45 protein-coding genes (1 of these 45 running past the window's edge) are annotated in these 57671 nt (G+C 73.8%); 36 read left to right on the top strand and 9 right to left on the bottom strand.

Features of this window, described 5'->3' with window-relative positions:
- From AW16_RS17565 to AW16_RS0106005, 3 genes are all read left to right on the top strand, one after another.
- Positions 1-882 carry the final stretch of a D-alanyl-D-alanine carboxypeptidase family protein gene (locus AW16_RS17565; protein ID WP_156044064.1) on the top strand. It extends 885 nt beyond the left edge of the window, so the window shows 882 of its 1767 coding nt (coding positions 886-1767); the start codon falls outside the window, past its left edge; its stop codon occupies positions 880-882.
- A 70-nt stretch (positions 883-952) separates the two neighbouring features.
- Positions 953-1678 (top strand): metal-dependent transcriptional regulator, encoded by a 726-nt coding sequence (locus AW16_RS0106010; protein WP_051681704.1) that lies wholly within the window; start codon positions 953-955, stop codon positions 1676-1678.
- Between the two features lie 78 nt (positions 1679-1756).
- A complete protein-coding gene (locus AW16_RS0106005; protein ID WP_231495960.1) occupies positions 1757-3046 on the top strand; it encodes an MFS transporter in 1290 nt (429 codons plus the stop codon).
- Here the strand turns inward: AW16_RS0106005 and AW16_RS0106000 are convergent.
- Positions 2984-4834 (bottom strand): helicase HerA-like domain-containing protein, encoded by a 1851-nt coding sequence (locus AW16_RS0106000; RefSeq protein WP_029289003.1) that lies wholly within the window; start codon positions 4832-4834, stop codon positions 2984-2986. The two genes, AW16_RS0106005 and AW16_RS0106000, sit on opposite strands and share 63 nt — an antisense overlap.
- A gap of 96 nt (positions 4835-4930) precedes the next feature.
- On the opposite strand from AW16_RS0106000, the gene leuS reads away from it, so the two are divergent.
- The 5 genes from leuS (at position 4931) to holA (ending at position 12703) form a co-directional block, all read left to right on the top strand.
- Positions 4931-7873 (top strand): leucine--tRNA ligase, encoded by a 2943-nt coding sequence (gene leuS / locus AW16_RS0105995; RefSeq protein WP_029289001.1) that lies wholly within the window; start codon positions 4931-4933, stop codon positions 7871-7873.
- Positions 7874-7893: 20 nt separating this feature from the next.
- The gene (locus AW16_RS0105990) at positions 7894-8823 is read left to right on the top strand and encodes a DegV family protein (RefSeq protein WP_029289000.1); all 930 of its coding nucleotides are present in this window, start codon (positions 7894-7896) and stop codon (positions 8821-8823) included.
- A gap of 117 nt (positions 8824-8940) precedes the next feature.
- Complete coding sequence (locus tag AW16_RS18735; protein ID WP_231495959.1) at positions 8941-10062, top strand: ComEA family DNA-binding protein; 1122 nt, start codon at positions 8941-8943, stop codon at positions 10060-10062.
- The gene (locus AW16_RS0105980; RefSeq protein WP_051681702.1) at positions 10059-11585 is read left to right on the top strand and encodes a ComEC/Rec2 family competence protein; all 1527 of its coding nucleotides are present in this window, start codon (positions 10059-10061) and stop codon (positions 11583-11585) included. Before AW16_RS18735 ends, AW16_RS0105980 begins: the two co-directional genes overlap by 4 nt.
- A gap of 92 nt (positions 11586-11677) precedes the next feature.
- Positions 11678-12703, top strand: a complete 1026-nt coding sequence (holA, locus tag AW16_RS0105975) for a DNA polymerase III subunit delta (RefSeq protein WP_029288995.1) — start codon at positions 11678-11680, stop codon at positions 12701-12703.
- An 89-nt stretch (positions 12704-12792) separates the two neighbouring features.
- Here the strand turns inward: holA and AW16_RS0105970 are convergent, their stop codons facing one another.
- From AW16_RS0105970 to AW16_RS0105955, 4 genes are all read right to left on the bottom strand, one after another.
- On the bottom strand, positions 12793-13413 hold the full coding sequence (locus AW16_RS0105970; RefSeq protein ID WP_029288993.1) for an EAL domain-containing protein: 621 nt from the start codon (positions 13411-13413) through the stop codon (positions 12793-12795).
- Between the two features lie 48 nt (positions 13414-13461).
- On the bottom strand, positions 13462-14190 hold the full coding sequence (locus AW16_RS0105965) for an EAL domain-containing protein (RefSeq protein ID WP_034648183.1): 729 nt from the start codon (positions 14188-14190) through the stop codon (positions 13462-13464).
- Positions 14191-14481: 291 nt separating this feature from the next.
- The gene (rpsT, locus tag AW16_RS0105960; RefSeq protein WP_029288990.1) at positions 14482-14742 is read right to left on the bottom strand and encodes a 30S ribosomal protein S20; all 261 of its coding nucleotides are present in this window, start codon (positions 14740-14742) and stop codon (positions 14482-14484) included.
- A 232-nt stretch (positions 14743-14974) separates the two neighbouring features.
- Positions 14975-15589: a type II toxin-antitoxin system PemK/MazF family toxin gene (locus tag AW16_RS0105955; RefSeq protein ID WP_081861486.1), complete on the bottom strand. Its 615-nt coding sequence runs from the start codon at positions 15587-15589 to the stop codon at positions 14975-14977.
- A gap of 99 nt (positions 15590-15688) precedes the next feature.
- Between AW16_RS0105955 and AW16_RS0105950 the strand changes: the two genes are divergently transcribed.
- The 5 genes from AW16_RS0105950 to mug all read left to right on the top strand — a co-directional run bounded on the left by AW16_RS0105950 (position 15689) and on the right by mug (position 20519).
- A complete protein-coding gene (locus AW16_RS0105950; protein ID WP_034648182.1) occupies positions 15689-17248 on the top strand; it encodes a circularly permuted type 2 ATP-grasp protein in 1560 nt (519 codons plus the stop codon).
- Positions 17249-18178 (top strand): alpha-E domain-containing protein, encoded by a 930-nt coding sequence (locus AW16_RS0105945; RefSeq protein ID WP_029288985.1) that lies wholly within the window; start codon positions 17249-17251, stop codon positions 18176-18178.
- Entirely contained in the window at positions 18175-19014 is an 840-nt protein-coding gene (locus AW16_RS0105940; RefSeq protein WP_029288983.1) for a transglutaminase family protein, read from the top strand. Before AW16_RS0105945 ends, AW16_RS0105940 begins: the two co-directional genes overlap by 4 nt.
- A 118-nt stretch (positions 19015-19132) precedes the next feature.
- Positions 19133-19894 carry a class I SAM-dependent methyltransferase gene (locus AW16_RS0105935; protein ID WP_029288981.1) on the top strand — a complete coding sequence of 254 codons (762 nt, stop codon included), beginning with the start codon at positions 19133-19135 and terminating at the stop codon, positions 19892-19894.
- Positions 19895-19913: 19 nt separating this feature from the next.
- A complete protein-coding gene (gene mug, locus AW16_RS0105930) occupies positions 19914-20519 on the top strand; it encodes a G/U mismatch-specific DNA glycosylase (protein WP_051681701.1) in 606 nt (201 codons plus the stop codon).
- A gap of 385 nt (positions 20520-20904) precedes the next feature.
- Here mug and AW16_RS0105925 read toward each other — a convergent pair whose 3' ends face one another.
- Positions 20905-21609: a maleylpyruvate isomerase family mycothiol-dependent enzyme gene (locus AW16_RS0105925; protein WP_029288977.1), complete on the bottom strand. Its 705-nt coding sequence runs from the start codon at positions 21607-21609 to the stop codon at positions 20905-20907.
- A gap of 102 nt (positions 21610-21711) precedes the next feature.
- Between AW16_RS0105925 and lepA the strand changes: the two genes are divergently transcribed.
- Both lepA and hemW read left to right on the top strand, forming a co-directional pair.
- The gene (gene lepA, locus AW16_RS0105920; protein WP_029288975.1) at positions 21712-23592 is read left to right on the top strand and encodes a translation elongation factor 4; all 1881 of its coding nucleotides are present in this window, start codon (positions 21712-21714) and stop codon (positions 23590-23592) included.
- The gene (gene hemW / locus AW16_RS0105915; RefSeq protein WP_029288973.1) at positions 23589-24827 is read left to right on the top strand and encodes a radical SAM family heme chaperone HemW; all 1239 of its coding nucleotides are present in this window, start codon (positions 23589-23591) and stop codon (positions 24825-24827) included. The genes lepA and hemW overlap by 4 nt, the downstream gene beginning before the upstream one ends.
- Before the next feature lie 47 nt (positions 24828-24874).
- Here hemW and AW16_RS0105910 read toward each other — a convergent pair whose 3' ends face one another.
- Complete coding sequence (locus AW16_RS0105910; RefSeq protein ID WP_051681700.1) at positions 24875-25621, bottom strand: VIT1/CCC1 transporter family protein; 747 nt, start codon at positions 25619-25621, stop codon at positions 24875-24877.
- Between the two features lie 45 nt (positions 25622-25666).
- Positions 25667-26029, bottom strand: a complete 363-nt coding sequence (locus AW16_RS0105905) for a DUF4870 domain-containing protein (protein ID WP_029288970.1) — start codon at positions 26027-26029, stop codon at positions 25667-25669.
- Positions 26030-26151: 122 nt separating this feature from the next.
- On the opposite strand from AW16_RS0105905, the gene AW16_RS0105900 reads away from it, so the two are divergent.
- Positions 26152-27243: a hypothetical protein gene (locus AW16_RS0105900; RefSeq protein ID WP_029288968.1), complete on the top strand. Its 1092-nt coding sequence runs from the start codon at positions 26152-26154 to the stop codon at positions 27241-27243.
- Positions 27244-27280: 37 nt separating this feature from the next.
- Here AW16_RS0105900 and AW16_RS0105895 read toward each other — a convergent pair whose 3' ends face one another.
- Entirely contained in the window at positions 27281-28135 is an 855-nt protein-coding gene (locus AW16_RS0105895; protein WP_029288966.1) for a DUF3097 domain-containing protein, read from the bottom strand.
- A gap of 145 nt (positions 28136-28280) precedes the next feature.
- Here AW16_RS0105895 and hrcA point away from each other — a divergent pair, with 145 nt between their 5' ends.
- From hrcA to recO, 20 genes are all read left to right on the top strand, one after another.
- The gene (hrcA, locus tag AW16_RS0105890) at positions 28281-29306 is read left to right on the top strand and encodes a heat-inducible transcriptional repressor HrcA (RefSeq protein ID WP_029288964.1); all 1026 of its coding nucleotides are present in this window, start codon (positions 28281-28283) and stop codon (positions 29304-29306) included.
- Between the two features lie 64 nt (positions 29307-29370).
- Positions 29371-30498, top strand: a complete 1128-nt coding sequence (dnaJ, locus tag AW16_RS0105885; RefSeq protein WP_029288962.1) for a molecular chaperone DnaJ — start codon at positions 29371-29373, stop codon at positions 30496-30498.
- Between the two features lie 7 nt (positions 30499-30505).
- Positions 30506-31255 (top strand): 16S rRNA (uracil(1498)-N(3))-methyltransferase, encoded by a 750-nt coding sequence (locus tag AW16_RS0105880; RefSeq protein ID WP_029288960.1) that lies wholly within the window; start codon positions 30506-30508, stop codon positions 31253-31255.
- 143 nt (positions 31256-31398) lie between these two features.
- Positions 31399-32430 carry a PhoH family protein gene (locus AW16_RS0105875; RefSeq protein ID WP_029288959.1) on the top strand — a complete coding sequence of 344 codons (1032 nt, stop codon included), beginning with the start codon at positions 31399-31401 and terminating at the stop codon, positions 32428-32430.
- Complete coding sequence (ybeY, locus tag AW16_RS0105870; RefSeq protein WP_029288956.1) at positions 32431-32883, top strand: rRNA maturation RNase YbeY; 453 nt, start codon at positions 32431-32433, stop codon at positions 32881-32883.
- 10 nt (positions 32884-32893) lie between these two features.
- Positions 32894-34216, top strand: a complete 1323-nt coding sequence (locus AW16_RS0105865) for a hemolysin family protein (protein WP_029288954.1) — start codon at positions 32894-32896, stop codon at positions 34214-34216.
- Positions 34213-35130 (top strand): GTPase Era, encoded by a 918-nt coding sequence (era, locus tag AW16_RS0105860; protein WP_029288952.1) that lies wholly within the window; start codon positions 34213-34215, stop codon positions 35128-35130. Before AW16_RS0105865 ends, era begins: the two co-directional genes overlap by 4 nt.
- Entirely contained in the window at positions 35131-36741 is a 1611-nt protein-coding gene (locus AW16_RS0105855) for an alpha/beta hydrolase family protein (RefSeq protein ID WP_369794758.1), read from the top strand.
- Between the two features lie 133 nt (positions 36742-36874).
- Positions 36875-37723, top strand: a complete 849-nt coding sequence (locus AW16_RS0105850; RefSeq protein WP_051681714.1) for a PP2C family serine/threonine-protein phosphatase — start codon at positions 36875-36877, stop codon at positions 37721-37723.
- The gene (locus tag AW16_RS0105845; protein ID WP_029288946.1) at positions 37720-39099 is read left to right on the top strand and encodes an FHA domain-containing protein; all 1380 of its coding nucleotides are present in this window, start codon (positions 37720-37722) and stop codon (positions 39097-39099) included. Before AW16_RS0105850 ends, AW16_RS0105845 begins: the two co-directional genes overlap by 4 nt.
- Positions 39096-40628, top strand: a complete 1533-nt coding sequence (locus tag AW16_RS0105840) for a serine/threonine-protein kinase (protein ID WP_029288944.1) — start codon at positions 39096-39098, stop codon at positions 40626-40628. The genes AW16_RS0105845 and AW16_RS0105840 overlap by 4 nt, the downstream gene beginning before the upstream one ends.
- On the top strand, positions 40625-46753 hold the full coding sequence (locus AW16_RS0105835) for a fibronectin type III domain-containing protein (RefSeq protein ID WP_051681713.1): 6129 nt from the start codon (positions 40625-40627) through the stop codon (positions 46751-46753). Before AW16_RS0105840 ends, AW16_RS0105835 begins: the two co-directional genes overlap by 4 nt.
- Positions 46754-46829: 76 nt before the next feature.
- On the top strand, positions 46830-47786 hold the full coding sequence (locus AW16_RS0105830) for a MoxR family ATPase (RefSeq protein ID WP_029288940.1): 957 nt from the start codon (positions 46830-46832) through the stop codon (positions 47784-47786).
- A gap of 2 nt (positions 47787-47788) precedes the next feature.
- Positions 47789-48931 carry a DUF58 domain-containing protein gene (locus AW16_RS0105825; RefSeq protein WP_081861485.1) on the top strand — a complete coding sequence of 381 codons (1143 nt, stop codon included), beginning with the start codon at positions 47789-47791 and terminating at the stop codon, positions 48929-48931.
- Positions 48928-51276 carry a transglutaminase family protein gene (locus AW16_RS0105815; protein WP_051681699.1) on the top strand — a complete coding sequence of 783 codons (2349 nt, stop codon included), beginning with the start codon at positions 48928-48930 and terminating at the stop codon, positions 51274-51276. Before AW16_RS0105825 ends, AW16_RS0105815 begins: the two co-directional genes overlap by 4 nt.
- A complete protein-coding gene (locus AW16_RS18010; protein WP_156044063.1) occupies positions 51273-52358 on the top strand; it encodes an FHA domain-containing protein in 1086 nt (361 codons plus the stop codon). The genes AW16_RS0105815 and AW16_RS18010 overlap by 4 nt, the downstream gene beginning before the upstream one ends.
- A gap of 90 nt (positions 52359-52448) precedes the next feature.
- Positions 52449-53864, top strand: a complete 1416-nt coding sequence (locus tag AW16_RS0105805) for a PQQ-binding-like beta-propeller repeat protein (protein ID WP_029288932.1) — start codon at positions 52449-52451, stop codon at positions 53862-53864.
- Between the two features lie 194 nt (positions 53865-54058).
- Positions 54059-55831 carry a 2-isopropylmalate synthase gene (gene leuA / locus AW16_RS0105800; protein ID WP_029288930.1) on the top strand — a complete coding sequence of 591 codons (1773 nt, stop codon included), beginning with the start codon at positions 54059-54061 and terminating at the stop codon, positions 55829-55831.
- A 210-nt stretch (positions 55832-56041) separates the two neighbouring features.
- Complete coding sequence (locus tag AW16_RS0105795; protein ID WP_029288927.1) at positions 56042-56704, top strand: dihydrofolate reductase family protein; 663 nt, start codon at positions 56042-56044, stop codon at positions 56702-56704.
- A 69-nt stretch (positions 56705-56773) separates the two neighbouring features.
- The gene (gene recO / locus AW16_RS0105790) at positions 56774-57505 is read left to right on the top strand and encodes a DNA repair protein RecO (protein WP_029288925.1); all 732 of its coding nucleotides are present in this window, start codon (positions 56774-56776) and stop codon (positions 57503-57505) included.
- Positions 57506-57671 lie beyond the last annotated feature (166 nt).

The following is a 57671-nucleotide window of genomic DNA, read 5'->3' as shown; positions in this document are numbered from 1 at the left end:
ACCGGGACCGGCGTGCACCAGGACGCGACGCTGGAGCTGCGCGACGACGGTGACCTGGTGCTCGCGGACGACGCCGGCAAGCGCTTGTGGCACACCGGCACCGCGCTCGGCCCCGCTGCGCTCGACGCCGGCGCCACCGTGAAGGCGGGGCACGCGCTCGACTCGTCGGACGGGCGCCTGAGCCTGCGCGTGGACCCGGACGGGCTGCGCCTCGAGGTCGACGGCACCGCCGTGTGGGCGGTCATCGCCGCCGCCCCGGACGCTTCGATGAGGCTGCAGCTGCGCAAGAACGGCGACCTCGTGCTGCGCGACGCGGCCGGGGCCGTGTACTGGACGTCGGAGTCGCCTGGTAACCCGGGCGCGGTGCTGGCGCTGGACGTGGGCGGTGCCGTGCTGCGCGCGGCGAACGGCGAGGAGCTCTGGCGGGCGGACGTCCCCGAGGGTGCGCTCGACGCGCTGTCGGCGACCGCGCCCGCCGACTGCGCGGACGTCGTCGGTCCGGTGCCGGAGTCGGCGACCGTGCTCACGCACGCGGGGATCCGCGTGAACGGCTGCCTCGCGGAGCAGGTCGACGCGCTCGTCGCGGCGGCCCACGCCGACGGGATCGACCTGGGTGGGTGGGGCTGGCGCAGCAACGCGCAGCAGCAGGCGCTGCGGGCACGCAACTGCAGCGTCGTCGACGGCGTCGCGCACTGCCGACCGATGACGGCGACGCCCGGGACCTCGCGGCACGAGCGAGGGCTCGCGATCGACTTCACGCAGGACGGGTCGGTCGTGCGGGCGGGCTCGTCGGCCTGGACGTGGCTCGTCCGCAACGCCGCGGCGTACGGCCTGCGCAATCTCCCCGGCGAGCCGTGGCACTGGAGCGTCGACGGCTGGTGACCGCGGTCGCGGCTGCTCCGGTGCGGACGGGGGAGGACCGGCGCGGGTGCGTCCGCCTACCCTGGTCGGCGTGAGCGAACCGGAGACCGGCGTCCTGCCCGACCAGCTGTCCGCGGTGAGCCAGGACTACCTCAAGGTCATCTGGTCGGTGACGGAGTGGGACGAGCGCCCCGCGACCACCAAGGTGCTCGCCGCGCGCCTCGGCGTCGGCGCGTCGACCGTCTCCGAGACCGTGCGACGGCTCTCGGACGCGGGCCTCGTGGTGCACGAGCCGTACGGCGCCGTCGGCCTGACGGAGCTGGGACGACGGTACGCGCTCGCGATGGTGCGTCGGCACCGGCTCATCGAGACGTTCCTCGTCGAGGAGCTCGGCTACGGCTGGGACGAGGTGCACGACGAGGCCGAGGTGCTGGAGCACGCGGTGTCCGAGACGTTCGTCGAGCGCATCTCCGCGCGTCTCGGTCATCCGGTGCGTGACCCGCACGGCGACCCGATCCCGGGACCAGCGGGCGAGTACGACCCGCCTCACGCGACGGTGCTCTGGGACGCAGCGCCGGGCTCCTGGTCGGTGGCGCGCATCTCGGACGCGGACCCCGATCTGCTGCGCTGGGTCGACGAGGTGGGGCTGCACCTCGACGCCGCGCTCGAGGTCGTGCAGCGGCGGGACGCGGTCGGGCTGGTCTCGGTGCGCCTGTCCGACGGCCCGGACGACGGCCCGGCCGACGAGCCGCGCACGGTCGACCTCGGCGAGGCGGCCGCGCGCGCCATCTGGCTCGTCGCGCGTCCGGCGTCCTAGGATCTCGACATCAACCCATGTGACAACGGTGTCACCCCGCACCTGATCGAATCGATACGAAGCCCCGCTGGGAGCACCGTGAACCACACCCTGACGCCCGCGCGCAGCCGCCTCGCGCTCTTCGCGCTCGCGCTCGGCGGGTTCGGCATCGGCACCACCGAGTTCGCCTCGATGGGCCTGCTGCCGGAGATCGCCTCGGACCTCGACGTCTCGATCCCCACCGCGGGCTGGGCGATCACCGCGTACGCGCTCGGCGTCGTCGTCGGCGCGCCCACGCTCGCGGCCCTCGGCGCCCGGATGGACCGTCGCCGGCTGCTCCTGTGGCTCATGGTCGCGTTCACGGTCGCCAACGCGCTCTCGGCGTTCGCGCCGGCGGCGCCCGCGCTCGTCGCGACGCGGTTCGTCGCGGGGCTCCCGCACGGCGCGTTCTTCGGCGTGGGCGCCGTCATGGGGACCTTCGTCGTCGGTGCCGAGCGCCGCGGACGGGCCGTCGCCGCGATGATGACGGGACTCACGATCGCGTGCGCGGTGGGCGTGCCCGTGACCGCGATCGTCGGTCACGCGGTCGGGTGGCGCTGGTCGTTCGTCGGTGTCGGTGCGATCGGCCTGCTCACGCTGGTCGCGCTCTACCTGTGGACCCCGTCGCTGCCGTCCCACCCCGAGACCACGGTGCGTTCCGAGCTGCGGGCGCTGCGCAACTCGCAGCTGTGGATCGCGTTCGCCGCGGGTGCCATCGGGTTCGGCGGGATGTTCTCGGTCTACTCGTACGTGAAGCCGCTGCTCACCGACGTGACCGGGCTCGCGGTCGGCGTCGTCCCTGTCGTGCTGGCCCTGTACGGCATCGGCATGACGGCCGGGACGCTCGTCGGTGGGCGGCTCGCCGACCGCTCGGTGCTGGGGACGGTCGTGTTCGGGATGGTCGCGACGATCGCCGTGCTCGTCGCGATCGCGCTGCTCGGGAGCCTCACCGTCCCCGCGATCGCGTCGATCGTGCTGCTCGGCGTCGCGTCGCAGATCCTGGGGCTCTCGCTGCAGACCCGGCTCATGGACGTGTCTCCCGCGGCGCCCTCGCTCGGTGCGGCGCTGTGCCACTCCGCGCTCAACCTCGGCAACGCGTCGGGTGCGTTCCTCGGCGGCGTCGTCATCGACGCCGGCCTGGGCTATCTCGCGCCGGCATGGGTGGGTGCGGGCCTGACGACCCTCGGCCTGCTCGTCGTGCTCACGATCGGTCGCACCCCGCCGCCCGCCGCCCGTGCCTCGGAGCCGACGGCCACGAGCCCGACGACCGGTCCGCTCGAGCCTGCCTCAGCGTCGGCGGGTGCCGAAGACCGAGCGGGTGATCTCGCGGCCGAGCTGCGTGCCCACTGACCGCAGGATCGAGTCGAGCGCGCTGCTCGTGTGCTTCTCGGTGCGCTTCGCCGCCGCCTGCGCCTCCTTCTCGCGCTGACGTGCCTCCTTCGCTGCCTCGTCGGCGCGTTCCTTGGCCTCGGCCGCGTCCTGCTTCGCCTGTGCGGCGGCGGCCCGGTCCTGGTCTGCCTTGACCGCCCGCGCCGTGAGCATCTCGTACGCGGACTCGCGGTCGACGGGCTGCGCGTAGCGCGCTCCGACGGGGCTCGCCGCGACGGCTGCGGCCAGGTCCGCGGCCGGGAGCGGCTCCATCGACGACTGCGGAGCACGCAGACGGGTCCACGCGACGGGCGTCGGCACGCCCTTCTCGCCGAGAACCGTCACCACCGCCTCGCCGGTGCCGAGCGACGTCAGGAGCTTCTCGAGGTCGTACGGCGACGTCGGGAACGTCCGGGCCGCTGCCCGCAGGGCCTTCGCGTCGTCGGGCGTGTAGGCGCGCAGCGCGTGCTGCACGCGGCTGCCGAGCTGGCTCAGCACGTCGGCGGGCACGTCCTTGGGGCTCTGCGTCACGAAGAACACGCCGACGCCCTTGGAGCGGATCAGGCGGACCGTCTGGGTCACCTGCGTGAGGAAGTCGGGCGACGCCTCGTGGAAGAGCAGGTGCGCCTCGTCGAAGAAGAACACCAGCTTCGGCTTGTCGGGGTCACCCACCTCGGGCAGCTCCTGGAACAGCTCCGCGAGCAGCCACATGAGGAACGTCGAGAAGAGCGCGGGTCGGTCCTGGACCCCCGGCAGCTCCAGCGCGGTGACGATCCCGCGTCCGTCGGGTGAGGTGCGCAGCAGCTCGTTGACGTCGAACGCAGGCTCACCGAAGAACGCGTCGGCACCCTGCGACTGCAGCGAGACGATCTCGCGCAGGATCACGCCAGCCGTCGCCGCCGACAGGCCGCCGATGCCCTTGAGCTCGTCCTTGCCGTCGTCGCTCACCAGGAACGCGATCGTCGACTGCAGGTCCTTGAGGTCGAGCAGCGCGAGGCCCTGCGTGTCCGCCCAGTGCATGATCAGGCCGAGGCTCGACTCCTGCGTCGCGTTGAGGCCGAGCACCTTGGAGAGCAGCAGCGGCCCGAAGTCGGTGACGGTCGTGCGCACGGGCACGCCCGTGCCGACGCCGCCGAGGCTGAGGAACTCGACCGGGGACGCGGTCGCGACCCAGTCCTGCCCGATGCTCGCCGTGCGGGCGAGCAGCTTCTCGTTCGGGGCGCCCGCAGCCGCGAGGCCGGACAGGTCGCCCTTGATGTCGGCGACGAACACCGGGACCCCTGCGGCCGACAGGCCCTCCGTGAGCACCTGCAGCGTCTTCGTCTTGCCGGTTCCCGTGGCGCCCGCGACCAGACCGTGCCGGTTCATCATGGACAGCGGGATGCCGACCTGCGCGGACGGCACGGCGACGTCGTCCGCCACGAACGCCCCCACGGGCAGCGTGCCGCCCTCGAACGTGTAGCCCGCGGCGACGTCGGCGGCGTATCCCTCGGGAGCGGGTTGAGGAGCGGGTTGAGGAGCGGGTTCAGGGGCGGGGTCGGGAGCGGGTTCGGGAGCAGCGGTGGGCTCGGGCGCCGGAGCGGGATCGTCGGTAGGAGCGGCTCCGGGCGACGCCCCGCCTCCCGCTGCTGCCTCCGCGGCCTCGAGGGCGGCCTGCGCGGCCGCCGCCTTGGCCGCGGCGGCGTCCGCCGCGGCCTGCGCGGCCTGCGCGCGCAGGGCCGCGAGCTCGGAGGCGGAAGGGGACGTGGGAGCGGCGTCGCTGTCCGACATGTCGCGATCGTAGGACGTGCACGCTCGAGGCACCCAGCGAGCGCATGGCCAGCGGGGGTGGAGCCGGCGTGCGCGGGACCTCGGTAAACTCGGTGCGTGACATCGCCCGCGACCCCCACCGCCCCCTCGACGCCCGGGTCGACCCCGGCGCCGACCTCGCACGACGACGTGCCCTTCCGTTACACGGCCGCGCTCGCGGAGCAGATCGAGCTGCGCTGGCAGCAGGAGTGGCAGGACCGCGGCACGTTCTTCGCAGCGAACCCGTCGGGTGCGCTCACGGACGGCGAGGGCAACCACGCGAGGCCGGGTGCCCGCTCGTTCTTCGTCATGGACATGTTCCCGTACCCGTCGGGCGCCGGCCTGCACATCGGCCACCCGCTGGGGTACATCGCGACCGACGTGGTCGCGCGCTTCCGCCGCATGCAGGGCGACAACGTCCTGCACGCGCTCGGCTTCGACGCGTTCGGGCTGCCGGCCGAGCAGTACGCGGTGCAGACCGGCCAGCACCCGCGGGTCACCACCGAGGCGAACATCGCGATCATGCAGCGCCAGCTGCGCCGCCTGGGCCTGGCGCACGACCCGCGGCGCTCGTTCGCGACGATCGACCCGGAGTACGTGCGCTGGACGCAGTGGATCTTCCTGCAGATCTTCGACTCCTGGTACGACTCCGACGCGGTCCGTGCCGACGGCGGGCGCGGCAGGGCGCGGCCGATCGCGGAGCTCGAGGCCGAGCTCGCCGCGGGCGACCGACCCGTGCCGTGCGCGGCGGGCGTGCCCGAGGGTGTCGCGTGGGCCGACCTCGGCCCGGTCGACCGTCGACGGGTCCTGGACGCGCACCGCCTGGCGTACGTCTCGGAGACCCCGGTCAACTGGTGCCCCGGGCTGGGCACGGTCCTCGCGAACGAGGAGGTCACGGCCGACGGCCGCTCCGAGCGCGGCAACTTCCCGGTGTTCCAGCGCAACCTGCGCCAGTGGAACATGCGGATCACGGCGTACGCGGACCGCCTGGCCGACGACCTGGCGGCCATCGACTGGCCCGAGAAGGTCAAGTCGATGCAGCGCAACTGGATCGGTCGCTCGTCGGGCGCCAAGGTCCGGTTCCACGTCGAGGGCGGCGGCGAGGTCGAGGTCTTCACGACGCGCCCCGACACCCTGTTCGGCGCCACGTTCATGGTCGTCGCGCCCGAGCACCCGCTGCTCGACGAGGTCCCGACCGCGTGGCCCGACGGCACGCACGCGACCTGGACGGGCGGCCACGCGTCGCCCGCCGAGGCGGTCGCCGCCTACCGCGCCGAGACCGCCGCGAAGACGGCGGTCGAGCGCCAGGCCGATGCCGGCCGCAAGACCGGCGTCTTCACCGGCCACCTCGCCGTGAACCCGGTCAACGGCGAGCCGCTGCCGGTCTTCACAGCCGATTACGTGCTCATGGGGTACGGCACGGGCGCGATCATGGCCGTCCCCGGCGGCGACGAGCGCGACTTCGCGTTCGCGCAGGCGTACGAGCTGCCCGTGGTCTACACGGTCGAGGGCGACGAGCAGGACGCCGCCCGCACGGGCGACGGCGCGGTGATCAACTCGTCGAACGCGGAGGTGTCGCTCGACGGGCTGAGCGTCGCCGAGGCGAAGGCCGCGATGATCGAGTGGCTGACCGCGAAGGGCGTCGGCGAGGGCACGATCACCTACCGCCTGCGCGACTGGCTGTTCAGCCGCCAGCGCTACTGGGGCGAGCCGTTCCCGATCGTCTACGACGAGAACGACCTGCCGATCGCGCTGCCTGCCGGCGCGTTGCCCGTCGCCCTCCCGGACGTGCCGGACTACTCGCCCCGCACGTTCGACCCGGAGGACGCCCAGTCCTCGCCGGAGCCTCCGCTGGGCCGCAACGACGCGTGGGTCGAGGTCGAGCTCGACCTGGGCGACGGGCCCAAGGTGTACCGCCGCGACACCAACACCATGCCGAACTGGGCGGGGTCGTGCTGGTACTACCTGCGCTACCTGGACCCGACGTCCGACGAGACCCTCGTCGACCCGGAGCTCGAGCGGTTCTGGATGGGTCCCGGCCACTCGGGCGACGAGCACGACACGGTCGGCGGCGTCGACCTGTACGTCGGAGGCGTGGAGCACGCGGTGCTGCACCTGCTGTACGCGCGGTTCTGGCACAAGGTCCTGTTCGACCTGGGCCACGTGAGCGGCGCCGAGCCGTTCCACAAGCTGTTCAACCAGGGCTACATCCAGGCGTACGCCTACACCGACGAGCGCGGCGTGCACGTGCCCGCGGACGAGGTGGTCGAGGACGCGACCTCGTCGACCGGCTTCACCTGGAAGGGCGAGGCCGTCAACCGTGAGTACGGGAAGATGGGCAAGTCGCTGAAGAACATGGTGACGCCCGACGAGATGTACGCCGAGTACGGCGCCGACACGCTGCGCGTGTACGAGATGTCGATGGGTCCGCTCGACCTGTCGCGGCCGTGGGAGACGCGTGCCGTCGTGGGCTCGCAGCGGTTCCTGCAGCGCCTGTGGCGCAACGTGGTCTCGGAGACGGACGGCTCGCTCGTCGTCACCGACGACCCGCCGTCGGACGCGACGATGCGCGAGGTGCACCGCGCCATCGCCGGCGTGACCGAGGACATGGCCGCGATGCGGGTCAACACCGCCGTCGCCAAGCTCATCGTGCTCAACAACCACCTCACGACGCTGCCCGCCGCACCGCGCGCGGCGGTCGAGGCGCTCGTGCTGATGACCGCGCCCGTCGCGCCGCACGTCGCGGAGGAGCTGTGGTCGCGGCTCGGCCACGACCGCTCGCTCGCGCACGAGCCGTACCCGGTGGCGGACCCCGCGTACCTCGTCGAGGACACCGTCACGTGCATCCTGCAGGTGCAGGGCAAGGTGCGAGGTCGCGTCGAGGTCAGCACGTCGGCGTCCGACGACGAGCTGACGGCGCTCGCGCTCGCGGACGTGGGCGTGCAGCGCGCGCTCGACGGCCGTGACGTGCGGACCGTCGTCGTGCGCGCGCCCAAGCTCGTCAACGTGGTGCCGGTCTGAGCCGCCGCGACGCCACGCCGGTGACGGCCCCCGACGGTCCCGTCGCGGTCGTCACCGACTCGACGGCGTGCCTGCCTGCCGAGCTCGCGCGCGATCTCGGCGTCGGCGTCGTGCCGCTCGACGTGCTCGTCGGCGACGAGCGGCATGCCGAAGGGGTCGACCTCGGCCCGGGCGACCTGCTCGCCGCCCTCGAGCGCGGGGCACGCGTCGCGACGTCCCAGCCCGCGCCCGCCGCGTTCGCCGCGGCCTACCGCGCCGCGGCGGAGCGTGGTGCGCGGGCGATCGTCTCGGTGCACATGTCGGGTGAGCTGTCCGGCACCGTCCGCGCCGCGAGGCTCGCCGCCGGGTCGGCGCCCGTCCCCGTGCGCGTGGTGGACTCGCGCGTCACCGCGATGGCGCTGGGCCTCGCCGTGGTCGACGCGGCCCGCGTCGCGTCGACGCCGCTCCAGGCGTCGGACGACGACGAGCCCGTGCGGCACTGGTGGCGCCGGCGTCCGGCACCGCGACCCGACCGGTTCCCCGAGGCTGACGCGGTCGTCGGTGCGGCGCGTGCCACCGCGGCCGGCACCCGTGTGTGGTTCCTCGTCGACTCGCTCGACCACCTGCGCCGGGGCGGGCGGCTGTCCGCGCCCGCAGCCGCGATCGGCACCGTCCTGGGGCTGCGACCGCTGCTCACGATCACCGACGGGCGCATCGTCGTCGCCGAGAAGGTCCGGACCCGACGCGCGGCGCGCGAACGTCTGCTCACGGTGGCCCTGGACGAGGTGTGGCGACGCGGCAGCGCTCGTGTCGCCGTTCACCACCTCGGTCAGCCGGACGTCGCGCACACCCTCGCCGCCCAGCTCGAGCAGCGGTCTCAGGGGCTGGTGCGTGAGGCGGTCGTCGTCGAGGCGAGCGCGGTGCTCGCAGCGCACGCCGGCCCGGGGGTGCTGGCGGTCGTCGTCGGCTGACCAGCGTCGCGGACCGGCAGCCGCTCGAGCCGACCACAGGGCCGGTCGAGCGCGTGCGTGTGCACAGCGGGTCGTCCGTGCCGTACGCGCCGGAGGGTGCCGACCTAGCGTCGCAGGGTGCTCGGCCGACCGCGTGATCCCGCCGCCGCCCGCCGGCGTCTCGCGGCGCTCGCGGCAGGCCCGGAGCCGGCCGTGCGAGAACTGGTGTTCCCGCGCGACCCTCTGCGACCCCACGACGTCCCCGCGGCGGTCGTCGGGCCGGCAGAGGAACCGGCAGCGGACCCGGCCGGCGCACGCGGCCGGAACCGGGCAGCGGACCCGGCCGGCGCACGCGGCCTCGCGCCGATCGAAGGCCTCGAGCCTCGCGTCACGTTCGTGCCGTCCCGGCCGGTCGCTCCCGTGCCGGACCTGGTGCCGCACGCCGGTGCCTGGCAGGACGCGGCGGGGTCCGAGCGAGGGCCGGCCCGTGCCGACGACGCACGGATCGACGCGGCCCGTGCGGCCGGGTACCCGGCTCGGACGTCGTCGGCGCTCGTCGTGGCACGCGAGGCCTACCTCGAACCGCCGCCGGAGCCCGCGGCCCGGCCGTCCGCGATCCGGTGGCGTGTCACGTGGCGTGCCGCGATCGCGGCGCTCGTCGCGCTCGCCCTCGTGGCCGGCGCCGTCGCGCTGTGGGCTGCGTCGCGCCCCACGGGACCGGTCGTCGACCTACCCGAGCCGTTGGGGACCTCCTCGGTGGTTCGCGGTGCCGTCCCGGACGCCTCGGAACCGGCCGCGGCGGAGGCGACGGGACCGGCCACGGCGCAGGTCGTCGTGCACGTCGTCGGACGGGTCCGGCACGAGGGCGTGGTGCGGCTGCCGGCCGGGGCGCGGGTCGCCGACGCCGTCGACGCCGCCGGGGGAGCGACGGGCAAGGCCGACCTCGACGCGATCAACCTGGCGCGCGTGCTCGTGGACGGTGAGCAGCTCGTCGTGCCCGCGCACGGCGACCCAGCACCGGCGCCGGCAGACGGCCCGTCCGGGCCGGGAACGGGCGCTGGCGCCGGAGGTGCGCTGGTCGACCTGAACTCCGCGGACGCGTCCGCGCTCGACGGCCTGCCCGGCATCGGACCGGTGCTCGCGGAGCGGATCGTCACCTGGCGTGGGGACCACCGCTTCACGAGCGTCGACGACCTGCAGGACGTCCCCGGCATCGGGCCGGCGCTGATGTCGCGGCTGCGCGACCTGGTGCGCGTATGAGCGACCGGCTCGACGTGCGCCTCGCCCCGGCAGCGCTGGCGGCGTACGCGGCGGCCTGCTGCGGCGTGCGGGCCAGTCCTGGGCACGCGCTCGTCGCGGCGGGCGCGGTGGCCTGCATGACCTTCGTCGTCCTCCTCGTGCTCTCGTTCGTGGTGCCGGTCGCCGATCCTGTCGCGCCGGTCGTGGTGCTCGCCGGAGGGGTCGCGGTCGCGGTCCTGCTCGCGACGGCCGTCCAGCTGCACGTGCGGGACGACGGCCCGTGGAGCAGGCTCGACGGCCGCTCGGTCCGCGTGGTCGCCGAGGTCACGGGCGACCCGCAGCGGTTGGCGGCGGCGTGGCCCGGAGGCCCCCCGGGCGTCGCGTGGACGGCGGACGTGCGCCGGTTGGCGCCCGCGTCGGGCGGTCCGACCGCGTGGGCCGTGTCGGCGCCCGTGCGCGTGCTCGCGCACGCGACCGACCCGCGCGCGGGGGCACAGCCCACCAGCACGGTCGACGCGCCGCCCTTCGGCAGCACGGTCGAGCTGACCGGCACGCTGCAGGTCGAGCCACGCGGTCGACGATCGGCCGCCACGATCGTCCTGACGGCGCGGTGGACGGTGCTGCACGCCCCGCCCGCACCCGTCGCCGTGACCTCTCCCGTCCGTGCGTCGGTCGCGTCCCAGGCGGCCCGCATGCGCGGCGACGCGGCGGGGCTCCTGCCCGGCGTCACGGTCGGGGACACGTCAGGCGTCTCCGACGACCTCGCCGCGGCGATGCGCACCGCTGGGCTCACCCACCTCGTCGCGGTCTCGGGCGCCCACTTCGCGCTCGTGGGTGCGCTGGTGCTCTCAGGCCTGGGCGCGGTCCGCGCCCCCAGGTGGCTGAGAGCCCCCGGCGCGGTCGCGGCCGGCCTGACGATGCTGCTGCTGGTGCACCCGTCCGCGAGCGTGGTGCGAGCAGCCGTGATGGGCCTCGTCGGCGCGCTCGGCATCGTGCTCGGCCGGCCGGGCAGGGCGACCGCGGCGCTCGCCACGGCGTGCGTCGTGCTGCTCGTCCTCGACCCGTGGCTCGCCACCGAGATCGGGTTCGCGCTGTCGGTGCTCGCGACCGGCGGGCTCGTGGTGCTGGGCGGTCCGCTCGCGGTGCGGTGGTCCTCGCGCTGCGGGCGGCCCGTCGCGACGGCGCTCGCCGTCCCTGTCGCCGCGCAGCTCGCGTGCGCGCCGGTGGTCGTGCTGCTCACGCCGTCGGTGTCGACGTGGTCCGTCGTCGCCAACCTCGCCGCGGCGCCCGCCGTGGCGCCGGCGACCCTCTGCGGGCTGGGCGCGGGCGTCGTGGGCACGGTCTGGCCGGCGGCGGGACAGCTGCTCGCCTGGCCGGCGGGCGCGGCGTGCTGGTGGATCGGTGCGGTCGCTCGCGCCGCAGCGGGAGCCCCCGGCGCGCAGGTGGCGTGGCTGCCGGGCCCGGTCGGCGCCGTCGTCCTCGCTCTCGCGTGCGTGTGCGCGGCCGTGCTGCTCCTGCGGCGTCGTCGGGGTGCCGGGACGTGACCCGCGCGCGGCGAGGCGCCGGAGCAGGCCCGGCCGGCGGGCACCGCTCCCGGTGACGCAGGGATGTCGGTGCGACGTGGCAGGCTGTGCGCGTGCCTCCCTCCGCCCGCCGTCCCGCCGGCCGCAGCGCGCGCTCCGGCGTGCCCGAGGGGGTGCCGTGGGACCAGGCCGCGCTCGCGCCCGTGGTGCTGGTGCGCGGCTCGGAGGGGCTGCTCGCCGACCGGGCCGTGGACCGGCTCGTCCGGCTCGCGCGCGAGGCGGACCCGTCCGTCGAGGTCTCACGCGTCGACGCGGACCAGTACGCCCCCGGCGCGCTCGACGTCCTGACGAGCCCGTCGTTGTTCGCGGAGGACAAGCTCGTCGTGCTCGACGGCCTGGAGCGGGGCTCGGAAGAGATGCTCGCGGACGTGGGCGACTACGTGTCCCGGCCCGCCGCGGGCGTCGTGGTGGTGCTGCGGCACAACGGCGGCCAGCGCGGCAAGAAGCTGCTCGACGCACTCAAGGCGGCCTCGGTCCCGACGGTCTCGTGCGACGCCATCACGTCCGACGGGGACAAGACCGCTTTCGTCACGGCCGAGATGCGCCGCGCGGGCCGACGGGCCGACGCCCAGGCTGTTCGCGCCCTGGTCGACGCCGTGGGCAGCGACCTGCGCGAGCTCGCGGCGGCCTGCTCCCAGCTGGTCGCGGACACGCAAGGACTCGTCTCGGCCGAGGCGGTCGAGCGCTACTACGGCGGGCGGATCGAGGCGACCGGCTTCCGCGTCGCCGATGCCGCCGTCGCGGGCCAGTCCGGCCAGGCCGTCGCGCTGCTGCGGCATGCGATGGCGACCGGCCTGGACCCGGTCCCGATCGTCGCCGCGCTCGCGGCGAAGCTGCGCACGCTGGCCAAGGTGGGTGCCGTGCGCAGCCAGGGACAGGCGGCGCTGCGCGAGCTGGGCCTCGCACCGTGGCAGGTGGACCGTGCGACGAGCGAGCTGCGGCGATGGACGCCCGAGGGTCTTGCGGCCGCGATCACGGCGGTGGCGCAGGCGGATGCCGAGGTCAAGGGTGCGGGCAGGGACCCGCGGTTCGCGGTCGAGCGAGCGGTGCTGCGCGTGGCGGCCGCGTCCGGCACCTGACGAGGGGCTGCTCCGGGACGACCGGGGCGGGCCATCTCGCCCGACCGTCAGCGTCGGGCCGTCAGTCTCGAGCCGTCAGCCTCGGGCCGTCAGCTCCGAGCGGTCGTCGCGGGTCCGAGCGCGTCGCCCTGCAAGAGGTCGAAGCCCAGGCTCACGCACCGGTCGACGAGCGCGGAGCTGCTGAGCCGCTCGGCGACCAGCATCGCCCCGTCCCGTCGGGCGAGCTCGACGAGCGCGGTCCCGTGCTGCACGAGCTCGCGGCAGTCGATCTTCACGTAGTGCGCGTAGGGCAGCATCGCGACCTGGTGGGCCTCGGCGGCGAAGTCGTCGAGCGCGATGCGGTAGCCGAGCTCGCGCAGACGCTGCAGCCCGGCCAGGACCTCGTCGTCGGCGGGGACCGTCTCGACGATCTCCAGCACGAGCCCGTCGTCCGGGCGGGGGAGCCGATGACGGCCCACGACATAGGACCGCGTGACGTTGACGAACGACAGCACGCCGCGTTCGTCGGGCTCGTCGTCGAGCGCCTCCAGGACGGACGCCGTGGCGAGGTCCTGGTCGGGCGGGTCCCACAGGTCGACTCCGACCGCGAGCCCGTCGGCGGACCGGTACAGCAGCTCGTGTGCGTACAGACGACCGTCAGCGGTCCAGATGGGCTGCCGCGCGACCGGCGGCCGGCCGGGGAGCCGGGTGCGTGGCGCGAGCGGGTTCACACCCGATGAGAGGGGTGTGCGACGCGAGGATGACGCCGGTGCCGTGGCTCAGTCCTGCACGGGTCGAGCGCCGGCACGGTCGAGGACCCCTGCTCGCTCGAGGAGGTTGCCCTGGAAGAGCGTGAATCCGAGCGCGCGCGCCTCGTCGAGGCTCTCCGGCGTCTCGATGAACTCCGCGACCAGCCGGGCCCCGTGCGAACGTGCGAGCTGCACCACGGGGCTGCCCTCGACGTCGAGGTCACGCACGTCGATCTTGACGAAGTCGGCGTAGGGCAGCAGGAGCCGCTGGTTCAGGCTGCTCACGAACGACGGCAGGCCGATGCGGAACCCGGCCTCGCGCAGGCGGGCGACGCCGGCGAGCACCTCGGTGTCGATCGTGACCCCGTGCGGGATCTCGACGACGAGCCGCTCCGGGAGCGCGGGGATCTTGAGGTCACCCACGAGGTACGGGCGCGTGCAGCGCACGACGAGCGGGAGCCCGTTGGCCACGTGCTCGATGTCCGCCCGGCCGAACGTCGCGGACAGCACGTGCGCGGTGGCGCGGTCGTGCTGCGCCTCGCTCCAGGTGGTCGCGGTGGCCGTCTGCTCGCCAGGAGCGCGGTACGAGAGATGGTAGGCCACCGGCGTGAGCTCGGAGCCGAAGATCGCCTGCCGAGCCACCAGGACGGGCTCGGCGCAGAGCCGCCGTTCCCACGCGCGACGCAGCGAGTCGGGGATCGCGTCCTCGACCGCGGCAGCGAGTCGTGCGAGCCGCACGTCTGCGTCGTCGGGCGTCATGGATTCATGCAAGCACATCACCCGTACGTGGGACCACGGCAGAGCGGGCGGAATTCTTGCTCTTTGTCGCAGATGCCCGGGAGATCGCTCTCCCCGCACGAAAGATCACCCGCTCTCACGATGCGGGACGAATCTGGCGGCGAAGTTGGTCACCCGTTCGACTCGGGGACTTCCGGACATTCGTCCATATGGGTGAGCGGTGCCAGGCGAAAGGAACGCTCGGTCCTGGACGCACGAGAGGCGCCGCCCCGTGGTGGGGACGGCGCCTCTCGGTGGCGCTGCGGCGTCGGCTCAGAGAGCGGCGACGGCCTTCGCGAGCGCCGACTTCTTGTTGGCGGCCTGGTTGGCGTGGATGACGCCCTTCGAGACGGCCTTGTCGAGCTTCTTCGACGCGGTGACGAGCGCGGTCTGCGCGGCGTCCTTGTCGCCGTTGGCGACGGCCTCGCGGACGCGGCGGACGTGCGTCTTCAGCTCGGACTTGACGGCCTTGTTGCGCAGGCGCGCCTTCTCGTTCGTGGTGATGCGCTTGATCTGGGACTTGATGTTGGCCACGTGTGGACTCTCTTGTGCGTTCGCCGAAGCGATCTGACAGGTCGTAGAGGGCGCGCGCAGCTCCGGGACTGGGGCGTGGGGACACCCTCGGAGAGGAGCTGGGCGAGTGCCCGCCGACCTGGGCGGACACGCGAGGGAAAAGTCTACCAGGCCCCGCAGGCACGGCAGCCGCCGGGGCGGGCGGCGCCTCGCCGGAGGGTGGGCGGACGGGCAGGGAGCCGTCGGCGCTTCGTCAGCGGGTCGGCAGGTCGCGTACCGCGGCGACGACCCGGTCGAACAGGTCGTGGTCCACGACGCACCCCTCACGGCGGATGCCGTCCGGGTCCACGCGCAGGATCCGGTCGAGGCGCACCTCGGACTCGCGGCGCTTGGTGTCCCAGGGACCGGAGCCGATGTCGAGCCAGTGGCGCCCCCGACGTGCCTCGCGTGCGTCGTCACGCGAGTGGTCCTTGCTCGTGAGCATCAGGGCGAGGACGTCGTCGCCGTCGCGGCCGATGACGAGCACCGGGCGGTCCTTGCCCTGCGAGGCGTCCTCCTCGTACGGCACCCAGGTCCACACGATCTCGCCGGGGTCGGCGTTGCCGTCGAGATCCGGCGCGTACTCGATGCTGCGCGGGTCGATCGCGCCGACATGGTCCGGCAGTCCGCGTCGACGAGTCGTGGTGGCGGTCGTCCGGCGACCCGGAGGACGGGGGACGCTCCCGTCGGACGAGCTCGCGCGCGTGCCGCTCGTCGTCCCCGGCACGGTCCCCGGGGGCGAGGCGCTGCGCGTGGCCGCGCCGCTGCGAGCACCCGGCTGGAGCAGCCTGCGCAGCGCTCGCAGCAAGGTCGGGGTGAGGTTCGCCACGCGCCGCAACCTACCCGCACGCACGGTCGTGTGACGCGGATGTTCCACAGCGGCGTCGCTCGTCACGCGCGCGCAACACGGCGGGAATATCGTCCGGACATGGCCGACCTGTTCGAGGAGTACCCGCCGGGTTCCGCGTGGGACGAGATGCTCGATCCCGACACCGGCGCACGCCTCGCGTACGCAGGTGTGCACCGGTCGCTCGCCCAGATGACGGCGGGCGAGCTGCAGCTGCGGGCCGATGCGCTCGCGCGCTCGTACCTGACCCAGGGGGTGACGTTCGACTTCGCGGGCGAGGAGCGGCCCTTCCCGCTCGACGTGGTGCCGCGCGTCATCGCCGCCGACGAGTGGGACCACGTGGCGCCCGGCGTCGCGCAGCGGGTCAAGGCGCTCGAGGCGTTCCTCGCGGACGTGTACGGCCAGCAGACGGCCGTCGCCGACGGCGTGATCCCGCGCTCGGTCATCGTGTCCTCGACCCACTTCCACCGCGCGGCCCGCGGCATCCAGCCTCCCAACGGGGTGCGCGTGCACGTCTCGGGGATCGACCTGGTGCGGGACTCGTTGGGCGGCTGGCGCGTGCTCGAGGACAACGTGCGCGTGCCCAGCGGCGTGTCCTACGTGCTGTCGAACCGGCGCGCGATGGCGCAGTCGTTCCCGGAGATGTTCTCGTCGATGCGCATCCGGCCGGTCGCGGACTACCCGCGCCGACTGTTCCGCGCGCTCATGGCGGCTGCACCGGCAGGGGTCGACGACCCGACCGTCGTCGTCCTCACCCCGGGCGTGTTCAACTCCGCCTACTTCGAGCACTCGCTGCTCGCGCGGACCATGGGCGTCGAGCTGGTCGAGGGGCGCGACCTCTTCTGCGCACAGGGGCGCGTCTGGATGCGCACCACGCAGGGCCGCCGGCGCGTCGACGTGATCTACCGGCGCGTGGACGACGACTTCCTCGACCCGGTCTCGTTCCGCTCGGACTCGCTGCTCGGCAGCCCCGGCCTCATGACGTGCGCGCGCAACGGCACGGTGACGATCGCGAACGCCGTGGGCAACGGCGTGGCCGACGACAAGCTCGTCTACACCTACGTGCCCGACATGATCCGGTACTACCTGGGCGAGGAGCCGATCCTCGCGAACGTCGACACGTGGCGGCTCGAGGACCCGGGTGCGCTCGAGGAGGTGCTCGACCGGCTCGACGAGCTCGTGGTCAAGCCCGTCGACGGCTCGGGCGGCAAGGGGCTCGTCGTCGGCCCGAAGGCGTCGCGCGCCGAGCTCGACGCGCTGCGCACGCGCCTGCTCGACGACCCGCGCGGCTGGATCGCGCAGCCGGTCATCCAGCTGTCGACCATCCCGACGCTCGTCGAGGACGGCCTGCGCCCGCGGCACACCGACCTGCGCCCGTTCGCGGTGAACGACGGCGACGACGTGTTCGTCCTGCCCGGCGGGCTCACGCGCGTGGCGCTCCCGGAGGGGCAGCTCGTCGTGAACTCGTCGCAGGGCGGCGGGTCCAAGGACACGTGGGTGATCGGCGGCCGGCCGCCTCGTCGGGACGCGCCCCGGACCGCACCCGTGCCGGTCGCGGTCGACAACGCCGTGCCGATCGACGCGAACCCGCACGACGTGCGCGTGCAGGTCATGCAGCAGCAGCAGACGGGGGTGGTGTGAGTGCTCAGCCGCATCGCGGAGTCGCTGTTCTGGATCGGCCGGTACGTGGAGCGGGCCGACGACACGGCACGCCTGCTCGACGTGCACGTGCAGATCCTGCTCGAAGACCCGTGGGCCGAGGAGGACCTGGCCTGCCGCTCGCTGCTGTCGGTCATGGACCGGCCCGCGCCGCCCTCGTCGGTCCAGGTGGGGCGCGAGCAGGTGCTCGACACGCTGGCCTACGACCGCCTGTCGCCGTCGTCGATCGCCGGCGCCCTGGTCTCCGCGCGGGAGAACGCCCGGCGCGCGCGCGAGATCGTCTCGACCGAGCTGTGGGAGTGCCTCAACGCGACGTGGAACCAGCTGCCGTCGCAGATGCGCCCGCAGCGGCCGCACGACTACTTCACGTGGGTGCGCGAACGCGCCGCGATCGTCGCGGGGATCATGGACTCGGCCACGTCCCGCGACGACACGTGGACGTTCATGGTGCTGGGCCGCTCGATCGAGCGCGCCGACATGACCGCCCGGCTGCTGACCACGCGCGCGCTCGCGGGCTCCGCCGGTCCGGGCTGGACGACGCTGCTGCGCTCGTGCGGCGCGCACGAGGCGTTCCTGCGCACCTACCGCGGCGGCGCGTCCGACGAGCGCGCCGCGGGGTTCCTGCTGCTCGACCGGCTGTTCCCGCGGTCCATCGTCTTCGCGCTCAACCAGGCCGAGGAGTGCCTCGCACTGCTCGAGCCGGTCGCGGACCGCGCGTCGATCGACGAGGCGCGTCGGCACATCGGCTTCGTCCGCACGAGCCTCGAGTACCGACCGCTGTCCGACACGCTCGAGGAGCTGCCGCGCGAGATGGAACGCGTGCAGCGCGCGTGCTCCGCGGCGTCGGACGCGATCCGCGGCAAGTACTTCCCGTCCGTGTCCACGACCACCTGGGTGGGGGAGGCGCTGTGAGCCGGCTGCGAGTCGTCCACACCTCGACGTTCCGGTACGCGGGCCGCGTGCAGGCGTCGTACAACGAGGCGCGCATGACGCCCGTCTCGCAGGCGGGCCAGACGGTGCTCGACACGCGCATGACGATCGAGCCGCACACGTGGACGCACGACTTCCGCGACTACTGGGGCACGGCCGTGACCGCCTTCGAGGTGCTCACGCCGCACCGATCGATGGTCATCACCGCGGAGCATCTGGTCGACGTCGCCGACCGGCCCGAGCCGTCGTCGTCGGTCGGGTGGGAGGAGCTGCGCTCGCCCGCGGTGCGGGACCGCCTCGCGGAGTACCTCGCGGACACGTCGACGACGCAGGTCCCCGACGACGTCGTCGAGCTCGCGCGCGCTGCCGCGGGCGACCTCCCGCCGGGGGCAGCGGCGGAGGCCGTCGCTCGCTCGCTGCGCGAGCACGTCGAGTACATCCCGGGCGTCACCGCCGTGCACACGCCCGCCACCGAGGCCTGGGCGGCACGCGCCGGCGTCTGCCAGGACATCGCGCACCTCGTCGTCGGAGCGCTGCACGCCATCGACATCCCGGCGCGGTACGTCTCGGGCTACCTGCACCCCGTCACGGGCGGCGAGATCGGCACGACGGTGGTCGGGGAGTCGCACGCGTGGGTCGAGTGGTGGGCCGGGGAGTGGGTCGCGTTCGACCCGACGAACCGGGTCGCCGTCGGCTCCCACCACGTGGTGCTGGCGCGCGGGCGGTCGTACGACGACGTGGCGCCGCTGCGCGGGATCTACGCGGGGGCCGGGACCGAGGAGCTGGACGTGCGGGTGGAGATCACGCGGGAGGCGTGAACTTCGGGCGTCACGACGGTCGGGATCGACGAAAGAGGTCGACGGCGTCGCGACAATGGCTGCTCAGACGCCCGTCGACAAGGAGCTCGAAGGGGCACCGGACCACGGGGTGGGGGCGATGAGCGACCAGTTCTACTCGGACGCACAGCTGTACGACCGGTTGTTCCCCGGCGACGAGCGGGCCGTCGCCTTCTACCGGGCCGAGGCCGACCGGCAGGGCGGGTCCGTCCTCGAGCTCGGGAGCGGCACGGGCCGCAAGCTGATCCCGATCGCGTCCGACGGGCACGAGTGCACGGGCCTGGAGCTCTCGCCGAGCATGCTCGCGGAGGCACGGCGCAAGGCCACGGAGCGCGGCGTCGAAGTGGCGTGGGTGCAGGGCGACATGCGCGACTTCGACCTGGGCCGCACGTTCGACCTCGTGCTCATCGCGGCGAACTCGTTGCTCCACCTGCACGCGGCGGAGGATCTCGAGAGCTGCTTCCGGGCCGTGAGCCGGCACCTGGCGCCCGGCGGACGGCTCGTCTTCGACGTCTTCAACCCCAGCGTGCGCATGCTGGCCCAGGCCGATGGCGAGCGGCGTCGCCGTGACGCGCTGACCTTCGTGGACCCCGAACGCGGTGAGGTGCACGTCGACGTCGCGGAGACCTACGACGCCGAGGCGCAGGTGACGCGAGGGACGTGGTTCTTCTCGACCGACGCGGAGGCCGACCTCGTCGTCGTCCCGCTCGAGATCAGGAGCATCTTTCCCCAGGAGCTGCCGCTGCTGCTCTCGCTCGGCGGACTTCGGCTCGTCGAACGATTCGGGGACTGGTCCCGCGCGCCGTTCACCTCCGAGGCGCAGGTCCAGGTCTGCGTCTGTGCGGCCGAGCGCGAAGGATGACCGGGGAGACGATCGGTCGATGACGTCGACCGCTCCACGGCAGGGTCCCCCGCGAGATCGACCTTCTCGGGCACAGGTCGCGGCGGCGCAGGGGCGGACGATCGACGACTGGATCCGGCCCGGGCTCAGGGTGCTGTTCTGCGGGTACAACCCCGGGCTGTACTCGGCTGCCGTCGGGCTGCCGTTCGCGCGTGCCGGGAGCAGGTTCTGGCCCGCGCTGGCAGCCTCCGGGCTCACGGACCGCGTGCTCGAGCCGTGGGAGAAGGACGCGATGCTCGCGAGCGGGCTCGGGATCACGAGCCTCGTCGCCCGGGCGACCGCGCGCGCGGACGAGCTGACGGCGGCGGAGCTGGTCGAGGGCGGGCGTGAGCTCGAGGCGCGTGCCGCCCGCTGGGCACCCGCATGGGTCGCGGTGCTCGGGGTCGGCGCGTACCGGGCCGCCTTCGGTGACCGGGCCGCGGTCGTCGGACCGCAGCCGCGCCTGATCGGCGGGGCACGGGCGTGGGTGCTGCCCAACTCGAGCGGGCTCAACGCGCACTACCCGCTCCCGCGCCTGGCCGAGGAGTTCACGCGGCTGCGGGTGGCCGTTGAGCAGGCCGAGGGCGGGACCGACGGCCGACGCTGACGACCGGCAGATCCGGCGGATGTCGCTCGTGCGGGCGTATCCATGCGCTCACCGCGCCGGTAGGTTCTCAGCGTCGAGGCCATCGAGCCACTCGCGGCGCCGCGCACATGAGGCAGGCCCAGGCACGGACGGAGCCATGAGCTCCGCGCGTGCCGCTGCCGAGAGAAGCGGTCGTGCCCGTGTGTACCAAGATCCCCTACCCGAACCCGCGAGCGGCCGGGCGAGTGCTCGCCATCCTCGTTGCCGACAGATCCGGGCGGCAGCATCCGGTCACCGTTCACTGGTGCTCCCGGTGCCGAGCGTGGCACCTCACGTCGCAGGCGCCCCGCGGGCGGCGGAGCCGGGAGTGGCATCGGCGTGCCGGCCTGACATGAGTCGGCGTGCGCTACGGGGTCAGCCGCTCAGCGAGCGCTTGCGTCGGGTCGCCGTCGACGCGCAGGCTCGGGTCCGCCGGCTCGGCGCGACCCCAGAGCAGGAGCGCGAGGACCGAGGCCGGTCCCTCGACCCTCGCGGTGTGCGCGCCCGTGCCGCCGAGCAGCCAGGTGCGGTCCGTGTCGTCGGCCACCAGCTCGATCGAGGCGGCCAGCGGCTCCATGCGGCCCATGCGCTCCTGGCGGGGCTGCAGCACCGTGACCACCTCGTCGACGGTGTCCGCCCACACCTCGGGCGCCACGTCGAGCGGGAGGCCGCCCGCGGTGCGCAGGTCCCACAGGTGCACGAGCGTCTCGTGGAGCTGTCGGCGGCGCCAGAACGTGACGACGCCGCTGTCGTCGAGCGTCCACGCGGGGGCGTCCGGGTCGAGGGTGCGCAGGGTCGTGAGGAGCTCGTCGGCGTTCGTCGCGTAGAAGGACTCGAGGTCGAACGGGCCGCGGCCCAGCGGGGTCTCCTGCTTCCGGCGCGCCTGGCCGGCGGCCCAGTGGTGGATGCGGGCCAGGTGCTCGACGAGGTTGCGCACGCGCCACCGGCCGCACCAGGGGACGGGCGTGCGGGGGTCGACGAGCGGGATCGTCGTGAGGAACTGCCCCTGCACGTCGGCGAGCAGCGCGAGGTGGTCGAGGGCGGCGGGAGGCGAGGGAACGGCCGTCGTCATGGGACGATGGTGGACCCGGCCCCTGACACCCGACGAGGTGCGCGCCGGTCACAGCCCGTCGAACGAGCGCCAACCTGGCGACCCGAGGAGAGCAGCAAGCGCGTGTCCCCGATCCCGAGTGCCGCCGCCGCGTCGCGCATCGCCCCCGCAGCGACCGCTCCCGAGCTCCTGCGCAACTTCTGCATCATCGCGCACATCGACCACGGCAAGTCGACCCTCGCGGACCGCATGCTGCAGCTCACGGGCGTCGTCGACTCGCGCGCCATGCGCGCGCAGTACCTCGACCGGATGGACATCGAGCGCGAGCGCGGCATCACCATCAAGTCGCAGGCCGTGCGCATGCCGTGGGAGGTCGGCGGCACGCCGTTCGCGCTCAACATGATCGACACGCCGGGCCACGTCGACTTCACGTACGAGGTCTCGCGCAGCCTCGCGGCGTGCGAGGGTGCGGTGCTGCTCGTCGACGCCGCCCAGGGCATCGAGGCGCAGACGCTCGCGAACCTGTACCTCGCGCTCGAGAACGACCTGCAGATCATCCCGGTGCTCAACAAGATCGACCTGCCGGCCGCGCAGCCCGAGAAGTACGCCGAGGAGCTCGCGCAGCTCATCGGCGGCGACCCCGCGGACTGCCTCAAGGTGTCGGGCAAGACCGGCGCGGGCGTCACCGAGCTGCTGGACCGCATCGTCGAGCTCGTCCCGGCGCCCGTCGGGCAGGCGGACGCCCCGGCGCGCGCCATGATCTTCGACTCGGTGTACGACACGTACCGCGGCGTGGTCACCTACGTCCGCGTGGTCGACGGCAACCTCAACCCGCGCGAGCGCATCTCGATGATGTCGACGCGCGCGACGCACGAGCTGCTCGAGATCGGCGTCATCTCGCCCGAGCCGGTCCCGACGAAGGGGCTGGGCGTCGGCGAGGTGGGCTACCTCATCACGGGCGTGAAGGACGTGCGCCAGTCCAAGGTCGGCGACACCGTCACGAACGCCTCCAAGCCCGCGGCCGAGGCGCTCGGCGGGTACTCGGACCCCAAGCCGATGGTGTTCTCGGGCCTGTACCCGATCGACGGCTCGGACTACCCGGCGCTGCGCGACGCGCTCGACAAGCTCAAGCTCAACGACGCCGCGCTCAACTACGAGCCCGAGACGTCCGTGGCGCTCGGCTTCGGGTTCCGCGTCGGGTTCCTCGGCCTGCTGCACCTCGAGATCATCCGTGAGCGGCTCGAGCGCGAGTTCGACCTCGACCTCATCTCCACGGCCCCGAACGTCGTCTACAACGTCACGATGGAGGACCGCAGCGACGTCGTCGTGACGAACCCCAGCGAGTTCCCCGGCGGCAAGATCCGCGAGGTCCGCGAGCCCGTCGTCAAGGCCACGATCCTGGCGCCGTCGGAGTTCATCGGCGCGATCATGGAGCTCTGCCAGTCCAAGCGTGGCGACCTGCAGGGCATGGACTACCTGTCCGAGGAGCGCGTCGAGATGCGCTACACGCTCCCGCTGGCCGAGATCGTGTTCGACTTCTTCGACCAGCTCAAGTCCCGCACGCGCGGCTACGCGAGCCTCGACTACGAGCCCATCGGCGAGCAGTCGGCCGACCTGGTCAAGGTCGACATCCTGCTGCAGGGCGAGACGGTCGACGCGTTCAGCGCGATCGTGCACAAGGACAAGGCCTACGCCTACGGCGTGATGATGACCGCCAAGCTCAAGGACCTCATCCCGCGCCAGCAGTTCGAGGTCCCGATCCAGGCCGCGATCGGCTCGCGGATCATCGCGCGCGAGACCATCCGCGCGATCCGCAAGGACGTGCTCGCCAAGTGCTACGGCGGCGACATCACGCGCAAGCGCAAGCTCCTCGAGAAGCAGAAGGAGGGCAAGAAGCGCATGAAGACAATCGGACGGGTCGACGTGCCGCAGGAGGCCTTCATCGCAGCGCTCTCGTCGGACGCCGCGGCGCCCAAGGACGCCAAGGACGCGAAGAAGAAGTGAGCCCGGCCCTCCCCGACGGGGACGAGGCGCCGCTCGACGGCTCGCTGCCGGCGTCGGTGCTCGCGGGCGCCGACGAGCGCGCGTTCGCCGTCTACCTGCACGTGCCGTTCTGCACCGTGCGGTGCGGGTACTGCGACTTCAACACCTACACCGCGTCCGAGCTGGGCGGCGGTGCGAGCCAGGCTTCGTACGCGGACACCGCGGTGCGGGAGGTCGCGCTGGCTCGCGGCGTGCTCGCGACCGCCGGGCTGCCGCCGCGTCCCGCGTCGACCGTGTTCGTCGGCGGCGGCACCCCGACCGTCCTTCCGGCCGACGACCTCGTCCGCATGCTCGGCGCGGTGCGCGACTCGTGGGGGCTGGCCGACGGCGCCGAGGTCACGACCGAGGCGAACCCCGACTCGGTGACCCCGCAGTCGCTCGCGGCGCTCGCGGCCGGCGGGTTCACGCGCGTGTCGTTCGGCATGCAGTCCGCCGTGCCGCACGTGCTCGCGACGCTCGAGCGCACGCACGACCCGCGGCGCATCCCCGACGTCGTGCGCTGGGCGCGCGACGCGGGCCTCGACGTCTCGCTCGACCTCATCTACGGCACGCCGGGGGAGTCGCTCGACGACTGGCGCACCTCGCTCGAGGCCGCGCTCGCGACCGGTGTCGACCACGTCTCGGCGTACGCGCTGGTGGTCGAGCAGGGCACCAAGATGGCGGTGCAGGTGCGCCGCGGCGAGCTCGAGCTGCCCGACGGCGACGACCAGGCCGCGAAGTACGAGCTGGCCGACGAGCTGCTCGAGGGCGCGGGCCTGCACTGGTACGAGGTGTCGAACTGGTCGCGCACCGCGGGCACCGCGTCGCGGCACAACCTGTCCTACTGGCGCGGCGACGACTGGTGGGGGATCGGCCCCGGCGCGCACTCGCACGTCGGCGGCGTGCGCTGGTGGAACGTCAAGCACCCGCGCGCGTACGCGACCCGGCTCGAGGCGGGGCACAGCCCTGCGGTCGGGCGCGAGGTGGTGGACGACGAGGCCGCCGCGCTCGAGCGGCTCATGCTCGGCGTGCGGCTCGCCGAGGGGATGCCGCTCGACGCGCTCGACGACGCGGCACGCACGCGTGTCGCGGGGCTCGTCGCGGACGGGCTGGTCGACGGGCGCGCCGCGCTCGCCGGGCGTCGGCTCGTGCTCACGCTGCGCGGGCGGCTGCTCGCGGACCTCGTCGTGCGCGCGCTCGCGGGCTTCGACGACTGAGGCCCCCACGACCGGCCCCGACGACCGGCCCCGACGACCGCGTGCGGCTACAGGTCGAGGTCCAGGTCGACCTCGGCCGAGCTCAGGTCGAGCAGGCTGCCCGCGGCGATCGTGATGAGCATCGTCGCGAGCCCGATCGAGACGGTCCGCACGATCGCGCGCGGCACCGGCACGTGCCCGGACCGGGCGGCGAGCGTGGCACTGACGACGAGGGCGACGACGACCGTCACGAGCGTGAGCGCGACACGCACGGACGCCGGCGCGAGCGCGGCGACGACGAGCGGGACGGCCGCGCCCCCGACGAACGCGCCCGCCGTGAGCGCCGCGGCTCGCAGCGGCGGGACCGACGGGCCCAGCTCGTCGAGCCGGTACTCGGCGTCGAGCTGCGCGGCGAGCGGGTCGTCGGCGCTGAGCTGCTCCGCGACCTGCCGCGCCAGCGCGGCGTCCAGCCCCTTGGCCTCGTAGATCGACGCGAGCTCGGCGAGCTCGGCCTCCGGGTCCACGGTGATCCGCCGCCGCTCGGCTGCGACGAGCGCCTCGTGCGCATCCCGCTCGTCCGACGCCTCCGCGTACCGGATGCCCGCGACCGCGGCGACACCCACGAGCACGGTCGCGATGCCGGTCACGAGGATCACGGACGACGACGCGTGCGCCTGCGCGACGCCCTCGACCATGCCCGCCGACGCGATGAGGCCGTCGTTGACGTCGATCAGCCGCGCGCGGCGCTCCTGCCCGACCGCGGGGTCGTCGTCGGGCTCGGCGGGCCGCCGGGCGTCGTCGCGCGTCTGTGCCACGGTCCGCACGCTAGACGGGCGAGGCGCCCGCGTGGGGGAGCCGCGCTACTTCACGAAGCGGATGCTGAGGGGGTAGCGGTACCACTCGTACCTGCTGCACGCGACGGCCGCGAGGATCGAGAACACCACCTGGGCGATCGCGGCAGCGATCAGCACGAAGATCCCGACGATCACGATCACCAGGATCGCGCCGACGACGTAGGCGATCAGCAGCGTGAGCTGGAAGTTCAGCGACTCCTTGGCCTGGTCCTCGAGGTACGGGCCCCGCCCGCGGAACACGAGCCAGATCACGAGCGGGGCGAGGAAGCCGAGACCGACGAGAGGCAGCAGGTGGCCCAGGATCGCCCAGGTCCGCTCGTCGTCGGGGCGCAGCGGCTGCGCGGGCGGGACGGGTGCTGGCGTCGACACGGTGCCTCCTGTGGTGTGGGCGACCAGTATGACCGGTACGTTTCGGTTCGAGCACCCCTGACGTGCGACGGCCCCCGAGTGTCGTCGACGAGCGTCGGGGCCGGTCGCAGGAGGGAACGCCCATGAGCGAGACGCCCGGCGCGCAGCCGCCGCGAGACCCCGACGGGGACGCCACGACGCCGCCCGAGGTGCCCGACGCCTCGGCACCCGAGGTGCCGTCCGCAGACGGCTCAGCGGAAGCCCCGGCTGACCCGGGCCCAGCCGCCGAGCCGCCGGTCGAGCCGGGACCCGCGGCGCCCGAGCCGGTGATCGAGCCCGGCGCGCCCGCGTCCGCTCCGCCGGCGCCGCCCTACCAGCCCCCGGCTCCCGATCCGCAGCCCGGCGCCTACCCGCCGCCCGCTGCTCCGCCGTCGGGTGCCTACCCGCCCCCGGGCGCCGCGCCCTCGGGCGGTGCTGCACCGTCCGGTGCCTACCCGCCGCCGCAGCCCGGCCAGGCGCCGCCCCCGGGCGGCTACGCGGCGGTCGAGCCGTCGCCTGCCACGGTCGCCTTCTCGTACGGGTGGAACGCGTTCACGCGCAACGGCGGGGTGTTCATCGCGGCGACGCTCATCTGGCTGGTGATCGCGGCGGTCGTCGTCGGGATCGTGTGGGCGATCTTCGGCGGTGCGTCGGCGATCGCGGGCGACGACGCGGGCAGCGTGGTGCGCCTCGGGTTCTCGTTCGCGTTCATCGCCGTGAGCACGGCCGGCTGGCTGGTCACCTATCTCGTCGAGGCGGCGTTCGTCCGTGCGTCGCTGCAGATCACGTACGGCCGTCGTGTCGCCCTCGGCGACTTCTTCAAGTTCGAGAACGCCGGCAACGTGATCGTCACGGCGCTGCTGCTCGCGCTGATCAACCTCGTCGTCAGCTTCGTCTCGTGGATCCCGGTGCTCGGGTGGGCGATCTCGCTCGCCGTGAACTTCGTCGTGTTCCTGACGCTGTGGTTCGTCGTGGACAAGAACCTCGCACCGGTCGACGCGATCAAGGCGAGCTTCGAGCTCACGACGAAGAACCTCGGCGTCACGGTGCTGTTCTACGTGCTCGCCGTCGTCGCGCTCGTCATCGGAGCCGTCCTGTGCGGCCTCGGTCTGCTCGTGGCGGTGCCCGTGGTGCTCGTCGCGACGAGCTACCTGTACCGCCGGCTGCTCGGGGAGCCGGTCGCGCCCGTGCAGTGACCTGCAGCGAACGCGCAGCGAACGTGCTGAGGCCGGGTCAGGAGGTCACGAAGTCGATGAGCTCCTCGACCCGGCCCAGCAGGCTCGGCTCGAGGTCGGCGTACGTGCGAACCGTGCCGAGGATGCGCTGCCACGCTCGTGCGACGTCCGCCTGGTCCTGCGCGGGCCAGCCGAGCTCGCGCAGGATCCCGCGCTTCCACTCGGTGCCGCGCTCGATCGTCGGCCACGCGTCCAGCCCGACGCGCTGCGGACGCACGGCCTGCCACACGTCGACGTAGGGGTGCCCGAGGACCAGCACCGTGCCACGCGGCGCGGCGCGCACGGCGTCAGCCGCGATCCGGCTCTCCTTGGAACCCGCGACGAGGTGGTCGACGAGCACGCCGACGCGGCGGCCGGGCTCGGGCGCGAACTCGCGCAGGCGGTCGACGAGGTGGTCCACGCCCTCGAGCAGCTCGACGACGACGCCCTCGTGGCGCAGGTCGTCACCCCACACGCGCTCGACGAGCTCGGCGTCGTGCCGCCCCTCGACCCAGATCCGGCTCCCGCGCGCGACCCGCGCCCGTTCGCCGCCGACCGCGACCGAGCCGGACGCGGTGCGCGTCGGGCGGGCGGGCGCCTGCCGCACGGGCGCGGTGAGGACCACGGGCTCGCCGTCCACCCAGAACCCCGGCCCGAGCGGGAACGTGCGTGTGCGGCCGCGGCGGTCCTCGAGGACGACGACGTGCTTGCCGCCCGACTTCTCGACGCGGACCACGGCGCCGACCCAGCCCGTCGTGACCTCCTCGACGACGAGCCCGGGCTCCGCCGCGTGGGGGCGCGACGTGCGCGGCTGCCGGTGGTGCTGCGCCGGTGCGGAGGACAGGACGTCGGAGCCGTAGCGGTCGTGGGTCACGCCCGTCACAGTAGGTCGCCGTCCACCGGGAGCGGCGGTGCCCGGCGGTCGTGTCGGAGGTCGTCGTAGGATTGGCACTCGGAGAGGGTGAGTGCTACCGGGGGGCGCGCCACCCGGACGAGCACCGGCCGAGGGGAGGGGAGCGATGAGCAGCGACGACCGCAGGCTCGACGTGCTGCGCGCGATCGTGGAGGACTACGTCGCGACCCGTGAGCCCGTCGGTTCGCGTGCGCTCGTCGAGCGGCACTCCCTGGGCGTCTCGCCCGCGACGATCCGCAACGACATGGCGGCGCTCGAGGAGGCCGGCTACATCGCGCAGCCGCACACCTCCGCGGGTCGCGTCCCGACCGACGCGGGCTACCGCGTGTTCGTCGACCGGCTGTCCACGGTCAAGCCGCTGTCGGGCGCCGAGCGCAGGGCGATCGGATCGTTCCTCGAGGACGCGGTGGACCTGGACGACGTGGTCGACCGGTCCGTGCGCCTCATCGCACAGCTCACGCAGCAGGTCGCCGTGGTGCAGTACCCGTCGCTGCGGCGCTCCGCGCTACGGCACGTGGAGCTCGTGCCCGTCGGGCCGCGCCACCTGCTCGTCGTCCTCATCACCGACACCGGACGCGTCGAGCAGCGCACGGTCGAGGCCGAGCGAGACCTCGACGAGCTCGTCGTCGCACGGCTGCGGACGCACCTGAACGTGAGCGTCGCCGGCCGGCGGCTGCCCCAGCTCGGGGACGCGCTCGCGACGCTCGTCGACGCGTTCGAGCCGGCCGACGTGCCGCTCGTGCGCGCCGTGGTGACCGTCGTCGAGGAGACGCTCGCGCTCGACAGCGAGGAGCGCGTGGTGCTCGCGGGGACCGCCAACCTCGCGCGGGGCGGCACCGACTTCACCGGGACGCTCGGGACGGTGCTCGAGGCGCTCGAGGAGCAGGTGGTGCTGCTGCGCCTGCTGTCCGACATGGCCGAGGACGCCGTGCCCGTGACCGTCCGGATCGGCCACGAGACGCAGCACGCCGGGCTGCTCGAGACCAGCTTCGTCACGACCGCCTACGGCGACGAGCACGGCGCGGTCGCGCGCGTCGGGTCGATCGGCCCCACCCGCATGGACTACCCCGCGACGATGTCCGCCGTCCGCGCCGTCGCGCGCTACCTGACCCGCATCCTGGCCGGCTCGTGAGCCCTGCGCCGCGGCCGCCCCGACATCTGCCTGGCACCTGCCTGACCCTCGGAAGAGAGCACGAGTGACCGACTACTACGAGATCCTGGGCGTCGCGCGCGACGCGAGCCCCGAGCAGATCAAGAAGGCGTACCGCAAGCTCGCCCGCGAGAACCACCCCGACGTCGCGGGCGCCGACCCGGCGGCCGAGGAGCGCTTCAAGGACGTCTCGCGCGCGTACGACGTGCTCGGCAACGCCGAGAAGCGCCGTGCGTACGACATGGGCGCCGACCCGTCGTCGCCCGGCGGCGGCCAAGGCGGCGGGTTCGGGTTCCAGGACATCTTCGAGACGTTCTTCGGCGCGGCGACCGGTGCGCAGGCGCAGCGCGGGCCCATCCCGCGCGCTCGCCGTGGCCAGGACGCGCTGCTGCGGCTCGATCTCGACCTGCGCGACGTGACGTTCGGCGTGCACCGCGAGGTCCCGGTCGACACCGCGGTGCTGTGCCCGACGTGCGGGGGCTCGTGCTGCCGCCCCGGGACGTCCCCGCGCACGTGCGACGTGTGCCACGGCCGCGGCACCGTGCAGCGCGTGGCCCGCTCGTTCCTCGGCCAGGTCATGACGACGCAGCCGTGCGCCGCGTGCCACGGCTTCGGCGACGTCATCCCCGAGCCGTGCACCGAGTGCGCGGGCGAGGGGCGCGTGCGCTCGCGGCGTACGCTCGCCGTGGACGTGCCCGCGGGTGTCGACACGGGGACGCGGATCCGGCTCACCGGCCAGGGAGAGGTCGGCCCGGCGGGTGGCCCCGCGGGCGACGTGTACCTCGAGGTGCGTGAGCGCAAGCACGAGACGTTCGTGCGCGAGGGCGACGACCTGCACGCGACGCTGCAGGTCCCCATGACGGCCGCCGCGCTCGGCACGGTGCTGACCATGGACACGCTCGACGGCCCGCAGGAGGTCGACCTGCGCCCGGGCACACAGCCCGAGCAGGTGGTGACCCTGCGCGGGCTCGGCGTCGGCCACCTGCACGCCGGCGGTCGCGGGGACCTGCACGTGCACGTCGACGTCGCGGTACCCACCGCGCTCGACGACGCGCAGGCCGACCTGCTGCGCCAGCTCGCGGCGCTGCGCGGCGAGGAGCGTCCCGAGGCGCGGCTCGCGGCCTCGCACCAGGGCGTGTTCGGCAAGCTGCGCGACAAGCTCTCCGGGCGGTGACCGGCCGGTGAGCGCGCCCGTCTTCCTCGTCGAGGGCGCAGAGCTGCCCGAGCAGGGCACGTACCTGCTCGACGGCCCCGAGGGACGGCATGCCGGGGTCGTGCAGCGCAGGGGCGTGGGGGAGCGCATCGACGTGGTCGACGGCTCCGGGGTACGGCTCGTCGGCGTCGTGCGCGACGTGAGCGCGGCGGGCGTGCTGCTCGACGTGGTCGATCGCGTGCTCGAGCCCGAGCCGTCGCCGCGGCTCGTGCTCGTGCAGGCGCTGGCCAAGGGGGACCGCGACGAGATGGCGGTCGAGGCGGCCACCGAGGTCGGCGCCGACGCCGTCGTGCCGTGGCAGGCGGACCGCTCGATCGTCGTGTGGCGCGGCGACAGGGCCGCCAAGAGCCGCGCGCGCTGGGTCTCGACCGTGCGCTCAGCGACCAAGCAGTCGCGGCGTACGCGCATGCCGGACGTCGACGGCGCGCTGGACACGAAGGCGCTCGCGGTGCGGGTCGAGCAGGTCGTCGTCGGCGGCGGCGTCGCGCTCGTCCTGCACGAGGAGGCGACCGAGCCGATCGGCGCGGTCCGGCTGCCCGTGCGCGGCGACGTGCTCGTCGTGGTCGGACCAGAGGGCGGCATCGGGGACGACGAGGTCGCGCGCCTGGTCGGCGCCGGGGCCGTCACGGTCCGCCTCGGGCCTCACGTGCTGCGCACGTCGACCGCGGGCCCTGTCGCCCTCGCGCTGCTCGCGCAGCGGCTGGGGCGCTGGGGCTGACGTATTGCGGGCGCGTCGTGTCGCACCCCCTCGGTAAGATCTCAGGGTGCTCGTCGGTCGCGTGAGCACACCCTCCCGACGGGTCCTGCGCCGGGATCCACGACTGGAACGTCCGGACGGAGCACACGGCGTACGCCGAGCACATGGCTGATCCCACCGCAGCACCCCGCAACCAGGCGCCCCGCGCCGACTCGCAGCGCGTCCCCCACGGCGTGGCCGCTCGCGTCGAGCACCGCATCTCCGTCCCCGCCGATGTCTCGATGGTCGAGCTCCTCGGCCTGCGCGACGAGGTGCTGCGCGCGATCGAGGAGGGCTTCCGCGGCGTCGACGTGCACGTACGGGGCAACGAGGTCACGCTCGCCGGGCCGGCGGGCGACGTCGCGCTCGTCGCACGGCTCGTCGACGAGCTCGTCGAGATGGCCGGCGCGGGCACACCGCTGACACCGGACGTCGTGCGTCGCACCGTCGCGATGCTCACGGCGGGGTCCCACGCGCGGCCCGCCGACGTGCTGTCGTTCAACATCCTGTCCGGGCGCGGTCGCACGATCCGGCCCAAGACGCCGGGACAGAAGGAGTACGTCGACGCGATCGACCGCAACACGGTGACGTTCGGGATCGGACCCGCGGGCACCGGCAAGACGTACCTCGCGATGGCGAAGGCCGTGCAGGCGCTCAACGACCGCAAGGTCAACCGGATCGTCCTGACCCGTCCCGCGGTCGAGGCGGGCGAGCGGCTCGGCTTCCTGCCCGGCTCGCTCGCGGACAAGATCGACCCGTACCTGCGCCCCCTGTACGACGCGCTGCACGACATGGTCGACCCCGAGCAGATCCCGCGGCTCATGGAGGCCGGGACGATCGAGGTGGCGCCGCTCGCGTACATGCGCGGCCGCACGCTCAACGACTCGTTCATCATCCTCGACGAGGCGCAGAACACCTCGGTCGAGCAGATGAAGATGTTCCTCACCCGGCTCGGGTTCGGCTCGAGGGTCGTCGTCACGGGCGACGTGACGCAGGTGGACCTGCCCTCGGGCACGGCATCCGGCCTGCGGGTCGTCGAGCAGGTCCTCGGGGGGATCGACGACGTGGAGTTCTGCCGCCTGTCGTCGTCGGACGTGGTCCGGCACCGCCTGGTGAGCGACATCATCGACGCCTACGCGCGCTGGGACAGGAGCTAGATGAGCATCGAGGTCAACAACGAGTCGGGCTACGCGGTCGACGAGGCGGAGTTCGCCGCCCTCGCGCGGTACGTGCTCGACGAGATGCACCTGCACCCGCAGACGGACCTGTCGATCGTGCTCGTCGGCACCGACGTGATGACCGACCTGCACGTGAAGTGGATGGACGAGCCCGGGCCGACCGACGTGCTCTCGTTCCCGATGGACGAGCTGCGCCCCGGCCGCGACGGCGACCCGACGCCCGCCGGGCTGCTCGGGGACGTCGTGCTGTGCCCCGAGGTCGCCGCGCGGCAGGCCGTCGCCGCCGGGCACTCCACCGCGGAGGAGCTGCTGCTGCTCACGACGCACGGCATCCTGCACCTGCTCGGCTACGACCACGCCGAGCCGGAGGAGGAGAAGGAGATGTTCGCGCTCCAGCGCCGGCTCCTGCTCACGTTCCTCGCCGGACGGTGAGCGCACGCGCATGACTGACGTCCCTGTCGGCCTCCTCGTGGTCGTCGCGGTCCTCGGCGTGCTCGTCGCCGCCGCGATGTCCGCCGGCGAGGTCGCGGTGCTGCGGGTCTCGCGCGCCGCCGTCACGGACCTCGTGGCCGAGCAGCACCCCGCCGCGCAGCGCGTGCGCGTGCTCGTCGACTCGTCGTCGCGCGTGGCCGCCGCCGCCGCCTTCGTGCGGCTGCTCGCGGAGATGGTCGCGTCCGTGCTGCTCACGCTCGCGGTCGCGAGCACCCGGATGCCGTGGTGGGGGGTCGCGCTGGTGTCCGTCGCGCTGTGCGCGGTCGTCGCGTTCCTCCTCGTGCGCGTGAGCCCTCGCACGATCGGGCGCCGGCACCCCGTGCGGACCCTGACCGCGCTGTCCCGCCCGCTGCGGGCCGTCGAGGTCGTGGCAGGCGCCCTCGGGCGGCGCTCGCCGTCGGCACGTGGCGTCACGGACGACGACGAGGACGAGCTGCGGGACATGGTGCAGCGCGTGAGCGAGTCCGAGGCGATCGAGGACGACGAGCGCGAGATGTTCCGCTCGGTGCTCGAGCTCGGCGACACCCTCACGCGTGAGGTCATGGTGCCGCGCACCGACATGGTCACGACGCACGCGGACACGCCCGTGCACAAGGCGCTCTCGCTGCTGCTGCGGTCCGGGTTCTCGCGCGTGCCCGTCGTCGGCGACTCGGTCGACGACCTGCGCGGCGTGCTCTACCTCAAGGACGTGGTGCGCCGGCTCCCGGTCGCGCCCGGCGAGCGGGACGACTCCGACGACGTGCTCGACGCGCCGGCCGGTGCGCTCGCACGCCCGGCGGTGTTCGTGCCCGAGTCGAAGCCGGTCGACGACCTGCTGCGCGAGCTGCAGTCCGGGTCGTCGCACATCGCGATGGTGGTCGACGAGTACGGCGGGATCGCCGGGCTCGTGACGATCGAGGACGCGCTCGAGGAGATCGTCGGAGAGCTCACCGACGAGCACGACGCGTCCGCCCTCGAGGTCGAGGACCTCGGCGGCGGGACGTTCCGCGTCCCCGCGCGGCTCGGTCGCGACGAGCTCGGAGAGCTGTTCGGCCTCGAGGTCGAGGACGAGGACGTCGACAGCGCGGGCGGACTTCTCGCCAAGGCGCTCGGTAAGGTGCCACTGCCCGGCTCGACGGGCGAGATCCACGGCCTGCGGCTCGTCGCCGACCGGGTCGAGGGACGGCGCCGCCGGCTCGCGAGCGTGCTCGTGAGCCTCGCCGAGCCACCCACGGACGACAGGGCCGCCGCCCAGGACCAGCAGCACCACGAGAACCACGGAGCCACGACATGACCTTCCGATCGGGCTTCGCCTGCCTCGTCGGCCGGCCCAACGCCGGCAAGTCGACGCTGACCAACGCGCTCGTGGGCCAGAAGGTCGCGATCACGTCGGGGCGCCCGCAGACGACCCGGCACACCGTTCGCGGCATCGTGCACCGCGACGACGCGCAGCTGGTGCTCGTCGACACCCCCGGTCTGCACCGGCCGCGCACGCTCCTGGGGGAGCGCCTCAACACGCTCGTCAAGGACACGCTGAGCGAGGTCGACGTCATCGGCTTCTGCCTGCCCGCGGACCAGAAGGTCGGTCCGGGCGACCGCTTCATCGCCGAGCAGCTGGCGGCGCTGGCGCCCGAGGGCAAGCGCGGGACGCCCGTCGTCGCGGTCGTGACCAAGACGGACCTGGTGCCGCGCGCGCGGGTGGCCGAGCATCTCCTCGCGGTGCAGCGCCTCGGCGACTGGGCGGACATCGTGCCGGTGTCCGCGACCGGCGGGTACCAGGTGGGCGTGCTCGCGGACGTGCTCGTCAGCCACCTGCCCGAGGGCCCTGCGCTGTACCCCGAGGGCGAGCTCACCGACGAGCCCGAGCAGGTCATGGTCGCCGAGCTGGTGCGCGAGGCGGCGCTCGAGGGCGTGCGCGACGAGCTGCCGCACTCGCTCGCGGTCGTCGTCGACGAGATCGTCCCGCGCGAGCAGAGCGACCCCGACGCGCCGCCGATGCTCGACGTGCGCGTGCACCTGTTCGTCGAGCGCGACTCGCAGAAGGCGATCGTCATCGGCAAGGGCGGCGCGCGCCTGCGCGACGTCGGCAGCCAGGCGCGGCGAGGGATCGAGGCGCTGCTGGGCTCTCGCGTGTACCTCGACCTCCACGTCAAGGTCGCCAAGGACTGGCAGCGCGACCCCAAGCAGCTGGGCCGGCTGGGGTTCTAGGTGCTGACGTCCGACGAGCAGGCCGGGGTCACCGAGCCGGCCCCCGGTCCCGAGCGGTCGCGCTCGCGGTGGCGCGTGCGCGGGGCCGATCTCGAGCGCCGGCTCGCGGGGCCGTACCGCATGGTCGCGAGCACCGCGCTGGGCGTCATCGTGCTCGCGATCCTCGGCACCGCGATGGGACCGCAGTGGGACCCGCTGCCGTTGACCGACCCGCTCGAGGTCGAGTCGACGTCGACCGCCATCGGCGGGGCACCGGCGCTGCGCACGTACGAGGTCAAGACGTCGGTGATCACGGTGCAGCTCGACGGCACGACCGTGCAGGCGAAGGTGCAGGAACCCGTGGGTGCCACCGGCCCGCTGCCCGGCGTGGTGTTCGTGCACGGAGCAGGCACGGGCAGCCACGCGACCGCTTTCCGCGAGCAGTCGGCGGCGATGGCGGCCGCGGGCATCGTGACGCTCGTGCCGGACAAGCGCCTGGACACGTACTCGCTGCGGCACCGCGACTACGTGACCATGGCCGGCGACTACGAGCGGTCGGTCGAGGCGCTGCGTGGTCTGGCAGGCGTCGACCCCGACCGCGTCGGGGTGTACGCCGAGAGCGAGGGTGCGTGGATCGCCCCCGTGATGGCCGCGAAGGACCCGCGCATCGCGTTCGTCGTGCTCACGTCGGCACCCGTGGTCCCGCCACGCGAGCAGGGCGCGTTCGCCGCTGACAACTACCTGCGCAACACGAACGTCCCGCGGGGCGTCTTCCGCGCGATCCCGCGCGCCGTCGGGATGGCGCTGCCGGGTGGCAGCATCGACTACGCGGACTTCGACGTCACGCCCTGGCAGCGTCAGATGCGCCAACCGGTGCTCGTCGCGTACGGCACCGGTGACTCGTCGATGCCGATCGTGCAGGGCGCCGAGCAGATCATCCGCGACACGGCGATCGCGGGGAACAACGACGTCACGGTCCGCTACTACGCGCACGCGAACCACGGCATGAAGCTGCCCGACGGCGTCATGGCACCTGACTTCCTCACCGGCCTGAGCGGGTGGGTCCTCGGGCTGCCGCAGACGGCGGACGCGCCGCCCCGCATCGCGGGCGACCAACCTGAGCAGGAGTTCGTCGCGGCGCCCGTGCCGCAGCCCCGCTGGTTGCGCTCGGGGGACGTGGTGCTCGGGACCGTGCTCGTCTCCGGCGCCCTCGTCCTGCTGCCGCTGCTCGTCGTACCGGGCGCGCGAGTCGTCGAGGCGGCGCGTCGGTCGCGCGGTGGGGCCGTGCACCGCCTCGCCCGCGGCGTCCCCGTGCGGCTCGCGGTCTTCGGCACCGCGACGGTGCTCACGGTCGTCGCCCTCGTCTGGTACATCGTCGCGATCGCCCGGCTCGCGCTCGACTACGCGCACAACGACTGGGTGGTCAAGGGCGGGTGGATCGGGGTCCGCGTCCTGGGCATCGCCGCCGTGGTCGCCGGGCTCGTCGTGGTCGCCGCGCTGCGACGCCCCCGCGCGCAGGACGCCCCGCGCACCGGGGTCGTGCGCAGCGTCGTCGCGTGGGGCGCGGTGGTGGGCAGCTGCGTCCTGCTCGTCGTGCTCGCGTACTGGGGTGTCTTCCAGCTCGGCATCTGACGACACGTCTAGCATCGGGCCTCCGGGTGAGACGAACGGGACGGATGTGACCGTTCCGGCTCACGTGAGGCACGATGTGCGCCGATGCTTCGTCGGGATGCGCGTCCCGGTGACCGACACGAGGGGGTGGCCCATGCGGACGTCATGGGGATCCGCGACGGACCGCGGTCTGGTGCGCGAGGTCAACGAGGACGCGCTGCTCGCGTACCCGCCGGTGTTCCTCGTCGCCGACGGCATGGGCGGGCACGACGCTGGCGACCTGGCGAGCCGCATCGCGGTCGAGGAGTTCGCGCAGCTCGCGGGGCAGCCGTCCGCGACGGCCGACGACATCCACGCGTGCTTCGAGCGGACGGCGGCCCGCATCCAGAGCGAGTTCGCAGCGGGGCGCCAGGGCGGCACGACGGTCGCGGGCGTCGCCGTCACGGTGCACGAGGGCGGCTCGTACTGGCTCGTGTTCAACGTGGGCGACTCGCGCGTCTACCGCTGGGCCGACGACGAGCTCGAGCAGGTGAGCGTCGACCACTCGGTCGTGCAGGAGCTCATCGACCTGGGCCGCATCGACGTCGCGGACGCGGCGTCCCATCCCGAGCGGCACGTGCTGACGCGTGCGCTCGGGACGCAAGGGGACCCCGAGCCCGACTACTGGCTGCTGCCCGCCGGGATGCATGACCGCCTGCTCATCTGCACCGACGGCCTCACTCGCGAGCTGGGACCCGCCGAGCTGTCGGGCGTGCTCGCGTCGGTCCCCGACGCGCAGGAGGCCGCGGGGACCCTCGTCGGCATGGCGCTCGAGCGTGGTGCGCGGGACAACGTGAGCGCGGTCGTCGTCGACGTCGCGACGTCCACCGGCGCCCTCGACGAGGTCCACATCACGGTCCCGCGCGTAGGCGCCGAGCTCGGCGCCCACCAGTGGGACGAGATGCTGCACGGGGCGACGGTGCCCCGCACCCGCCCGAACCCGGCACAGGAGATCGGCTCATGAGCGTCCCCACCTACCGCCCCGGCACGTGGACCGGCGTCGCGAGCCCCGGCTTCGTCGCGCTCCTCGACCCGTCGGTCGACGCCGCGAAGGTGCTCGAGGTGTGGCGCAACGGCTCCGACGGCGTGCTCGGCGCACTGGCAGTCCTCGCACGTGACGGGTTCGCGTCGCTGCCGGCGTTCGCGATGGTCGCCGTGCGGGGCCAGCGCGTGCACGTCGTGCTGCGGGGCGACGTCGAGGTGGTCGTCTCGTCCGCCGTCGGGGCTCGCACGCTCGTCGCAGGCGACGTGACGACGTGGAGCGAGCAGGTCCTCGAGCCGGCGACGTCCGTGCTGGTGCGATCGGGCGGGGCCGACGACGAGGCAGGCGAACTGGGTGCTTGGCCGCTCGGTGACGGTGCGGCACCTGCGGCCCAGGTCGAGGTCGTGCTGGTCGACGACGAGGACGCCGCCACGGTGGTCGTCGACGGTCCGACCGCCGCGCCCGAGCCCGTGCAGGCCGCGGCACCGACGACGTCGCTGCGCAAGCTCGTGACGCCCGTCGAGGCGCCCCACGTCGCTGCGCCGGTCGCAGACGTGCCGGCCGCAGACGTGCCGGCCGCGGACGTGCCGGCCGCGGACGCGCCAGACGCCGCACCGGACGCCGCGCCGGAGCCCGCCACCGGGACCGAGCCGGAGCCCGTCACGGACCGCGTGGAGGTCGTCCCGACGAGTGCGACCGGTGCGACGGACCTCCCGGACCTGTCGTTCGCTCCCGAGGAGGACCTCGCCCCGTCCATGCGCCCGCAGGAGGACGTCTACGCGGGCGAGGTGCCCGCGCTGGTGCCGCTCGACGCCGACGACCTCGACGAGGACGAGCTCGAGCCCGTCGAGCCCCCTGTGGCCGCCGCGCTCGCCTCGGTAGGAGCCGCGTCGCTCGACGACCACGACGGGCTGACGATCCTGTCGTCGGACCTCGCGGCGATCCGCGAGCGGCTGCCGTCCTGGGCGGCGGACTGGTCGGGTGCGCAGGACGTCCCGGCGCCCTTCGTCTCGGCACGGTCCCCGCAGCTCGTCCTGTCGACGGGCCTCGTGGTGCCGCTCGACCGGGCCGTGCTGCTGGGGCGTGCGCCCCAGGTGGCGCGCGTGACCAACCGTGAGCTGCCGCGCCTGGTCGCGGTCCCGAGCCCGCAGCAGGACATCTCGCGCACGCACGCGGAGGTCCGGGCGGAGGACGGCAAGGTGGTCGTGACGGACCTCGCCTCGACCAACGGCGTGCACGTCACGATCCCGGGCGAGGGCGCGCGCCGCCTGCACCCGGGCGAGGCGACGGCGGTCGAGCCCGGCCAGGTCGTCGACCTCGGCGACGGGGTGACGTTCACGGTGGAGCGAGGCTCGTGACGGCGCGCCGGGAGGCGTCGGCCCCGCCGACGCTCCCCGGCTACCGATACGTGCGGTTGCTGGGGCTGGGTGGCTTCGCGGACGTCTTCCTGTACCGGCAGGACCTGCCGGTGCGCGACGTCGCGGTGAAGGTGCTGCTCGCGGGCAGCCTCGACGACGACGTGCGCTCGCGCTTCCAGACCGAGGCCAACCTCATGGCCCAGCTCTCGCACCACCCGTCGATCGTCACGATCCACCAGGCGGCGATCGCCGCCGACGGCCGGCCGTACCTCGTCATGGAGTACTGCTCTCGGCCGAGCCTCGCGCAGCGCTACCGGACCGAGCACATCTCGGTGCACGAGGCGCTGCGCATCGGGATCCGGCTCGCGTCGGCGGTCGAGGCCGCCCACCGCGTCGGGATCCTGCACCGCGACATCAAGCCGGCGAACGTGCTCACCACCGACTTCGGCTGGCCGGCGCTGACCGACTTCGGCATCGCCGCGACCGTGGGCCAGGCCGGTGGCGGCACGGTCGGGATGTCGATCCCGTGGTCGCCACCGGAGCTGCTCGCGGAGCACCCTGACGGTGACGAGCGCTCGGACGTGTACTCGCTCGCCGCGACGATCTACTCGCTGCTCGCGGGCCGCACGCCGTTCGAGGTGCCCGGCGGCCACAACAGCGCCCAGGACCTGGTCACGCGCATCGAACGCTCCCAGCTGCCGCCGACCGGCCGCCAGGACGTGCCGCCCGCGCTGTTCGCGGTGCTCGACCGTGCGATGGCCAAGCACCCGTCGCGGCGCTACGCCTCGGCCGAGGCCGTCGCGCGGGCGCTGCAGCAGGTCGAGGCCGACCTCGGGCTGCCGGTGACGCCGCTGGACCTGCCCGATCTCCCGGTCGAGGAGGGCACGGGGCCGCTCCGCGAGGGCGGCCCGGCCGACGACGCGACGCGGCTGCGTCCGGTCATGGAGGTCGCGCCGACGAAGCCGGCGTGGCAGGCCGTGCCGCCCGTCGGCACCGTTCCCGGCCCGGCCGGCGCTGCCGGCACTGCCGGCGCGACCGCCGGCGGGGCCGAGAGGTCGGACGAAGCGCGCGAGCTCGTCCTCGAACGTGCGCGTGTCGACGAGCCCGCGCCGCGCGGGCGCGCGGTGACGGCCGTCGTGTCCGGCCTGGTGGTGCTCGCGGCGATCGTCGGCGTCGCGCTCGTCGTGACGAACGGGCGCAGCGACGCGAACCCGCAGCAGAGCACCGAGCTCAGCCAGCCACCGGACGCGGCCGTGGGCCACGACGTGCCGTCGCCCGCATCGCTCACCGGCACGCGGCAGGCGGACGGCTCGGTGGTGTTCACGTGGCGCAACCCGGCCCCTGCGCAGGGAGACACCTACACCTGGGGCGTCCGCGCGGCGACGGGGGAGCCCAAGCTCGAGATCGTGACGCAGCCGAAGGTCGTCGTCCCCTCGACCGGCGACGACGCGCAGGTGTGCATCGAGGTGTCGATCGTGCGCGCCGACGGGCGCATGTCCGACGACCCCGCGCAGGGGTGCACGCCGTGAGCTGGCCCGCGCTGCGTCATCGCGTGACGACCGCCGCGGCGGTGGTCACGGTTCCTGTGCTCGTGCTGGTGCTCGCGGTCGTCAACCAGGGCTTCCCGCTCGCGAAGGTCGATCTCAACGACGGTGCGGTGTGGGTCACGGCGACGGACCAGCTGCGGCTCGGGCGCTACAACGTGCCGGTCGAGGAGCTGAACGCGGGCGTCGCGGCGAAGGGCGAGTCGTTCGACGTCGAGCAGGACGGCGGCGATGTGCTGCTCGTGCAGCAGGACGGCTTCGGCGTCGTCGACCCGGCCACGGTGTCGATCGGCACGCAGGTCGCCGCCGCCGGGGCAGACGTGTCGATGGCGGCCGGTGTCGTGGCGGTCGTCGACGCCGACGGCGGGCTGTACGTGCGGGCGATCGGTGCGCTCGACGGCCTGGCCGTCGGCCAGGACCCGGCAGACGTCGAGCTCGGCACGGGCGGCAAGGCGGTCGTCGCGCAGGACGGCACCGTGCTCGCCGTGCACGGCGACGGCACCGTGACGCGCGTCCGACCGGGTGAGGCCCCGGCCGACCTCGGGTCGCTCGGGACGGGCGTCGACGCGGTGACGGCGGTGGGCGACGAGGTGGTGGGCCTGAGCGGCTCGCGCGTCGTGACGCTGCACGGGCACGCCGACGTCGACGGCGACGGGCCTGTGCTGCAGCAGGCCGGCCCGTCGTCCTCGCGCGCGCTGGTCGCGACGACCGACGCTCTCGTCGAGGTCCCGCTCGGCGGCGGCACGCCGAAGGTCCACCGCACGACCGGCTCGGGCGTGCCGGCCGCGCCGGTCCAGGTGGGTGACTGCGCGCACGCGGCCTGGGCGACGGCCACCGGCTCCTACCTGCGGCTGTGCGACGGGCAGCAGCCCAAGGTGCTCGACCTCGAGGACACCTCGCCCCGCGACGTGCTGAAGTTCCGCGTCAACCGGTCGAAGGTCGTGCTCAACGACACGCAGCGCGGACGCCTGTGGATGCCGTTGCAGGACACGAACCTGCGCACGCCCGACTGGGACGACATCGACACGCCCGACGACCCCAAGGACCAGGACAAGGACACCGACAGCCAGGAGACGACGCAGAACCTGGCGACCGAGTGCTCGAAGGAGCAGGCGCCCCCGGTCGCGGTCGACGACGACTTCGGGGTCCGCGCCGGCCGCACGACGGTGCTCCCGGTCATCGACAACGACTCGTCCGCGGACTGCGGCGTGCTCGTCGTGAGCGACGTCGACAAGATCGACCCGGCGTTCGGCGTCGTCGAGAAGATCTACGGCGGGCGCGAGCTCCAGGTGCGCGTCGCCCCCGGTGCCACCCGCTCGGTCGACTTCACGTACACGATCACCGACGGGCGCGGCACGAACGCGCCGTCGACCGCCCACGTGCGCCTCACGGTGCACGGGGACGGGGACGACTCGCCCCCCGAGCAGGTGCGCACGGGCTCGTTGAAGGTCGGTCAGGACGAGCGCGCGACCTACCAGGCGCTGTCCGACTTCCGCGACCCCGACGGCGACGACCTGCTGCTCGTGGGCGCGCACGTGGACCGCGACTACGGCGAGGCACGTTTCCGCCAGGACGGCTCGCTCACGTTCGTCGCGAACGGCTCGAAGCTCGGTCGGACCACCGTGCGCCTCCTGGTCTCGGACGGGACGACGACCGTCGAGGGGAAGCTTGACGTCGACGTGCGCGCGTCCGGGTCGCTGCCGCCGCAGATCGACCCCGTGTACGAGGTCGCGTACGTCAACAACCCGATCACGGTGCATCCGCTCGATGCGGTGCGCACCACGTCGTCGGAGCCCGCGAGCCTGGCCTCGGTCGGCGACGTCCCGGGCGCGACCGTGACGGCCGACCTGCAGGCCGGGACGTTCACGTTCCAGGCCGCGCGCGCCACCACGTACTACGTGCCCTTCGTCGTCACGGCCGCGCCGCAGCAGGCCACGGGCCTCGCGCGGATCGACGTGATCCCGTTCCCGAAGACCGGCGAGCCGCCCGTGGCCGTGCGCGACAGGGCGTTCCTGCCCGCTGGTGGCGAGGTCACGATCGACCCGCTCGCGAACGACAGCGACCCCGCGGGCGGAGTGCTCGTGCTGCAGCAGGTCGACGCCCCGTCGGGCTCACCGCTGCGCGTCGCCGTGCTCGACCACCACCTGGTCCAGATCCGGTCGATCCGCACGCTCGACGAGCCCGTGGTGCTGAGCTACACGGTGTCGAACGGCGTCGCGTCGGCGATCGGGCAGATCCTCGTGCAGCCGGTGCCCGCGCAGGACTCGTCGCAACCGCCCGTCGTGGAGAACGTCGAGGCGCAGGTGCGCACGGGCGGCGTCGTGACGATCCCGGTGCTCGACACCGCCTACGACCCCGACGGGGACAAGCTCACGCTCCTGCCCGACCTGGGTGAGCCGCTTCCCGCGGGGCAGGGGCTGCTGTTCGTCTCGGGCGACGTGCTGCGCTACCAGGCGCCGAGCACGCCCGTCACGGCACGGGCGACGTTCCAGGTGGCCGACGAGAGCGGCCAGACGACGGGCGCGACCGTGACCGTGCGCGTGCACGCGTCGAACAAGGACACCAAGGCTCCGCCACGGCCCAAGAACCTCACGGCGCGCGTGTTCGCCGGGGACACCGTGCGCATCCCGGTGCCCCTCGTCGGCATCGACGTCGACGGGGACGGCGTGACGCTGCTCGGGAACGCGACGGCGCCGCAGTCGGGTGTCATCACGGACACGGGTGCCGACTGGATCGAGTACCGGGCCGATGCCGGCTCCGCCGGGACGGACACGTTCACGTACGCGGTCGAGGACTGGGTCGGCCAGCGTGCCGTCGGGACCATCCAGGTGGGCATCAGCCCGCCCGCGCAGACGTCGTCGGTCGTGGCGCGCGACGACACCGTGACGGTCAGGCCGGGCGAACGCGTCGAGGTGCGCGTGCTGGCCAACGACGTCGACTCGTCGGGGGGAGAGCTCACGCTCGACCCGACCCTCGTCGCCGACAAGGGCATCGACGCGCGCGCCGAGGGCCGCCGCATCGCCGTGACCGCCCCCGCCAAGGACGGGACGTGGCAGGTGCAGTACGTCGCGCGCAACGCACGCGGCGGGCACGACACGGGTGTGCTCACGGTCGTCGTGAAGAAGGACGCGCCGGTCGTCGCACCCGTCGCACGTGACGTCGTCGTCCCCCCGGCGACGACGCTCGGGCTGACGGAGGTCGGCGTCGACGTGCTCGGCGTCGCGCAGAACCCGAGCGGACCGCTGTCCGACCTCGAGGTGCACGTCCCGGCGTCCGCGGCGAGCGTGGCGCGCGTCGACCCCGACGGGCGCGTCGTCGTGACGCTCGTCGACCACGCGCAGACCGTGCCCTACTACCTGGTGAACCGCCTCGCACCCGAGCGTCGCTCGTACGCGTTCATCACCGTGCCCGCGTCCGGGTTCTTCCCGCCGACCCTGCGCCCGAACGCGCCCGCGCTGCGCGTCGCGTCGGGGGAGGCGCTGACGATCTCGCTGCAGGAGTACGTCAAGGTCGCGCCCGGCCGTCAGCCCTCGGTCGCCGACGTGCAGCAGGTGACGGCGAGCCACGCGGACGGGTCGAACCTCGTGAAGGATCCGGGCACGCTCGTGTTCCGCTCGGCGAAGGGGTACGCCGGCGCGGCCTCGGTCACGCTGCCCGTCACAGACTCGAACGGCAGCACCGACACGGGTGCGCACACGGCCTTCCTCACGCTGCCGATCGAGGTCTACGCGGTCGAGGACTACCCGCCGAAGTTCACGCCGTCCGTCCTGACGATGGCACCCGGCGAGGCCGCCGGGACGGTCGACCTCACGGCGTTCACGCACGGCCCCGCGGGAGCCTCGGGCGTCGCCGAGCACTACACGTACCAGATCACCTCCGCGGTCCCGGCCGGGTTCACGGCGTCGCTCGACGGCTCGAACCTGAGCTTCGCCGCCGCCGCGTCGACGCCGAAGGGGCGCACGGGCTCGCTCGCGCTCCGGATCGGCTACGGACGCACGGGTTCCATGGCGGTGACCGTGCCGCTCGAGGTGATCGCGAGCACGCGGCCCACTGCGCGCGTGCAGGACGTGCACGTCGACGGCCAGGAGGGCACGGCGGTCACGGTGGACGTGCTGAAGGGCGCGTTCAACCCGTTCCCTGGCCAGGCGCTCGCGGTGGTCGGCGCGGACGTGGAGACGCCGGACTCGGGGACGGTCTCGGCGACCTCCTCGACCGTGACGGTCCGGCCGGCCGAAGGGTTCATCGGAGCGATGAAGACGCGGTTCAGGGTGCGCGACGTGACGGGGGACCCGGACCGCGTGGTCGAGGGGCGCATCACCGTGACGGTGCGCGGTGTCCCCGACGCACCCGCGTCCCCACGCGTCGGGGAGGTGCGCGACCGCACCGTGGTGCTCTCGTGGACGGCTCCCGACGCGCGCGGCGCAGCGATCGACTCGTACCGCCTCACGGCGCAGCCGGGCGGCAAGACCAAGGTGTGCGTGACCACGTCGTGCACGTTCGACGGGCTGACGAACGACACGCAGTACACGTTCACCGTCGCGGCGCACAACGTCGTCGGCTGGTCGCCCGAGAGCGGTGCGTCCGCCCCCGCTCGCCCGGACGCTGTCCCGGACACGCCCGCGGCGCCGACGCTCGTGTTCGGTGACCGCAGCATCGACGCGTCCTGGGCCGCACCCGCGTCGACCGGCTCACCGGTGACGTCGTACACGCTCGAGCTCACCGCGCCCGGTGGAGCGGTCCAGACGTTCACCGAGGCCACGACGCACCGCACGTTCACCGGCCTCACCAACGGGCTGCTCTACAGCGTGCGCGTGCGCGCCCACAACGCCGCGCCGGATCCGAGCGGGTGGAGCCGAGCGTCGACCGCGACCCCCGCGGGCGTCCCCGACGCGCCCGTCGTCAAGGTGGCCGCGACCGACACGACGATCGGGAACGTCCTCGAGGTCACGTGGACGCCACCGGCGGCCAACGGCGACGCGGTCGACAAGTACGAGGTGACGATCGACGGACCCAACGCCCCGCCCGCGCAGGTCGTGACCGGCCAGCGGTTCGTGTTCAACGACGCCAAGACGGGCACGCCGTACAAGGTGTCCGTGCGCGCGCACAACAAGGCCGGCTGGGGCTCGTCGGGGACGACCACGGCGTCGACGTACGGCACCCCGCGGGCGCCGAGCGGCCTGACGGCGACAGCCGTCGTCGGCGAGGGGGCCGTGGACGTGTCGTGGAACCCATGGACGTCGGCCGACGCGAACGGCTCGACGATCGACTCCTACGTCGTGCACGGCTCGGGCGGGATCGGGGACGTCACCGTCAGCGGGTCGAGCTCGTCGAAACGGTTCACGGGCCTGACGGGCGGCAAGTCGTACTCGTTCACGGTCGTCGCGGTCAACGCCAAGGGCGACCAGAGCGCGGCGAGCGACGCCCGCTCGGCCGACGTGACCACGCACCCGTCGACCCCGGGCGACCCGCAGATCTCGGTGACGGAGCGCGGGACGTTCAACCGTCCGACGAAGGTCACGATCTCGTGGCAGCCGAGCGACGCGGGCGGCGGATCAGGCCTGTCCTACGAGTACCGCCTCTCGGCGGGCTCGAAGGCGGTGCGCGACACGGTCTCGGGGACCTCCGTCGTCGTGGACGTCGACGGCTGGGTGGACATCGACGGCACCGACGTGACGCTGACCGTGAACGCCCTGACGAGCGTCGGGGCGACCACCTTGCGGAGCGACCCGACGTCGACCACGGTCACGCTGAAGTGGGGCGTCCCGCCGACGGTGTCCGGGGTCGCGGTCACCCCGAAGGACTCGTCGACCGACCCGACGTCCTTCGCGGTGCGGTGGGACGTCGCGGACGGCGGGTACTCGGTGACGTACGAGGTCCGTACGCGGGTCGACGGCGGTGCATGGACCACGCGGAGCACGAGCGGGTCGGGCACCAGCACGACCCTCGCGGCCGCCGACGTCGTGCCGAGCGGTGCCACGGCCGGGGACCACACGCTCGAGGTCCAGGTGCGCGGCACCAACAAGCGCGGGACGGGCGACTGGGCGGGCGGCACCGCGACGTTCACGACGAGTCCCGTCAGCCCGCCGCCCGACGACGGGTCCGGCGGATGACCCCCTTGGTGCGGCACACTCGCCCTGGCCCCACCGACCGACACGCTTGCCCAGCCTCCCGAGGAGAGACCCGCCCATGACGCCCGAGCAGAGCGCCTGGTTCGCCGAGACGTTCGATGCCCTCGTGTCCAACGTGGGCCTCGCCCTGCTGGGCAAGGAGCAGACGATCAGGCTCGCGCTCACCGCGATGGTCGCCGACGGGCACCTCCTGCTCGAGGACGCACCCGGGACGGGCAAGACGTCGCTCGCGAAGGCGATCGCCGCGACGGTGCAGGGGACGCACCACCGGATCCAGTTCACGCCGGACCTGCTGCCGTCCGACGTGACGGGCGTGACGATCTACGACCAGGGCACGCAGCGCTTCGAGTTCCACCCCGGGCCGGTGTTCGCGTCGGTGGTGCTGGCCGACGAGATCAACCGCGCGTCGCCCAAGACGCAGGCAGCGCTCCTCGAGGTCATGGAGGAGGGCAACGTCACGGTCGACGGCATCTCGCACCCCGTGGGCAAGCCGTTCATGGTCATCGCGACGCAGAACCCGATCGAGCAGGCGGGCACGTACCGGCTGCCCGAGGCCCAGCTCGACCGGTTCCTCATCAAGACCTCGCTCGGCTACCCGGACCGCGCGTCGTCGGTCGCGATCCTCGGCGGTGCGAAGGACCGCACGGCCGCGCTCTCGCCGCGGATCACGACGCAGGCGGTCGCGACGATGGCCGACCTCGCGCTGAGCGTGCACGTCGAGGACTCGGTGCTCGACTACGTCGCGCGGCTCACGGAGGCCACGCGCGACGACACGCGCGCCGCGCTGGGCGCGAGCGTGCGTGGCGGGCTCGCGCTCGTGCGGTGCGCGAAGGTGTGGGCCGCGTCGCAGGGCCGCGAGTTCGTCGTGCCCGACGACGTCAAGGACCTCGCACTGCCCGTCCTGGCGCACCGCGTCGTGCTCGACGCCGAGGCCGAGTTCGCCGGCTCGTCGCAGGCCGACGTCGTCAACCAGGCGCTGCTCGCGACCGCGCCCCCGACGGTGCGGGTGGTCTGACCGTGCGCGTCTCGCCGCTCGGGTGGGGGACCGCGCTCGCCGCGGTCGCCCTCCTCGTGGCGGGCCGCGTGCTGGGCTGGGTCGAGCTGGCTGCGCTGGGCGCGGGGCTCGCCGCGGCGTGCCTCGTCGCGCTGGTGATGACCGCGGGGCGCGCGCGCTACGGCGTCGACCTCGACATGGCGGAGAACCGCGTGCGCATCGGTGAGCGTGCGGTCGGACGGCTCGAGGTGACCAACCGGGCGCGCCGCCGGTCGCTGCCCTCGAGGGTCGAGCTGCCCGTCGGGTCGAACGTGGCCGAGCTCGCGGTGCCGGCGCTGGCGCCCGGGGAGTCGTTCGACGAGCTGTTCGCGATCCCGACGCAGCGACGCGCGGTGGTCGTCGTCGGGCCGGTGCGGTCCGTGCGCGGCGACCCTCTGGGCCTGGTGCGCCGCTCGGTGCGCTGGACGACGCCCGAGGACCTGTACGTGCACCCGCGCACCGTGTCGCTCGCGGGTGCGAGCTCCGGGCTGCTGCGCGACCTCGAGGGGCAGTCGACGCGCGAGATCTCCGACGCGGACCTCTCGTTCCACGCGTTGCGCGACTACGTCGCGGGCGACGACCGCCGCTACATCCACTGGCGCACGACGGCACGTCGCGGCCGGCTCATGGTCAAGCAGTTCGAGGACACCCGGCGCACGCAGACGGTCGTCGCGCTCGCGAGCAACCCCGGCGACTACGGCGACGAGGACGAGTTCGAGCTCGCGGTGTCGACCGTCGCGTCGATCGGCGTCCAGGTGATACGCGAGGAGCGCGGTCTCGCGGTGCTCGCGGGACCCGGCAAGCTGCGGGTCGACACGCCGCCGCGCCTGCTCGACGACTGCTCGGGCGTGGGGACCTCCGACGCGGGTGCCGGCGTCACCCTGCTGGGCCGGCGCGTGACGCGCGAGACCCCGGACGCGACCGTCGCCGTGCTGGTCACGGGCTCCGGACCGAGCGACGGCGACGTGCGGCTCGGTGCGCGCTACGTCCCGTTCGGCGTGCGCACGCTCGTCGTGCGGTGCACGTCGGGCGGTGAGCTGGCCGTGCGCACGCAGGGCGCGCTCACGCTCGCGACCCTCGGCGACCTCGACGACCTGCCCCGGCTGCTGCGACGGGCCCTGGCATGACGACGACGAGCGAGCGACCCGCCGTCCGCAGCGCACGCGCCGCGGCCGCGCCGACCCGTGCCGCAGGTCTGCGCGGCGTCGACCTCGCGGTGAGCGCCGCATGCCTGCTGGGTGCGCTCGCGCTCGCCCTGTACCCGCTGCTCGACGTGTACGGCGGCACCGCCGCGGTGCCCGCGGTCGTCGGAGGCCTCGTGCTCGGCGGTGGCGCGGCCGTGCTCGCCGCGGTCCGGCGGTGGTCGGCGGTGGCGCTCGGCGCGGTGCTCGTCGTCGTCTACTTCCTCGCGGGGGGTGCGCTCGCTGCTCCGACGACGACCGTGGCGGGCATCGTGCCCACCATGGCGACGCTGCGGACCCTCGCGGCGGGTGTCGCGACGTCGTGGCAGCAGGTGCTGACCCTGCAGCCGCCGATCGGGGCGAGCGGCGGGCTGCTCGTCGCACCGTTCCTGCTCGCGCTGGTGGGCTCGGTGCTCGCGATCGGGATCGCGCTGCGGGCACGCAGCAGCTCGGTCGCTGCGTCGGCGGCCGTGGTCCCGGTGCTCGTCGCGGCGGTCGTGGCGCTGCTCGGCGTCCGCTTCCCGAGCGTGCGCCCCGTGGTGACGGGCACCGTGCTTCTCGTCGTGCTGCTGCCGTGGGCGGCCTGGCGGGCCGGTTCGCTGCGAGCCCGGCGCGTCGTGGCGCTCGGCCTCGTCGCGGCCGTGACGGTCGCCGCGGCGCTGCTCGGCGGGCCCGCCGTGGTCGGTGGGCAGGAACGGCTCGTCGTGCGCGACGAGATCGTGCCGCCGTTCGACCCGCGTGCCTACTCGAGCCCGCTCGCGGCCTTCCGCCAGTTCGTCAAGCAGGAGAAGGACACGACGCTCTTCACGGTGACCGGGCTGCCGTCGGGCGCGCGCATCCGCCTCGCCACGATGGACCGCTACGACGGCGTCGTCTGGAACGTCGCAGGCGACGGCACGGCACAGGGGTCGGGTGAGTTCCGCCGGGTCGGCGGCCAGATCCCGACCGACGACACGGGCGCGACGGCGAAGGTGGGCATCGACGTGCAGAAGCTGTCGGGGGTGTGGCTCCCGACGGTCGGGTCGGCCACGTCGATCGACCTGCACGACGCGTCGTCGGCCGAGGGCCTGCGCTACGACGAGGCGACCGGCGCCGCGGTCGTGACGGGCGGCCTGCACGGCGGGCTGCGCTACGACCTCGACGTCGTCGTCCCACGTGTGCCGAGCGTGCGCGAGATCGGGCGCGCGCCGGCCAAGGACGTCTCGCTGCCGCAGGACAGCGGCGTCCCCGACGTCGTCGGCACGACGGCCGCCGACGTCGCGCGCGATGCCGGTACGCCCGCGCAGGTGGCGCAGGCGCTGGCGGAGTGGCTCGCGCAGAACGGCTACTTCAGCCACGGCATCACCGAGTCGGGACAGGCGCCGTCGCTGTCCGGCCACGGGGCGAACCGCATGGTGTCGCTCCTCGACGGCGACCTCATGGTGGGTGACGGCGAGCAGTACGCGTCGGCGATGGCGCTCATGGCGCGCGAGATGGGTCTGCCCGCACGGGTCGTGCTCGGCTTCGTCCCGCAGGCGACCGCCAAGGACGGCGCACCGGTGCCGGTCACGGGCGACGACGTGCAGGCATGGGTCGAGATCGACTTCGCGGGGTACGGCTGGGTGCCGTTCGACCCCACCCCGCCGCGCGAGCAGACGCCGCAGAAGGACGACAAGCCGAACCCGTCGGACCCCAAGCCGCAGGTCGTGCAGCCCCCGCCGCCCGCTCCTGACGCGGTCAAGCCGCCCGACGACGACACCGAGCAGCCGCAGCCGCAGGCACCGCCAGCGACGGACTCGGGTTCCCAGGTCTGGCGCACGGTCGCGATCGTCGCGGGCACCGCAGCCGTGCCGCTGCTCTTGCTCGCGTCGCCGTTCATCGTCATGGGTGCGATCAAGGCACGGCGTCGTCGCCGTCGTCGCCGTGGGGCCGACGGCGCGCAACGGGTCGCGGGCGGCTGGGACGAGATGCTCGACGCCGCCGTGGACCTGCGGCACCCGGTGCCCGGTGGCGCGACGCGCCTGGAGTCGGCGCGCGCGCTGGGTGACGCGGGGGTCGCGGCGCCCGTCGTCGCGCTCGCGCGCGGTGCCGACCGCGCGGTGTTCGCCGCGGACGTGCCGAGCGACGAGGAGGCCGCGGCGTACTGGGCCGACGTCGACTCGGCGGTGCGCGACATGCGCCGCGGCGTCGGGTGGTGGCGGCGCACGCGTGCGCGGCTGTCGCTCGCGTCGCTGCGGCGCGGGACCGGCCGCTCCGGACGGCGAGGCTCGCGCCGGGCGTCCGCCGGCGCGCGGACGGGAGGCCGACGATGACGCGGCGCGTGGTCCTGGCGTCCGATCCGTCGACGTCGGCGTCGTCGGGGCAGCGGTTCGCCGCGGTCCTCGTCGACCTGTGCGCGCTGCTCGTCGTCGCGGCGCCGGCGGTCGTCGGTGCGCTGTCCCGCAGCACCGTGCTGCTGCTCAGTGGGATCCTCGCCGTCGTCGTGCTCGCCTGTGCGCAGGTCGTCGTTCGTGTCCGTCGCGGCGCGACGATCGGCCAGACGGCGTGCGGGCTGCGGCGCGTGCCGGCCGACGAGCGCGCATCCTTCCCGGCGCGTCCGGCATCCGGTGTCGACGGGCTGCGTGCGCCGTCGCGCGCGGGATCGTCGGCACGGCTCGCGCCGACGCCCGCCGAGCCTGCTCCCGTGCCGCCGTGGGCCGCCGGTCGGGCGCACGCGGACGCCCCCGCGGTGACGGGGAGCCAGCCGTTGGTGCTCGCGCCGCTCGCGCCCCGCACGCACGGCCCGGACGTCGACACGCGGGCCCTGCCGATCGTCCCACCGCGTCCCGCGGGGTCACCGGGCACGCCGCCGCCCGGCCCGGCAGCCACGACGCCCGCCCCGGCCGCGTCCCGGCCGTACGCCGACGACCTCCCGGGCGGCGCTGCGCCCGTGCTCCGGGCCGAGCCGCTCCCCGAACCGTTCCCCGGGCCGTTCCCCGAGCTGGACCCGGACGTCGAGGCGACCCGCCGCGCGGGCGAACCACCGGACAGCCAGGTGCCCGCGGCGCCGCCGCGTCCCGACGGAGCCGAGCTCGCGCTCAACGACGGTCGCCGCGTCGTCGTGGAGCAGGTCGCGCTCGTCGGCCGCAACCCTGCTGCGGCGGTCGACGTCCAGCTCGTCCGCGTCGTCGACCCCGGCCGCTCGGTGTCGAAGACCCACCTGCAGGTCGCGGTCTCGCCGGCAGGGGTGTGGGTCGCGGACCGGGGCTCGACGAACGGGACCGTCGTGACGTTCCCCGACGGTGCGCAGGTCGTGTGCCCCGTCGACCAGCCGATCCGGCTGCGCGTCGGAGCGACGGTGAGCTTCGGCGACTACACGTTCGTCCTGGTCAGGGCTCCGCAAGCGACGGCCTGAGCGCGGCGCGCACGTACGCGCAGGGCGCGGTGGGGGCGAGCTCGAGCCGCAGCGGGTGCCGCCCGTGGTCGGCCGTCCTAGCATCGCCGCATGGACGCCCGCGGCGCGTCGCACCGTCCCTCGATGACCGTCGTCGACCTCGAGGAGTCACCGGGTGCGCGCGCGTCGCGCCGCACGGGTGAACGCGCGTGGCCCACGGACGCGCCGCTCGCGCGGTTCGTGCACCTGCACCGTCGGCGGTTCGCCGCGGTGGCGGCGCTCGTCGCGCTCGTCGTCGGCGGGGTGCTCGTCGTCGGGCCACGCGTCACCGCGGGCGCGGAACGACGCGACGTCCTCGCCGCGGCCGCGTTCGCGTCCGGCGTGAGGTCCTTGGCGCACCCGCTGCGTGAGCGCTGGCGCGCGGACGTCGGCGACGCCTTCGATCCGGTGCTCGTCGGCGCCACGCTAGTGGTGCCCGACCCGGACGACGGCCGGGGGGTCGTCGGGCTCGACGTCGTGACCGGCGAACGGCTGTGGGGTCGTGCCCTCGACGCGTTCGGCCCGGTGCAGGGCTGCGTCGAGGTCGCCGCGCGCGTCGCGTGCCTGGCAGGGCTCGACGGGCGGGCCGATCTGCCGCCCGCGGTGCTGTCGGTGCTGGACGCGGGCGACGGCGAGCTCGTCGCGACGCACGAGCTGGTGGGGCGTTGGTCGGCGATCGCGTCGGCGGACGAGGACGTCGTTCTCGCCGGATGGTTGCCGGTGGGGCTGCGTGTCGAGCGGCTCGACCCGATCTCGGCGGCCCCGAGATGGACGTCGCCGTCGCGGACGACGGACAACCCTCGTGCGCAGGGGGGCGTGAGCCTCGACGTGGGAGCCGGCGTCGTCGTCGCCACGTCCTCGCCCGAGCGGCTGCTCCTCGACGCACGGACAGGGGAGTCGAGGGTCGCGGACGACGACGACGAGATCCGCGTGCGCCCCGACGGCACCGTCCTGCGCACCCGGACGTCGCCCACGCGGCGTGGCTACGCGATCTCGACGACCGTGATGTGGCCCACGGGATCGACGCCGGCGACGACGACCGCGCTGGGACGCGCGGCGCTCGTCGCGGTCGACGACCGCGCCCGTCCCGGCGTCGTGACGCTCGAGCCACGACGCCGGGGGCTGGTCGTACGCCAGTACGCGCCGGGGAGCAACGACCCGACGTGGTCGTCGGACGAGGTGGGCGGGAGCGTCGTCGCGAACCTGCGCGACCGCGTCGTGCTCCGGCGCGCGTCGGCGCTGGTCGCGCTCGACGCGGCGAGCGGCCAGCGCGTGTGGCAGCGCCCGTCCGACGACGCCGACGGCGCCGTGCTGAGCGACGGGTCCCGGCTCGCAGTGGTCGGCGCCCAGCGCACGCTCGTCGTGCTGCGGCTCGACGACGGCTCGGACGCGTGGTCGCAGGAGCTGCCCGCGGGGACCGACGCGGTCGTCACGATCGGGTCCCAGGCGTATGCGACCGGCAGGGGCGTGCTCGTCGCCCTGAGGTGACCGGCCGTCTCACCCAGAGAGCAGCACGGGCGCAGGAGTTGCCAACGCGGGTCGGCCCGGGAGTAGGGTGGCGCCGTGCTCGGGACCACCCTCCTTCTTCGCTGCCGCGGCGAGGCCATCTAGGCCACATCCTCGCCGCGGGTTCTCGTGCGTGCTGGCCGGCAGCCAACCCCCGCAGCGAAGGAGCAGTCCCCATGAGCTATTCCGAGACGAGCGCGCAGCAGCCCTCGGGCATGCCGGTCCACAAGTACCGGCCGTTCCACGAGCAGATCGTCGTCGACCTGCCCGACCGACGTTGGCCCGACGCGCGCATCACCAAGGCCCCGCGCTGGTGCGCGGTCGACCTGCGTGACGGCAACCAGGCCCTGATCGAGCCGATGAACCCCGCGCGCAAGCTGGAGATGTTCCAGCTGCTGGTCGACATGGGCTACAAGGAGATCGAGGTCGGGTTCCCGGCGGCGTCGCAGACGGACTTCGACTTCGTCCGCCAGCTGATCGACGAGCACCTCATCCCCGACGACGTCGTCATCCAGGTGCTGACGCAGGCGCGCGAGCACCTGATCGAGCGGACCTACGAGGCGATCGCCGGCGCGAAGCAGGCCATCGTCCACCTGTACAACTCGACCTCGACGCTGCAGCGCGACGTGGTGTTCCGCTCCGACGAGGACGGCATCGTCGACATCGCCGTCTCGGGTGCGCGGTTCTGCAAGAAGTACGAGGAGCTGGTCCCGGACACGGACGTGTACTACGAGTACTCGCCCGAGTCGTACACGGGGACCGAGCTCGAGTTCGCGCTGCGGATCTGCAACGCGGTGCTCGAGGAGTGGCAGCCCACGCCCGACCGCCCGGTGATCGTCAACCTGCCCGCGACGGTCGAGATGGCGACCCCCAACGTGTACGCCGACTCGATCGAGTGGATGAGCCGCAACCTGCGCTACCGCGAGTCGGTGGTGCTGAGCCTGCACCCGCACAACGACCGGGGCACCGCGGTCGCGGCCGCCGAGCTGGGCTACATGGCCGGCGCGGACCGCATCGAGGGCTGCCTGTTCGGCAACGGCGAGCGCACCGGGAACGTGTGCCTGGTGACGCTGGGCATGAACCTGTTCAGCCAGGGCATCGACCCGGAGATCGACTTCTCCGACATGGACCGCATCCGCCGCACGGTCGAGCGCTGCAACCAGCTGCCCGTGAACGAGCGGCACCCGTACGGCGGCGACCTGGTGTTCACGGCGTTCTCGGGCTCGCACCAGGACGCGATCAAGAAGGGGCTGGACGCGCTCGAGCAGCGTTCGGCCGCTGTGGGCAAGACCGTCGACGACGTCGTGTGGGCGGTCCCGTACCTGCCGATCGACCCCAAGGACGTCGGGCGCTCCTACGAGGCGATCATCCGCGTGAACTCGCAGTCCGGGAAGGGCGGCATCAGCTACCTGATGAAGTCCGAGAAGGACCTGGACCTGCCGCGCCGTCTGCAGATCGAGTTCTCGCAGGTGGTGCAGCGGCACACCGACGAGCACGGGACCGAGGTCACGGCCGACGAGCTGTGGCGCATCTTCGTCGACGAGTACCTGCCGGTGGAGGCCGCTGCGGTCGACACCCCTGCCCAGGACTTCGGCGACCTCGTGCCGTGGGGCCGGCTGTCACTGCGTGGCACGCGCGCGACGAGCGTGCAGGACGGGCCGGACACCCTCGTCGTCGACCTCGTGGACCGCGGCGAGGAGCGCACCATCGAGGGCTCGGGGAACGGCCCGGTCGCGGCGTTCGTGGCGGCGCTCAACGCCCAGGGCGTCGACGTCGCGGTGCTCGACTACGCCGAGCACGCGCTGTCCGCCGGCGGCGACGCGACCGCGGCCGCGTACGTCGAGTGCGCGATCGGCGACGACATCCTCTGGGGCGTCGGGATCGACCCGTCGATCACCACGGCCTCGCTCAAGGCGATCGTCTCCGCGGTCAACCGCCACCAGCGCTGACGCGCCGGACCACCACCGCCTTCCCGCAGGACGGCACCATCCCCGGCCGCCCTCGGGCGCGCGCCGGGTGTCCTCGGCGACCCCGACGACACCGCGTGCGCACTCGCGCCGCCGGCACCCTCGCACGCCGACCGTCACCACCCCTCGACGGTCCCTCGCGCCAGGTGCCGGCGGCGCGGGCACGTCGTATCCCCGCACTAGGGTGAGGGGATGCCGAAGCTGCGTGTGCACAACCTGGCTGTCTCGCTCGACGGGTTCGCGACCGGTGAGGGGCAGTCGCTCGAGGCTCCCTTCGGGCACGCCGGCGGTCGCCTCATGCAGTGGTTCTTCCCGACGAGCACCTTCGTGGGCATGAGCGGTCACGAGTCCGAGGCGGTGGGCGCCGGGACCCACGGCGTGGACGATGCGTTCGCGTCCGCGTGGGGCGTGGGCGTCGGCGCGGAGATCATGGGCCGCCGGAAGTTCGGGCCCCAGACCGGTCCGTGGGTCGACGACGGGTGGCAGGGCTGGTGGGGCGACGAGCCGCCGTTCCGCACGCCGGTGGTCGTGCTCACGCACCACCCACACCCGGACCTGACGCTCGGCGAGACGACGTTCCACTTCCGCGAGGCGACCCCGGCCGACGCGCTGGACTACGCGTTCGAGCTCGCGGGCGGGCGGGACGTGCGTCTCGGTGGCGGACCCACCGTCGTGCGCGAGTTCCTCGAGGCGGACCTCGTCGACCACCTCCACGTGGTCGTCGTCCCGATCGTGCTGGGCCGCGGCGTCCGGCTGTGGGACGGGCTCGAAGGTCTCGAGGAGCGGTTCGACGTCGAGACGGTCGCGTCGCCGTCGGGAGTGGTGCACCACGTCTTCACGCGCAAGCCGCGCTGAGCCGAGGACGAGCGGCGGTGGGGCGCGGATGAGCCGCGGTCTGTCGGTGGTCCGGGTGACAATGGCGGCGTGAGCCTCTACCGCGACGAGGCGATCGTGCTGCGCACCCACAAGCTGGGGGAGGCCGATCGCATCGTGACCCTCCTGACACGCGAGCACGGCAAGGTGCGCGCGGTCGGCAAGGGGGTGCGGCGCACGTCGTCGCGCTTCGGCTCGAGGCTCGAGCCGTTCATGCACGTGGACCTGCAGCTGTCCACGGGTCGCAACCTCGACATCGTGACGCAGGCCGAGACGCTCGGCCCCTACGGACGGCGCGTGTGCGAGGACTACGCGCTGTACACCGTGGGGACCGTGATGCTCGAGACGGCCGACAGGCTGGTCGAGGCCGAGCGTGAGCCGTCCGTGCAGCAGTACTGGCTGCTGGTCGGCGCGGTGCGGGCCCTCGCGACGCGCGAGCACGCGCCTGGTCTGGTGCTCGACTCGTACCTGCTGCGCGCGCTGGCGATCGCCGGCTGGGCTCCGTCCTTCACGGACTGCGCACGCTGCGGCGAGCCCGGCCCGCACCACGCGTTCGCGGTCGCGTCCGGGGGTGCGGTGTGCGCGGCCTGCCGACCGCCGGGCGCGGCGGCACCCGCCCCGGAGACGTTCACGCTGCTGGCTGCCCTGCTCACGGGGGACTGGTCCGCGGCCGACGCGAGCGCCGAGCGCCACCGTGCCGAGGGCAACGGGCTCGTCGCGGCGTACAGCCAGTTCCACCTCGAGCGCCAGCTGCGTTCCCTGCCGATGGTCGAGCGGGTCTGACCCGCCGCGCACGTCCGCCGCGACCTGCGGGGGATGCGCGGTATCGGTGCACATGTCGCGCACGACCCGCGGCTCGCGGTGGTCGGCGGACCGGAGCGGGCAGAATGTGGAGCTTGAGCACGAGCCAGTCGTCCGTGCGGTCCACGCCGAACAGGCGACCGTAGGG

Origin of the sequence: Cellulomonas sp. HZM, from assembly GCF_000708885.1 — a bacterium.
Lineage (GTDB): Bacteria > Actinomycetota > Actinomycetes > Actinomycetales > Cellulomonadaceae > Cellulomonas.
Note: the sequence above shows the minus strand (reverse complement) of the source record. Positions and strands in the feature narration are given on the sequence as shown.

Coding starts and splice junctions, on each gene's coding strand:
- AW16_RS0105900 (WP_029288968.1), top strand. CDS start 26,152: ATGAGCGAGACGCCCGGCGCGCAGCCGCCGCGAGACCCCGACGGGGAC.
- AW16_RS0105965 (WP_034648183.1), bottom strand. CDS start 14,190: ATGACGCCCGACGACGCAGACGTGCGGCTCGCACGACTCGCTGCCGCG.
- AW16_RS0105830 (WP_029288940.1), top strand. CDS start 46,830: ATGACGCCCGAGCAGAGCGCCTGGTTCGCCGAGACGTTCGATGCCCTC.
- ybeY (WP_029288956.1), top strand. CDS start 32,431: ATGAGCATCGAGGTCAACAACGAGTCGGGCTACGCGGTCGACGAGGCG.
- AW16_RS0105950 (WP_034648182.1), top strand. CDS start 15,689: ATGGCCGACCTGTTCGAGGAGTACCCGCCGGGTTCCGCGTGGGACGAG.
- mug (WP_051681701.1), top strand. CDS start 19,914: ATGACGTCGACCGCTCCACGGCAGGGTCCCCCGCGAGATCGACCTTCT.
- AW16_RS0105795 (WP_029288927.1), top strand. CDS start 56,042: ATGCCGAAGCTGCGTGTGCACAACCTGGCTGTCTCGCTCGACGGGTTC.
- AW16_RS0105935 (WP_029288981.1), top strand. CDS start 19,133: ATGAGCGACCAGTTCTACTCGGACGCACAGCTGTACGACCGGTTGTTC.
- AW16_RS0105805 (WP_029288932.1), top strand. CDS start 52,449: ATGGACGCCCGCGGCGCGTCGCACCGTCCCTCGATGACCGTCGTCGAC.
- era (WP_029288952.1), top strand. CDS start 34,213: ATGACCTTCCGATCGGGCTTCGCCTGCCTCGTCGGCCGGCCCAACGCC.
- AW16_RS0105925 (WP_029288977.1), bottom strand. CDS start 21,609: ATGACGACGGCCGTTCCCTCGCCTCCCGCCGCCCTCGACCACCTCGCG.
- AW16_RS0106000 (WP_029289003.1), bottom strand. CDS start 4,834: ATGTCGGACAGCGACGCCGCTCCCACGTCCCCTTCCGCCTCCGAGCTC.
- AW16_RS0105845 (WP_029288946.1), top strand. CDS start 37,720: ATGAGCGTCCCCACCTACCGCCCCGGCACGTGGACCGGCGTCGCGAGC.
- AW16_RS0105850 (WP_051681714.1), top strand. CDS start 36,875: ATGCGGACGTCATGGGGATCCGCGACGGACCGCGGTCTGGTGCGCGAG.
- leuA (WP_029288930.1), top strand. CDS start 54,059: ATGAGCTATTCCGAGACGAGCGCGCAGCAGCCCTCGGGCATGCCGGTC.
- AW16_RS0105875 (WP_029288959.1), top strand. CDS start 31,399: ATGGCTGATCCCACCGCAGCACCCCGCAACCAGGCGCCCCGCGCCGAC.
- AW16_RS18010 (WP_156044063.1), top strand. CDS start 51,273: ATGACGCGGCGCGTGGTCCTGGCGTCCGATCCGTCGACGTCGGCGTCG.
- hrcA (WP_029288964.1), top strand. CDS start 28,281: ATGAGCAGCGACGACCGCAGGCTCGACGTGCTGCGCGCGATCGTGGAG.
- AW16_RS0105815 (WP_051681699.1), top strand. CDS start 48,928: ATGACGACGACGAGCGAGCGACCCGCCGTCCGCAGCGCACGCGCCGCG.
- AW16_RS0105865 (WP_029288954.1), top strand. CDS start 32,894: ATGACTGACGTCCCTGTCGGCCTCCTCGTGGTCGTCGCGGTCCTCGGC.
- AW16_RS0105980 (WP_051681702.1), top strand. CDS start 10,059: ATGAGCGACCGGCTCGACGTGCGCCTCGCCCCGGCAGCGCTGGCGGCG.